Below are 55,432 nucleotides of genomic sequence, written 5' to 3'. Positions count from 1 at the left end.
GGGCTGAAGCCGTTGAAGCCCTGCGTCATATAGCTGGTCGCGTACGCGCCGCAGGACAGCACCCACACCGGATCGCCCGAGGCCAGCGCCTTGGGCACCGGGACAAGGCCGTCCTCGTGCGAGAAGGCGTCGTCGCTGTCGCAGGTGGGGCCCGCCACCACGGCCGGGACGGACTCGGCGTCGCGGTGGGAGGGGAAGACGAGGCGGTACTGCAACTGGTCCATCTCGTAGAGGCCGTTGAACTTGCCGCAGCTGAGGTACAGCCAGTACTGCCGCTCGCCGTCCGGTCTGCGCCGTGCCGAGAGCCGGGAGACGTGGGCGCGGATGGCCCCGTGGTCGGCGATGAGATAGCGGCCTGGCTCGACGACGAAGCCGAGCCGGTGGCCCTGGATCTCCTTGAGGCGCGCCATGCCCTCGCGGATCACGGTGAAGATCTTGTCCATCGGGGGGTCGAGCGCCCGGCCGTGCTTGTCGCGGTAGCCGAGCGCGGGCAGGCCGCCGCCCAGATTGACGTGGTCCATGGGGATGCCGCGCCGTGCGAGGGCGCCGAGCACGTCCGCGATGCGGTCGAAGGCGCCGCGCCAGGCGTCGGCCGTCATCTGCTGGGAGCCGACGTGGACGGACAGGCCCGCGGGGGTCAGCCCCAGCTCACGCGCCCTGTCCAGGACGGCGACGGCGTCGGCGGGCGAGCAGCCGTACTTGTCGCTGAGCCCCCAGAGCGCTCCCTCGCCGGTGGTCGCGAGGCGGCAGAACACCCGGGCGCCCGGCGCGTGGCGTGCGAGGGCGGCCACGTCCTCCAGGCTGTCGGTCGCGAAGTCTTTGATGCCGAGGCGGTGCGCGTCGGCGATGTTGCGGTCGGACTTGACGGTGTTGCCGTAGTGCATCCTGTCGACCGGCACCCCCGCGCGCAGGGCCTGCTCCACTTCATGAGGGCTCGCGGCGTCGACGCCGGAGCCCCGCTCGGCAAGGCGGGTGAGCACCTCGTCCACCGGGCAGGCCTTCATCGCGAAGCGGACGGCGACGCCGGGCAGTTCGCGGCGCAGCGTCTCGTAGCGCTCCTCGATCCCGGGGAGGTCGAAGACGATCTGGTCCTCGGCCGCGGCCGCCAGGGCGTCGAACAGCGGCACGGTCCCGTGCGTCATCGTCGCGCTCACGTCGCCCGCCCCGCTGGAAGGAGCGGACGGCCGGCGCCCTTGCTCGCCCGCATGAGGGGTTCCCATGCCTCGATCAGCAGGGCGAAGTCCTCGATGTCGCTCCGTGCCTCGTCCAGGAGGCGTTCGCGGCGCGCGGCGAGGAGGTCGGCGAACTGCCCGTATCTGCCGCCGAGCCGGCGGTAGGCGGCGTCGACGCGGTCCAGGCGCTCGACGTTCTCGGCCCGGTCGAGCGCGGTGCTCTCCCTGACGAGGGCGCCGACGACGGAGCCGCGGACCTGGCCCCGGTCGTCGAGGAGCGTGTCACCGGCGGCGGCCATCCGGTCGTAGATGACGTTGAAGTAGAGCATCGACAGGAAGAACTTGACGAAGCGCGTCTGGTACGCGATGAAGCCCGCGTCGGTCCTGCGTTCCGCGGTGTAGAAGTTGACGATGTTGCGGTTGTGCAGGACGCCGGGCAGGGCGGCGTCGTGGACCAGGTGGATGAGGAAGTAGTCGCTGCCGATGGTGTCGGTGGCGGGCGGCAGCGGCACGTGTTCGTGCACCGAGTGGAAGCTGATGTTGCACATGTCGACGCGCATGGGGTCGACCAGGGTCAGTGTCGCGTGGTCGCCCGTGAAGGGTTCCGTGCCGGCGCCCCGGAAGGAGTCGTCGACGAGCTCGCGCTTCTGGTCGTCGGACCAGTGGCCGGGCGCCCAGAGGCTGACCACGTCGTGGTAGACCTCGGGATCGAGGCCGCGTATCTCGCCGATGTCCACGGAGAGTTCGCCCACGAAGGAGCTGCCGACCATCGCCACGCGCTTGTGGGCGTGTCGCTCGTCGAGAGTGGTCTCCACGGCGCCGTGCGCCGCGTCCGCCGCGCGCTTGCCGAGCGACATGAGTTCGTGGTGGACGGGGAAGACGGGTTCGCCGTCGAGGGTCTGGTACCGGCTGTCGGAGTCCCTGCGGTGCACGGACTCGCAGCCGAGGGCGGCGGCGATGAGGAACGCGCGGTTGGTGCAGGCCCCGTAGGAGAGCTTGGCCGGGAGCATCAGCTCCAGCATCAGCTCGGGCTTGGCGACCCCGGCCCGGCCGATCACTCCGCGCAGGAAGTCGCGCTGCTCCGTCTCACCGAGGTGGTGCGTGACGACGCGCGGGACGTCACCCAGCGCGCTGACGGCCCGCGCGTGGGCGGCGAAGGTGTCCGGGCCGGAGGAGTCGAGGATCAGCAGGTGCACCTCGACGTCGAAGTGCGCGGCGGCGTGGGCCGCTTCCTCGCCGATCGCCGCGATCGTCTCGGGGCAGGCCCTGTTGGTGGGCAGGGTCAGGCAGACGCGGCGCATGCGGCTTCCCCGATCGGCTGGTCGGGGGCCTGTCCGGTCCAGGACGTGAGGCCCAGCAGCTTCTCGCCCAGGTCGTTGAGCGTGGCGGTGCCGTAGCGCAGGGACTCGGGCTTGTCGGCGTCGCCCAGGAGCGTGGCGTTCCAGTCCGGGGTGGTGAGGTGGCGCCAGGAGTCGACCCGGGAGCGGCGCAGCTCCTCGTGGGTCTCCAGGGCGGGCATCATCGAGAGGTACTGGACGGCGCGGACGCCGCTCGCGGAGGTGTTGGGCGCCACGCCGTGTGCGAGCAGCCCGTTCCAGATCAGCAGGTCTCCGGCCTCCAGTTCGGGCCGGATGACGGGCATGTCGTCCTGGTCGATCGCGGGGCGGATGGGGTCGCGGCCGTCCGGCTGGAGGGCCTTCCACCGGTCGAACCGGCGGAACAGCTCGGGGCAGCACTGGAAGCCGCCGTGCTCGTGCCGGGTGTCGTCCAGGGCGATGATGCCCTGCACCCGCTGCGGCAGCACGCCGAGGGTGGTGTCGACGTCCCAGTGGAGGTTGATGTCGAACCCGCGCTCGGTGGGGGCGATCAGGGAGCGGGAGCGGTTCTTGACGTTGGGCGGGTTGAGGTTGAGCCGGTCCAGGGTCACCCAGAGCTCGTCGCAGTCCCATACGTCGGTGAAGGCGTCGTAGACCCGCCGCGTCTGGCGGCTGTCCCAGATGAGCTGGTGGTGGTAGGCCTCGACGAAGCCGTAGACGTGCAGTTCGCGGTCCAGGTCGGAGCGGAACTCGCGCTCCTCGTACCAGGTCTCGGGGCGGCCCCGGTCGAGCCCCTGGAACTCCCAGGCGAAGTCCAGCAGGTCCTTGGCCGCCTCGGTGGGGATCGCCTGCTTCACGACGACGTAGCCATACGTCTGCCAGAAGGCGAAGTCCTCCTCGGAGAGCACCTTGAGCGGCCGTGTCTTGGCCAGGTCCCGCAGCTGTGTCTGCGCCAGGTACGTCTCGCCGTCGGCGCTGAAGTAGGGGACGGCGGACGGGGCTCGATGGAGGTAGCGGTCGGACGCTGGCATGGCGTGCTCCAAGGTTCGGTTGCTGGCCGCTTCAGGTCGGCCGGGGCAGCGGGTGCCGCAGCCGCCCCTCGTCGAACTGGCGTACCACCAAAATGGACTAGACCAACTGGCGCTGTCAACAATTGACTTGGGCGCCTTGTTGACCAAAACGCCGATATTTGCCCCCGGTTCACGCACTCGTCACACGAGATCCCTACGGAATTTTCTGCTTCAACTGCCGCTTACGGCCCCGCAGTTGGTGCGCGGAACTGGCATCCGCGTGCATTGACGCCTCACCCTGGACGTCGAACGCTTAACCCCGAACGCACACCCCCGAGGAAAGGCTCTTCTCATGCGAAGACGTGACTTGGTCCGTGGGCTTGCCACCGTCGGCGCCGGGTTGGCTCTGCCCGTGTCCCTGACCGGTACGGCCGCGGCGCGGCCCGCGTCGGCCGCCGCGACCTGGCGGGAAGTCGCCGCCCCCGCCGGGCAGCCCGCCGCCCACCTAGTCGGCGTGGCCGCCGCGGGGCCCGACCGGGCCTGGGCCGTGGGCGAACAGGGCCGCTCCGGCGGCACCCCGGGCACCGCCATCGCCCTCAGCTGGGACGGCACGGCCTGGAAACCGACCGACCTGTCCCACCTGACGTACACCTCCCTGCGGTCCGTCGCCGTCAGCCCCTCGGGCGGGGCGGCCTGGGCCGTCGGCACCGACACCAAGGGCCACGACCAGCTCCTCACGTGGGACGGCGGGACCTGGCGGGAGACCGCGTTCCCCGGGCGGGGCGAGGCGGGGACGCGGCTGACGGATGCCGCCGCCGGGCCCGACGGCCGGTTCTGGGTCTCGGGGCGGCGCGGCGACCGGGCCGGGCTGCTGTGCGGCGACGGCGGGACATGGCGCTGGTGCCGTCCGCTTCCGGACGTGGCCGCGCCCACCCCGACCGGCGTCCACGTCACACCCGGCGGGGAGGTGTGGGTGTTCGGTGACGTCATCGCCCGCTGGGACGGCGCCTGGACGGTGATACCCCGCCTGCTCGGCATCCGCGCCTCCGTGAGCGGACTGCTGCCCGTCGCGCACGACGACATCTGGCTGACCGGATTCGCGTACGGAGTGGGCGGACCGCCCGGCAAACCGCCCGGGGTCACGCTGGAGCACTGGGACGGCACGCGGTGGAACGACGTCGGGGCGCCGTTCGGCGTGGGCCTGTTGAGCGGCATCGTGGGGGACGCCGACGGCAGGCCCGACCGGATCTCGGGCTGGGACTTCTGGGACCAGAAGCGCGCCCACTACCTGCGCTGGGACGGCACGGCCTGGGTCGGTGAGCGGGGCCCGGAGACCCCGGCCGCCTACCTGCCGGAGGCGCTCGCGCCGATCCCCGGGACGGACGGCGGCCTCTGGTCGGTGGGCACGACTTCCTTCTCGCCGTACCCACCGGCCCAGATCCGCGTCGAACGCTTCGGCTGACGCCCGGCCCCGGAGCCGGCCCGGCGCAGAGGCTCAGCCGCGCGGCGTGACGCTGAAGTCGAAGGCGACCGTTCCGGGGTCGACGGCCGTGACCCCGCCGTCCACGGTCAGCGCCGCGCCGTTGACGAAGGAGGCGGCGGGCGACAGCAGCCAGGTGATGGCCTCGGCGACCTCCTCCGGCTGCCCCGGGCGGCCGGCGGGGATCAGCCGCGCCGCCTCCTCGTACGCCGCGTCGGCCCCGCGCTCGCCGAGACCGGCCTCCGCGGCGAACCGCGTCATGCGCCGGTCCGCCATCTCGGTCCGCACCCAGCTGGGGCAGACCGTGTTGGCGCGCAGCCCGTCCCTGCCGTAGTCGACGGCGACGGAACGGCACAGCTGGACGAGTGCCGCTTTCGACGTCGCGTACGCCGCGTTCGCCACGCCGTTGCGCAGCGCGGCGACCGACGCGACCGCGACGACGGCGCCGCGTGCCGCCAGCAGGTGCGGCAGCGCGGCACGCAGGAGCAGGAAGGGGCCGGTGAGGTTGGTGCGCAGCACCGTGTCCCAGTCCTCGTCGGAGAGGTCACCGACCGCGCCGCTGCGCCCGACCCCGGCGTTGAGCACGAGTCCGTCGATCCGGCCGTACGCCGCCACGGCCGCGTCGACGAGACCGGCGACGGCCTCGGCGTCACCCGCGTCGGCGGGATGGGCCAGCGCCCCGGTCTCCTCGGCGACGCGGCGCAGCGGCTCCGGGCGGCGGCCCGATACGACCACGTGGTGCCCGTCGGCCCGCAGTCGCCGGGCGGTGGCGGCTCCGATGCCGGTCCCGCCGCCCGTGACGATGACAACTCGGCTCTCCGTCATGCCTGTTCAGCCTCCGAACACAGTCGTGAGCGCGTGGCGCGATCACCGCGATGATACGGAGACGCCCGCGCACGACCGTGTCCGGAGGTCCTTTCAGGCCGTGCTCACTCGTCGATCGCCGCGCCGAACGCCGCCCCGGTGCCCGGCGCGCCCAGCGACGACCCGCCGTACGTCCAGGAGCCCGACGCGGTGACGCCGCCCGTGCCCGCCGACAGGACCCACACCACGCCGTCCCCGGCGTTCTCGCCGGGCGCGGCCGCCAGGAGGCCGAAGCGGCCGTCCCTGTTCGGGTCCGAGAGCCGCACCTGCGCGCCCCACTTGTCGCCCTTCTCGGGGACACCCGGGATGTCCGCGGAGTCCTGGTCGAACGACTTGGCGCCGGTCGCCGTCACGCCGTTCTGCGAGCCGCGCAGCACCCACACCGCCCCCGCGTCGGCGACGGTGCCGATGTCCTCGCCGGGCGCGCCGATCGCCACGTCCGCGTAGCCGTCGCCGTTGGTGTCCGCGACGGACAGGTCGGCGCCCCAGCCGTCACCGCGCTCGGCGGTGCCGGGCACGCCGGTGGAGTCCTGCGTCCACCACTTGGCCTCCTCGCCGAGGCCGTCCGCGGTGCCGTAGCGCACGCCGACCAGGCCGCCGGTCATCGTCTCGCCGCCGTCGTCGGGGGAGGCCGGTTCGCCGGTCACCAGGTCGTCGTAGCCGTCGTTGTCGATGTCGCCGGAGGCCGCCGCCGGTCCGCCGCGCAGATCGCCCTTGTACGTGAGTCCGCCGGCGCTCCCCGCGAAGTGCATGGACCAGCCGTGCCCCGGCTCCTGGCCCACGGTGACGCCGGAGACGACGAGGTCGGCGTAGCCGTTGCCGTCGTAGTCGCCGGTGGTGAGGGACTTCGGCAGGATGTCGCGCTCCTCGGCGGCCGCGGAGAGCCGCTGGGTGTCCTGGCGGCGCAGCGGGGCCCGGCCGGGCTGCGGCGCGGCGTCGTACACGAAGAGTTCCAGGTCGTCGCGGTCCAGGACGGCGAGCACGTCGCCCGGCGTGTCGCCGGTGAGGTGCGCCGCGGCGAGGCCCGCGCCGAACTGCTCGCCCCCGGTGGGCTCCTGGGTCTGGAGCCAGTCGCTGGCCGCGCCGCTGAGCCCGGTCTTCGAGCCCCACAGGATGGCGACGCCACCGGCGTCCGCCCGGTCGCCGATGTCCTCTCCGGGGATGCCGACGATCGCGTCGTCGTAGCCGTCGCCGTCCAGGTCGCCCGTGGCGACGGCCTTGCCGAAGCCGTCGCCCACCTCGGCGGCGCCGGCGATCCCGTCCGTCGACTGGCTGAACCGGGCGACGTCGCTGGTGCCGATGCCTCTGGTGGAGCCGTACTGGACGGTGACGAGTCCCGCGCCCTTGTCACCGCTGACCGTGGCGCCCGGGGCGCCGACCAGCACGTCCTCGTATCCGTCGCCGTTGAAGTCGCTGTTGCGGTCGTCGGCGCGCGTACCCCCGGGGGTGCCGGCGAAGGCGGCGGGGGCGGCGGCGATACCGGCCCCGGTCAGCAGAAGGAACGATGCCGCGGCGAGGGCGGCAGGACGGTTGTTGCGCACGAGCGGCTCCTGTGAAGGAAGGTGGCCGGGCTGGCGCGAGGGTGTCCGGAAAGGGCCCGTTCCTTGTCCGGCGCCCTGTTCGACACGGGATGGGCGGCAAGGGTTGTACGGGAGTTCACTTCCAGCCGTACGCGTATGCCGCGACCCATGTGATCTCCAGCCGCGCGCTGCTGCCGGGCGCCGCCCCCGGCCCTTCCAGGGCGCTCTCGTTCTGCAGGACCCACGACAAGGGCCGGTCCGGCACTCCCCTCGTGTCGTGCCCGATCTCCTCGCCGTCCACGAAGAACCGGACATGGCCGGGGGTCCACTCGGTCGACACGGTGTGCCATCGGGTCCAGTCGTCGGCGCCGCGGAACGAGCCCTGCTCGCCGCCGCCGCACGGGTGGTGGAAGGCGCTGAGCGGCCCGGTCCACTCGCCCTCGGGGTGGTCCATCTCGCAGCCGCCGCCGTAGTGCAGCCAGGCCGACTTGTAGCCGGGGGCCTGCCTGGTCACCTTGATGCGGGCGCTGTACTTGCCGTACTTCATCTGCATGACGGCACGTGGTACGACCGCCGCGGCGTGTACGGGCCCTCCGTCGGCGGGCCGCCACATCCGGATGCGCATCCGGCCGTCGCCGTTCTCCGCGGGGCCCACGCTCACGGTGTCCTCGGGGTGGTAGACGCCGACGACGTCACGGGCCCGGTCGTTGGCCGTGTCGCGCCAACCGGTCGGGTACGCCCACCAGTTGTCGCGGTAGGAGCCTTTCAGGCCCTCGCAGTACGCGGCGGAGGTGTCGGCGTGGTGGTCGCAGCCGCTGAACGCGCCGAGCGGCACCCGGTCGCCGTCGAAGTCCTCGGCGAGGACCTGCCAGAACGGCCCGCAGTCGCCGCGCGGCAGCGAGGGCCCCGCGTCCCGGCAGGCGTCGGCGGACACCGGCGCGCCTCCCGCGCCCGGGACGCACAACAGGGCGGCGAGCAGCGTCACACCGAGCGCACCGAACACCACGGGCCTGCGCCGTCCCGCCGCCGCGTGTGATCCCATCGCGCTGCCTCCGCTCCACGGGGCCCACAGAGAGGGGCCATCCTCGCGGAGCGCGCTCCGCCCCGCCATCCCTGCGGGGGACTCCGTGCAACCCTGTTGCAACGTGCCGAGGGGAAGGGTCGCTCCATGGACCGTCATGAGAGCAAGGACCGTCATGGGAGCAAGGACGATGTGCCCCGCGTCGAGCTGACCCCCGCCGCCGCCCGGCTCCTGCGGCGGCTGCGGGAGGCGCACGGGCCGCTGATGTTCCATCAGTCGGGTGGCTGCTGTGACGGCAGCGCGCCCATGTGCTACCCGGAGGGTGAGTTCCGTACGGGCGACTCCGACATTCGGCTCGCGTCGCTGACCGTCGAAGGCGTGGCGGAGCCCATAACCTTCTGGATGTCGAAGAGCCAGTACGAAGTGTGGAGCCACACCCGGCTGATCGTGGACGTCGTGCCGGGGCGCGGCAGCGGCTTCTCGCTGGAGGCTCCGGAGGGCGTACGTTTTCTGATCCGTTCCCGGGTGGTCGGGGCGCAGCCACCGCCGTCCGGTGAACTCCGCTGACCGCTGGGACAGTTGGTGGCCCGGCCGACCCCAGGGGAAATCTGTGACACGACAGACACGGCAGACACCGCGGACACGGCAGGTAGGGCAGGTACGGCCGACACGGCGGACGCGGCACGGTGGACGGTTCAGAACGGCCCTCGCCCTCATCTCCACGCTCGGCACGCTGGCCGGTGCGGCTCTCGCGGGAGCGGCACCGGCCGGCGGTGCTGTCGGGGACGCCCGGCCGGCGGTGGCCGCACAGATCGCGCCGGGTGTGGAGTACCGGTACTTCGACGTTCCGGGCTCGCGCGGCACCGCCCGCGCCCATGTGCTCGACGTCGACCTGCGTGATCCGCGCACCGGTGTGGGCCTGCTGTATCCGGGCAAGGTCGCCGCGCGCTCGACCGTCTCCGCGCTCGCGGACGGGGCCGGCGCGGTCGGCGGGATCAACGGCGACTTCTTCAACATCACCGAGACCCAGCATCCCGGCGTCGAGGCGACCGGCGCGCCCGTCGGTCCGGCGGTCGCGGCCGGTCGGGCGCTGAAGGCCGCCGTGCCGAACGGGCAGCGCTTCGGGCCCGCCATGCCGCCGGGCGTCACCACCGAGGCGGTCCTGGGGGTGGGCGTCGACCGCCGGGCACGCCTGGACAACCTCTCGCTGGACGGGGAGGTGCGCACCCCGCGCTCCCGCCTGCCGCTCGGCGGGCTCAACCAGTACGCGCTGCCGGTCGGTTCCGTCGGCGCGTTCACCAGCGACTGGGGTGCCGTCTCACGGGTGCGCGCGACATGCGGCACGGACACGAGCCGCGGCGCGCCCTGCAGTACGGACACGCATGAGGTGACAGTCCGCTACGGCCGTGTCGCGGCCTCGGCCGACACGCCGGGCAGTGGCCCCGTCGCCCAAGGCAGCACGGTCCTGGTCGGCCGCGAGGCGGGCGCGCAGGAGTTGCGCAAGCTGTCGAAGGGCGACCGTGTGCAGGTCAGGCACCGTCTCGTGGCCGCCGATTCGCGCATTCCGTTCCGCTTCGCGCTCGGCGGTTACCCCGTGCTGCGGGGCGGCGCGCCACTGCCCGGCCTGGACACCACCGCATCGGCGGTGCGGACCGCGGCCGGGATCTCCGACGGCGGCCGGCGCCTGCTGCTGCTCTCGCTCGACGGCTCCCCCGAGTTCCGTACGGGCCTCACCATCGCCGAAGTGGCGCGGACGCTGCGCGGCCTTGGCGCGACGGACGGCTTCAGCCTGGACGGCGGCGGCTCCTCCACCCTGGTCTCCGCCACGTCCACGCTGGTCGCGCGGGCGCCGGGGGCCGATGCCGTGACTGTGCGCAACAACCCCAGCGGCGGGGTGGAGCGCCCGGTGCCCAACGGCATCGGCGTGTTCTCCCGGACGTGACGGGGGCGCGCCCCCGGCGGTTCACTCGGTGTCCCGCACCGCCACCAGGCCGTTGAAGACGCCCACGTAGGCCGTCCCGTCGGGGCCGAGCGTCACGGGCGCCCAGTTGTTGTCGTACGCGACGCCCGTACCGGCGAGCCGCTTCCACCGGGTGTCGCCGGTGCGGAAGTCCACCGCGGTGAGGTACCAGGCGTCGACGCCGAGGCTGTTGGGTTCCTTGGTGTAGAAGTACAACAGGCCGTTGGCGGTGGACAGTTTGGGCACGGTGGAGGGGGCGCGCACGCCGCTCTCCCAGGCCGTGTCGCAGCCGCTGCCGTCCTCGCGCACGTCGATCCTGCTGACGCCGCCGACGACGCTGCGGCCGAGCGTGAGTGAGGTGATGTTCTCGTAGCCGTAGTTGTTCTCGACGACGAGGCTGTCGCCCCAGGTGATCAGCGAGTTGTCGGTGGTGGACGCGCCGGAGCCGAAGACGGGGACCTTGCAGACGAGGCGCCGTTCGTCCGGCACGTCGGCGCCGCGCCGGTAGACGAGGACGTTCATACGGTCGTCGGCGTTGTCGGTGATCGCCACGTAGTCGTCGCGCTCGCCGAAGAGGTCGGGCGTGGTGCCCGAGCCCTGGTTGACCGAGCCCGGTTTCGTGCCGGTGCCGCGGTCGTACGTCTGGCGCCAGATGACCTTCGGCGTTCCGTCCGGGGCGGCGCGGAAGCTGTAGAGGGCGTGGTCGGAGACGATGGAGACGCCGTCGTCGGCGACCGAGAAGGAGTTCTGGATCTCCTCGCCGTCGAGCCGTAGGGAACGGATGGAGCCGGACTCGGGGTCGACGGTGCCGACGCGGCCCTGCCGCGTCACCCACCACATGCGGCCCTCCCAGTCGGGCATCACCGAGGTGACCGGGTCACATTCGCCACTCGGGTAGAGATTCGACCAGGTCACGCAGTCGTGCGGGACGTGCGCCGTCAGGTCCCACTCCTTGTCGACGACGAAGCGCCAACCGCCGTCCGCCGTCCGCTCGTGGGCGAGCCTGACGATGTGCTGCCGGGAGTCGGCGAGGACGAGACGGTCCTTGTGGTCGAGGTACGAATAGGCGCCGCCCGACGTGTCCTTGAAGATTTTGGAGAAGTCGAGCCGCGTGATGGCCTCGACCGTCGAGGGCCGCTGGGGCAGCTTGTACTCGGCGAGCGTGGCCAGCGTCTTCGGGTCGAGCAGCTTGACGAGGAAGCCGGTGAACGTGCCGCAGACGGTGACGATGCGGCCGTCGCGGTCGAAGGTGACGTTCGCGCACTCGCCGCCGAGTGCCGCCATCTTCTCGCTGTCGGCCGCGGGCCGCTTCCCGAGCGGACCGCTCCAGGGGTACGTCCCGCTGCCCGCCGCGTCGGCGTGCATACCGCTGCGGCCGTTGGCGGCGAGGTAGGGATGCTGGGGCGGCGGGGTGCCGGGCAGCGGTCGGGCGGCGGCGGGCGCGCCCTCGTAACTCTTGACGAGCCGGTGGCCGGGCGCCTTGGGGATGTCGTCGGCGTACGCGGGGACGGCGAGGGACACGGTCAGGGCCACGACACTGGCGGGGACGAGGCGGCGCAGTCTGCTGGACATGCGCCGAAGCTAGAGCGGGCCTCTTGAAGTGTCCATGAAATGACGTCAGTTGTTCATGAACCCGCAAGGAACGGGCTCGCAAGAAACGGGCCCGCAAGGAACGGTCACGGCTGGAACGCGCTCACGGCTGGAGTTCGCTGACGATGTCGGCGGTGGCCGTCAGGCCGTTGTGGATGGTCGGCGCCATGCTCGTGCTCGCCAGGTAGAAGCCCAGCAGGGCGCAGACCACGGCGTGCGAGACCTTCAGCGCGCCGTTGCGCAGAAAGACCACCGCCAGGATGAACAGCAGCAGCACCACAGAGATCGAGACAGCCATGGCAAGTACCTCCTCCGCCACGCGACATCGCGGCTTTCGGCCGTCAGTGTCGCGTAGCGGAGGGTCCGTCCGGGGCTGTGACCTGTGCTCCGAACGGGTTTTACTTCTCCCGGCGTTGACCGGCGCGGCTCACCGGCCGCGCGCGTCGAGGAAGGCTTCGAGCCCCGCGAGGTCATCGGTGTTGAGGTGATCGACACCGGCGGCGAGCAGCTCGCCCCAGACCGCTTCGCGCTGCGGGCCCGGCAGATCGGGCGTCGCCCAGAAACGGACGCGCTGCCCGCGCGCGTGGGCGGCGGAGACGATGCCGCGCAGCTTGTCGCGCTCGGCGGCGGGGATCGGCCCCGTGCCCTGCCAGCTGAAGTTGAGCGACCAGTTGTCGCTGATCAGCGGGATGAAAGAGGCGGGCTCCGCGGTCCCGAGGTCGGCGAGGCGGCCGTCGTAGAAGGCGTGCCGGACCTTCTGCGCCCGCATCGGGGCGCGGGCCGCGCGGTCGCCCGAGACGACGGCCGTGATCGCTGAGCGGCGGACCTTTCCATGGGCGTACGACGTGAACAGGTGCCGGTAGGGCCGCAGATGGCGGTGGAGCTCGGCGTACGTCGACGCGCCCTCGGTCTTGATGTCGATGAGGAGCTGGAAGGGCGTGCGGTGGTAGCCCCGGTAGACGGAGCCGTGGTGGGCGCGGACACGGGCCGCCAGCGGGTCCAGGTAGAGGGATTCGAGGGTGCGGGAGGGGTCGAGGTCCACCGGGTCGTGGGCGACCAGGAGCTGCCCGTCGACCAGGAAGATGTCGGCCTCGACGCTGCCGAAGCGGTGGTCGAGGGCGTCGAGGAGCGGCCTGGGGTGTTCGTAGTCGTTGTGCGCGTGGGCGCGGATCAGGGGGCGGGGGCGCGGGTGGTGGCCGCGCTCGCCCGGCTGTGCGTGGGCGGGCGCCCCGACGCCGCCCGCGAGGGCGGCGCCGAGGGTGGCGCCGAGGGCGGTCAGCGCTCTGCGACGGGTGGTGAGGGCCATATCTGCTCCCGGGGCGTCGGTGAGTATGCGGAACCTCAGTGAGTATGCGGCTGCTCCCGCGTCACGGCACCCGCCCGGCCGGGAGTTGGCGTGGTCGTCGCCGGGCGTTCACGCCGACCCGGTGAACACCTCCGGGTCGGCGCGGTGCGCGACCTCCTGGCCGGCGTCGGCGAGCTGCCCGGAGTCCCTGTACGCGCCGGCCACGCTGTGCCCTACGCCCGGTCGGGGGTTCGGGGAGCGAACCGGGGACGAGCATGTGGCGGGCCGTAAGTGATAGCCGAGCTGAGAGTTCCCGCTTTGTTGACAGTCCGTCTTATTGGGTCCGGAGTGCTTTGTTCCGTGCCGCGGGGCCGAGTTCGTCCCAGTGCGTGGTGCGGTCGCACCACCGCTCAAGGAGCACGCGGTCGTGGCCGACGGCGAGGAGTCCGGCGCCGCGCTCGCGGCGGTACTCCTCCACGACGTGGACCAGGGCCGCCGTCGTGGAGGCGTCCAGCATGGCCGTCATCTCGTCGCAGATGAGCCAGCGCGGGCGCAGCACCAGGGCGCGGGCGAGGCATGCCCGTTGCAGCTGGCCGTCGCTGACCTCGTGCGGGCGGCGGCCCAGAAGCTCCTTGCCGAGGCCGACGCGGGCGGCGAGTTCCGGGACCAGGGCGGCGGCCTCGGAGGACCGGCCCACCGCGCGCAGCGGCTCGGCGACAAGATCCCTGAGCGTCAGCCGGGGGTCGGCGGACAGCCGCGGCTGCTGGAAGACGACGCCGAAGGCGGTGCGCTGCTCGCGCGGGGCGCGGTGGCGCCAGCCCCTCGCGGCCTCGCCGTCGATGACGACCTGCCCGGCGTCGGGCCGGTGCAGCAGCGCCGCGACCCGCGCCAGCGTCGACTTGCCGCAGCCACTGGGGCCGAGCAGCCCCACGGACTCACCGGGGGCGATGGCGAGGTCCACGGAGCGGACGACGGGGGCGCGCCGGTCGTATCCGGCGGTGATGGAGCGCAGTTCAAGCACGGGGAGCCTCCAGCACGTCCGCGTGGGGGTGGTGGCAGGCGGCCCCGCCGGTGAGCGCGGGCACGGTGGCGCACGCCTCGTCGGCGCGTTCGCAGCGTGCCGCGAACGCGCAGCCCGCCGGGAGCGCGGACAGCTCGGGCGGCATGCCGGGGACGGGTGTGAACTCCCGTTCCGGCAGGGCGTGGAGGAGCCCGCGGGCGTAGGGGTGCCGGGGTCCGCGCGGGCCGAAGAAGTCGGCGGCTTCGGCGATCTCGACGACGCGGCTCGCGTACATCACGGCGACGCGGTCGGCGATGCGCTCGGCGGCCGCGAGGTCATGGGTGATCAGGAGCAGCGCCCGGTCGTCGCCGACGTGGCGGCGCAGCTCGTCGACGGTGCGGTCCACGAGGTCCCGGTCGAGCCCGGTGGTGGGTTCGTCGGCGAGCAGCAGCGGCGCGTCGCCGATGAGGGCGAGCGCGGTGGCGGCGCGCTGGGCGAGGCCGCCGGACAGCTCGTGGGGGTAGCGGTCGAGGTGCCCCGCGGGGAACGCGGCGCGCTCGGCGGCCGCTTCGGCGGCGGCGCGCAGCCGTGGCCGCCGCACCCCGGCGAGCTCCCGCAGGGTCTCCTCCAGCTGCGAGCGCACGGTCCGTACCGGCGTCAGATGCGCGGCGGGACTCTGCGGTACGAGGCCGACGCGCCGCCCGCGCACGGTGCGGGCCAGGGTGCGTTCGTCGGCGGCGAGGAGGTCGATGCCGCCGAGGAGGGCCGCCCCCGCGGTCTCCGCGTTCTCGGGGAGCAGCCCGAGCAGCGCGGAGGCGAGCACGGACTTGCCGCAGCCGCTCTCGCCGACCAGGGCGAGGCACTCCCCCGCCGCGAGGTCGAAGGTGGCGTCGGTGACGGCGGAGACGTGGGTGCCGCCGCGCATGCGGAACCGTACGGAGAGTCCCTGTACGGACAGAACGGGCTTCACAGCATCAGCTCCGATCGGCGCCGGGGGTTGATCCGTTCCCGCCAGGCGCCCGCGAGGCCCGCGATCGCCAGCGTGGGCACGATGATGAACAGGCCGGGGAAGAGCGTCGGCCACCAGTGGCCCGCGAGCAGCGAGCCGCGGGCGCTCTGCACGAGCGTGCCGAGACTGGCCTGGTGGGTGGGCAGGCCGAGGCCGAGGAACGAGAGCGCGGACTCGTGCCAGATGGCGTGCGGGACCATCAGGACGGCGGCGAGCCCGGCCTGCGGCAGGACGCCGGGCAGCAGGTGCCGCACCACGACGCGCAGCCGTGAGGCGCCGCCGGAGATCGCCGCGTCGACGTAGGGCCGCGAGCGCAGGGAGAGCACCTCGGCGCGCACGATGCGGGCGGTGGAGAGCCAGTGCGTAAGGGCCACGGACACGACGACCGGCCAGACGCCGGGCCGGAACATCGCGACGATGAAGATGCCGAGCAGCAGGTGCGGTACCGACGAGAAGACGTCGACGAGCCGCATCACGACCCGGTCCACCCAGCCCCCGGAGGCGGCCGCGAGGGCGCCCACCGCGGTGCCGATGACGGTGGCGACGACGGCGGCCACGACACCCACCAGAAGTGAGACCCGCAGTCCGTAGACGCAGCGCAGGAGCAGGTCGCGGCCGACGTCGTCGGTGCCGAAGGGATGCGCGAGCGACGGCGGCCGCAGCTTCGCCGCCAGGTCGACGGCCTGCTCGTCGAGGTTGACGAGCGGCGGCACGACAAGGACGGCGAGGACGACCGCGGCGACGATCACCGCGGAGGAACGCACCCGCCACGCGCGCGTGGAGCGGCGCACGCCGCCGTGGACGCGCCAGACGATGTCGGCCTTCCGAGTCTTCGCGGCCTCAGCCATCAAAACCCACCCTCGGATCGGCGAGGCCGTACAGGAGGTCGGCCACGAGGTTGCCGAGCAGCACCGCGGCCGTGGCGAGCGCGGTCAGCGCGGCCAGCAGCGGGAAGTCCACGGAGGTCGCGGCCTGCACGGTGGCCGCAGCGATGCCCGGCCAGCTGAAGACGGTCTCCACCAGGAGAGCCCCGGTGATCAGTTCGGGCACGCGCGACCCGATGAGCGTGAGGACCGGCAGCATGCCGGAGCGCAGGGCGTGCCCGAGCAGGACGGTCCGTTCGGCGAGGCCACGCGCGCGTGCCCCGCGCACGGGGTCGTCGCCCAGCGCGTCGCCGACGCCTTGACGCACGTAGAGGACGAACCAGGGGAGCTGCGAGACCGCGAGCACCCCGGCGGGCAGCACCAGGTGGCTCGCGACCTGCCCGGCGGTCACGGCGGAACTGGCCGTGTCGGTCAGACCGCCCGAGGGCAGCACACCCAGCTTCAGCGCGAACAGCCAGACGGCGAGCAGGCCGAGCCAGAACGGCGGCGCCGCTTCGAGGGTGTACGCGAGCGAGGTCACGGCGCGGTCGAGCCAGCCGCCGGGGCGGCGCGCGGCGAGGACGCCGAGCGCCGTGCCGAGCAGGATCGCGACGAGGAACGCGGTCGCGGCGAGCAGCACGGACCAGCCGACGCGCTCCCCGATGACGTCCGAGACGGGCTGGCGCAGTGTGCTGGAGTCGCCGAGGTCGCCGGAGAGGGCCGAGGTCAGCCACTCCCACCAGCGGGTGGCCAGCGGCCGGTCGACGCCGAGGTTGGCGCGCAGCTGGTCGAGGTTCTCCTGTGAGGCGGTGAGCCCGGCCGTGCCCGCGTACGCCTTGACGGGGTCGAAGGGCGAGGCGGCGGCGATGGCGAAGACGCCGAAGGTGACGACGAGCAGCACGGGCACCGCGAACAGCGCGCGCCGTCCGGCCAGGCGCGCCATCGGCCCCCAGGGGAGGCGACGGCCGGTCGCCTCCCCTGGGGCCTTGGATATCGCCGAGGTCACTTCTTGGGCTGCCAGTCCTCGACGTTCCACCAGGGACCGGAGGCGAGGCCGTGGTCGTGCGGCTCGACCTGCGTGGTCAGGTCGCCGAACTTCTTGTCGACGACGTAGAGGTGGTCGATGTGCGTGAGGAAGGTGTAGCCGGGGTTCTTCACGAGCTGGCGCTGGATGGTGTCGTAGGCGGCCTGGCGCTTGGCGTGGTCGCCGCTCCTGCGGGCGTCCTCCAGGGCCGCGTCGACCTTCTTGTTGTCGTAGTGCGCCATGTTGTTGAAGCCGTCACCGGCGAGGGAGGACTTCAGGAGCGTGTACTGGTCGAAGTCGGGGTCGGCCGGGGAGCCGCCGCCCGCGAGGACCGCGTCCTTCGGCATGCGCGGCTGGATGACCTCCCAGGTGCCGGACTGCACCTCGACCTTGACGCCGAGCTTCTTGGCGTCGGAGGCGTAGGCGAGGGCGTGGTCCTGGCGGAGCTTGTCGCCGGAGAGGTACCAGAGGGGGAACGTCGCCCGGACGCCGTCCTTCTCGCGGATGCCGTCCTCGCCCGGCTTCCACCCGGCGTCGTCGAGGATCTTCTTGGCCTTGCCGGCGTCGAACTTCCGCTCGGTGCCCTTGGTGAACCACGGGCTGTCGGTCGGGACCGGCCCGTAGGCCTCCTTGCCCGCGCCGTCCAGGATCGAGTCGACCATGGCCTTGCGGTCGACGCCGACGTCGAGGGCGCGGCGGATGCCGGTGTCGCCGGTGACCTTGTTGCCGGTGGGCAGCGTCACGACGCGGTAGTCGAAGGTCTTGGCGGCGTACGTCTTCCGGTCGCCGTCGTGCTCGTACTTCTTCGCGAGGTTGGGCGGCAGGATCGCGCCGTCGAGCTCACCGGCGTCGAGCCGGGTGGCCCGCACGTCGTCGTCCTTGATGATCGCCATCGTGAAGTTCTTGATCTTCGGTGCGCCGCCCCAGTAGTCGGGGTTGGCCTTGAAGCTCAGCTTCTCGCCCTTGGACCACTTCACGAGTTCGTAGGGGCCCGTGCCGACCGGCTTGGTGGTGAAGGCGCCGGTGTTCACGTCCTGCTTGCCCGCGACGTGCTCGGGGGCGATGGGCAGGACGGTGCGCTCGGCGAACGGCGCGTAGGGGTACTTGAGGTGGAAGACGACGGTGTCCCCCGCGGAGCCCTCCGCCTCGACGCTCTTGATGGCGTCCAGCTCGGTCTTGGAGGCGTTGTTGGTCTTCTTGTCGAGGATCGTCTCGTACGTGAAGACGACGTCCTTGGCCGAGAAGGGCTTCCCGTCGCTGAACTTGACGCCCTTGCGCAGCTTGTACGTGTACGTCTTGCCGCCGTCGGTGACCTTGGGCAGCGCGGCGGCGAGCGCGGGCTTCAGCTTCATGTCGGCGTCGTGCGTGAGCAGCCCGTCGAAGATCTTCGAGTTGCCGTCCTTGCCGTAGCCGAGGAGCGGGCTGAGGGTCTCGGGCTCGTACGCGATGCCGACCACCGCCGAATCCTTCGCGCCCCCCGCGCCGCCGCCGTCGCCCGGCGCCGAGCAGGCGGAGGCCGCGACCGCTATCGCGATGGCCGCGGCCACGCCGCTCGTGCCCCGTATCGATCGGGCCCTCATGCTCCACACCCTTACTGAAGATCAAGCGTTGTTGCGAACGGCTCGCAATTATGCCTTACGCAGTAGCGGGGCAGAGCCGCGGCCCGCACCTGGCAGGTGCGGGCCGCATCGATCTCTCTCGGAGTGTGTACGCAGGTCAGGGCGCCGGAAGGGCGACCAGCCCGGCCAGGGCCGCGCGGTGGTGTCCCGCCGTGCCGTAGGCGATCGAGTCGGCCTTGGCGCGCTTCAGGTAGAGGTGGACGGGGTGTTCCCAGGTCATGCCGATGCCGCCGTGCAGCTGCAGCGCCTCCTCCGCGGCGCGCACCGCCACCGGTGCCGCGTACGCCTGCGCCAGCGCCGAGGCGAGGCCGGGCTCGTCGCTCCCCGTGGCCAGCGCGTCCGCCGCGTGGCGCGCGGCGGCACGGGTGTTGACCACCTCCAGCCACAGCTGGGCGAGCCGGTGCTTGAGCGCCTGGAAGGAGCCGACGGGCCGGTTGAACTGGTGCCGCTCCTTCACATAGCGGACTGTCTCGGTCAGGCACCAGTCGGCGACGCCCAGCTGCTCGGACGCGAGCAGCCCCGCGCCTGCGCGCAGCCCCCGCGCGACCGCGGGCCGCGCGTCCGGGGCGAGGGCACGCGCGCGTGCCCCGTCGAAGGTGACGGCGGCGAGCGGGCGCGTCAGATCGAGCGAGGACTGCGGTTCGACGTCCACCCCGGTGTCCGCGGCGTCGACCGCGAAGAGCCCGGCGCCGGTGGGCACCAGGAGCACGTCGGCCGCGGCGGCGTCCGCCACGCCCGTCACCCGGCCGTGCAGGGCGCCGCTCTCCTCCCGTACGGCGGACCGCTCGTCTGCGGAGCCGCTCGACAGCGGCATCGCGAGCACGCCGACCCTGCGGCCCGAGGCGAGCGCCCCGAGCAGCTCGCGCGCCGCTTCGCCGTCGCAGGCGAGCAGCGCCTCGGTCGCCACCACCGCGCTGGTCAGATACGGCACGGGCGCGACGGCCCGGCCCAGCTCCTCAAGGACCACGGCGGCTTCGCGGTGCGTGGCGCCCTGGCCGCCGAGTTCCTCGGGGACCAGGAGGCCGGCGAGGCCCATGCCGTCGGAGAGGGCCTTCCACAGCTCGCGGTCGTGCGGCTCGGCGGTCTCGGTGCGGGCCACGACGGACGCCGCGTCGCAGTGGTCGGTGAGCAGGTCGCGCACCGCGGAGCGCAGTGCCTCTTCCTCTTCGGAGTAGAGCAGGTCAGTCATCGCGCGAGGTCCTTCCAGGCGACGTCCTTGTCGGTGCGCGGCTCGGAGGGCAGGCCCAGGACGCGTTCGGCGACGATGTTCAGCAGGACCTCGCTGGTCCCGCCCTCGATGCTGTTGCCCTTGGACCGCAGATAGCGGTAGCCGGCGTCGCGGCCGGTGAAGTCGACCAGCTCGGGCCGCCGCATCGTCCAGTCCTCGTACAACAGCCCTTCCTCGCCGAGCAGTTCCACTTCCAGGCCGCTGATCTCCTGGTTGAGGCGGGCGAAGCCGAGCTTCATGCCGGAGCCCTCGGGACCCGGCTGGCCCGCGACGAGCTGCTGGCGCAGCCGCTCGCCGGTGAGCCGGGCGACCTCGGCGTCGACCCAGAGCTTCAGGAGGCGCTGGTGGAGGTCGTGGGTGCGCAGCTCGGGCCGCTCGCGCCAGACCTCGGCGACCGGGCCGATCATGCCGCCCTCGCGCGGGACGCGCATGCCGCCGATGGAGACGCGCTCGTTCATGAGCGTGGTCCGGGCGACCTTCCAGCCCTCGCCGACCGCGCCGAGGCGGTGCGCGTCGGGGATGCGTACGTCGGTCAGGAACACCTCGTTGAACTCGGCCTCGCCGGTGATCTGCCGCAGCGGCCGCACCTCGACGCCCGGGTCCGTCATGTCGCACACGAAGTACGTGATGCCGCGGTGCTTGGGCTGCTCCGGGTCGGTACGGGCGATGAGGATGGCCCAGCGCGCGGTGTGGGCGCTGGACGTCCACACCTTCTGCCCGTTGACGATCCAGTCGCCGCTCGCCTCGTCGCGGACGGCGCGGGTGCCGAGCGCGGCGAGGTCGGAGCCGGCGCCCGGCTCACTGAAGAGCTGGCACCACACCTCCTCGCCGGTCCACAGCGGCCTCAGGAAGCGGCGCTTCTGCTCCTCGGTGCCGAAGCCGAGAACGGTCGGCGCGGCCATGCCGAGGCCGATACCGATCCGGCGCGGGTCGTTGTCGGGCGCGCCCGCGGCCTCCAGCTCGGCGTCCACGACGGCTTGCAGGGAGCGCGGCACACCGAGGCCGCCAAGCCCCTCGGGGTAGTGCACCCAGGCGAGCCCGGCGTCGAAGCGGGCCGTGAGGAAGTCGGCGCGGTCGATGCTCCCGGGCGGGTGTGCGGCCAGGAACTCCCGCGTACGGGTGCGCAGTTCGGCGGCGTCGGTCATGCGGCACCTCCGTGCGGCAGGACGGCCACGCGTCCGGTGGTGACGCCGTCGGCGACGCGCTGCACGGCCGCGGCGGCGCCGGCCATCGGCACCCGCTCGCTCACCAGCGGCCTGATGACACCCTTGGTGGCCAGCTCGGTCAGCTCCTCGTGGCAGCGTGCGATCGAGCGCGGGTCCTTGGTGTTGTACAGGCCCCAGTGCAGGCCCATGATCGCGTAGTTCTTCACCAGGGCGTGGTTGAGCGCGGGCGAGGGAATGGTGCCGCTCGCGAAGCCGACGACGACGATCCGGCCCTCGAAGGCCACGCACTTCGCGGACTTGGCGTACGCGTCTCCGCCCACGGGGTCGTACACGACGTCGGCGCCGCGGCCGCCGGTGGCCTCCTTGACGCCCGCGACGACATCGTCCGTACGCCGGTCGAGGACGAGGTCGCAGCCGAGTCCGCGCGCGGCCTCCGCCTTGTCCGCGCCGCCGACGACGCCGATGACCTTGGCGCCCGCGGCCTTGCCGAGCTGCACGGCGGCGCTGCCGACGCCGCCCGCGGCCGCGTGTACGAGGAGGGTCTCGCCCTCCTGAAGGTGCGCGCGCCGGTGCAGGCCGAACCACCCCGTCTGATAGCCGATGTGCAGCGCGGCGGCCTGGGCGTCGTCCAGTGCGTCCGGCGCGGGCAGCAGGGCGGCGGCGTCCGCGACGGCGTACTCGGCGAAGCCGCCGTACGGCAGCGCCGGGTTGGCGATCACGCGCCGCCCGTCCTCGGTCTCGCCGCAGATCTCCACGCCCGGCGTGAAGGGCAGCGGGGGCCTGACCTGGTACTGGCCGCGGCAGAGCAGGGCGTCGGGGAAGTTGATGTTCGCGGCGCGGACCTTCAGGAGCACCTGCCCGTCGCCGGGCCGCGGGCGGTCCACCTCCGCGAGGCGCATGACCTCGCCCGGCTCGCCGTTCTCGTGCACTTGCCATGCCTGCATGCGGGGCCTCCACGGGGCTGTCGTAGACCGGGCTCGTTCCGCATACTAAGCGGTCGCTTGCCGCAGGGGAACCGTCCATCGGGAACAGCCACCGGAAGCCGTCAGTCCTGCTTCTCCTTGCGCGTGGGCCGCGCCCGTACGTGCATGCGCTCGCCCTGGGGCCCGAAGAGGCTGAGGAACTCGGCTCCTCCTTCGCTCGTGGCGCCGAACCAGTGCGGGACGCGGGTGTCGAACTCCGCGGCCTCGCCCGGGCCGAGCAGCACGTCGTGGTCGCCGAGGATCAGCCGCAGCTTCCCGGACAGGACGTACAGCCACTCGTACCCCTCGTGCGTCTGCGGCTCCGGGGCCGGGGAGGTGCGGGCGGGCTCTATCACCTTGTACGCCTGGAGACCGCCCGGCTGCCGGGTGAGCGGCAGCATCGTGCGGCCGTGCCGGACGATCGGCTTGGCCCGCACGCGCGGGTCGCCCACGGGCGGGGCGCCCACCAGCTCGTCCAGGGGGACCTGGTGGGCACGGGCGATGGGCAGCAGGAGTTCGAGGCTGGGCTTGCGGTTGCCGGACTCCAGGCGGGACAGGGTGCTGACCGAGATGCCGGTGGCGGCGGAGAGCCCCGCGAGGGTGGCGCCGCGCTCCTTGCGGATGCGGCGCAGCCGGGGCCCGACCTCGGTGAGGACCTGGTCCATCTCTTGCGGCGCTTCCGTCTCTTCCTCTTCGCTCATGGCCCCATCATGACATTTTTTGCGGTACTGGCAATGCCATTTGTCAATAACGCACCACAGGAGCATGGTCCAGGGGTAGGCGACGAGAGGGAAACCGGATGTTGTACGACGTAGTGGTCATCGGAGGCGGCGCGGCGGGCCTGAGCGCGGCACTGGTACTCGGCCGTTCGAGGCGGCGGGTCCTCGTGGTCGACGCGGGCGAACCCCGCAACGCGCCCGCCGCGCACATGCAGGGCTATCTGTCGCGGGACGGCATGCCGCCCGCCGAGTTCCTCGCCGAGGGGCGGCGGGAGCTGGAGCAGTACGGAGTGGAGGTGGTGCGGGGCCGGGTGGCGGAGGTGGTGCCGGACGGCGAGGGGGAGTTCGGGGTGCGGCTCGCGGACAGCGGGGCGGTGCGCGCGCGGCGGGTCGTCCTGGCCACGGGCCTGGTGGACGAGCTGCCTTCCGTGCCGGGCGTGGCCGAGCGCTGGGGCCGCGACGTGCTGCACTGCCCTTACTGCCACGGTTGGGAGGTGCGGGACGAGGCCTTCGGCGTCCTCGCGTCGGAGCCGTTCAACGCTCACCAGGCGCTGCTCGTCACCCAGTGGTCCAAGGACGTGACGCTCTTCCTGCACACCGTGCGGGAGCTGCCGGACGCGGAGTGGGAGCGTCTGGCGGCCGCCGGGGTCTCCGTGGTGGAGGGCGAGGTCGCCGGCCTGGAGGTGACGGACGACCGCCTGACGGGCGTACGGCTCGCCGACGGCCGGGTGTTCCCTCGCTCGGTCCTGTTCGTCGCGGCGAAGCCGGTGCCGCGCGACGACCTGCTCACCGCGCTCGGCGCCGAGACCAGGCAGACCCCGGTCGGCCCCTACCCGACCGTGGACGAGACGGGCCGCACCACGGTCCCCGGCGTGTGGGCGGTGGGCAACGCCGCGGGCCCGATGGAACAGGTCATCAACGCGGCGTCCGCGGGCTACCGTGCCGGCCTCACGATCAACGCCGAGCTGGTCATGACAGCCATCGACGCGGAGGCCGCGCGTCGCCGGGCAGGCGTCTTCACGCCGGAGGCGGAAGCTGCGGTGGCCAGGGTGACGGCGGGCGGCCGGGAGCACGAGGTGGTGGGCCGGGTTGCCGCGTGGACTCCCAGCTCCAGGCGTTGAGCCCTCAGCGGCTGAACACCTCGAACCCCACCGCCGGCCTGCCGCCGAAGCGCGGCGCCAGCGCTTGGGCGTTGCCCGTCAGGAACGTACGGCAGTACTTCTCGGGGTCGTCGTCCGTCAACGCCTCGATGTACGTACGGTGTTCGAGGAGCGAGGCCACCGAGCGCTCAAGCCCGGCCGACGCGTCCACCGCGTGCGTGGGCGTCGACGAACCGGCGACGGCGACCCACCGCACGCCGTCCCAGGGCTCCAGGCCCTGCTCCTCGATCAGCTCGGGGAAGATCCAGCGGTTGCCCGCGTCCCCCGCCGCGTCCAGCGTGGCGCGGCCCACCGCCACATGGTCGGGGGTGTTCCAGGCGACGCCGCCCCAGGTGTCGCGGTGGTTGAGCGTGATGACCAGCTCGGGGCGGTGTCTGCGGATCGCGGCGGCGATGTCGCGGCGCAGCGCCGTGCCGTACTCGATGACGCCGTCCCTGTGGTCGAGGAACTCCACCGTGCCGACGCCGACGACGGCCGCGCTCGCCCGCTGCTCCCGCTCGCGCAGCGGACCGCAGGTGGCGGGGTCGATCGTGTCGATGCCCGCCTCGCCGCGGCTCGCCAGGAGGTACGCGATCTCGCGGCCCCCGTCCGTCCAGCCCGCGATCGCCGCCGCGCACCCGTACTCCAGGTCGTCGGGGTGCGCGACGACGGCGAGGGCACGCTGCCAGTCCTCCGGCATGGGGACGAGCTGTGCGGGCTGTGCGGGCGCTGCGGCCTCGGCCACGGGCTGCGACTGCGACTCGGTCATGACCGCAGCCTAACCGCGGCCTCTGACAGCGAGTTGTCCCGCGCCTCGCACCGGGACGGACCTCACGCCTCCCCGCGCGTCAGCGCGAGCAGCCGGTCGAGCACCCTCGGCCCGCCGACCCGCAGCCCGTCGTGCTCGAACTCGTCCGTCACCCAGGTGCGCAGCCCCCGGATGGCACGGGCGGTGCGCAGCGAGTGTTCCGTGTCCACGTACATGTCGTCGTGGTAGACCGACGCGGCCACCGGCACCTCGTTCGCCGCGAGGCGGTCCACGTCGTACAGGCGCGGCCAGTCGGTGCGCGCGGCGAGCAGTTCGGCGGTCTCGCGCAGCGGACGCAGCGCCGGGTCGCTGTCGAACATCCAGCGCTGCACGGCCTCGCCGGTGAACAGCAGAGGGTCGTCGCCCGCGAGCGCCTTGCCCGCGTCGAACCGCGGGAATTCGGCACGCACCCGCTCGGCCGCCCAGGCCGTGGGCCGCTCCCCCTGGCCGTAGATCGCCTCGTGCAGGACGGCGAAGAGCGGGCTGCCCGCGTACGAGAGGGCGGCCTGCACGTTCTCCTGGAACGCGTCGGAGAGCACGGTCCCCGACGGCGTACGGACGAAGGCGTCCTCCAGGAGGTAGTGCAGCCGGTGGCTGCCGTCGCCCATGCCGAGCAGGATGCCGAGGGACTGGAAGGCGGGGACGGTGAGTCGGTAGCCGCCGTTCAGGACCGGCTCGTGCTCGGCGAGGTACGCGGCGACGCGGCGGGCGCGCTCGACGTCCTGCGGGTAACGGGCGTAGTGCGCGGCGCTCTTGCGTTCCATGCGCGGGTAGGCCGCGCGGTACACGTCGTCCGCGTGGCCGTCGAGGGTGGGCAGGCCGCCGGTGATGAGCGCGGCGGCCAGTCCCTCGGGCGCCGCCGACAGGTAGTGCGTGGCGCAGAAACCGCCGAAGCTCTGCCCGAGGACGGTCCAGGGGGCGCCGCCCGTCACCTCGGGGCGGATCGCCTCGCAGTCGCGGACGATGGAGTCGGCGCGGAAGCGGGCCAGGTAGTCGGCCTGTTCGCGGGGGCCGCCGCGCAGCGGGAGCGTCTGGCGGTTGGCGGGCGTGGAGCTGCCGGTGCCGCGCTGGTCGAGGAGGAGGACGCGGAAGTCCCGCAGGGCGCGGCCGAGCCAGGACTCCTTGCCGTGGAAGCGGGTGGCGCCGAAGCCGGGGCCGCCCGTGAGGTAGACCAGCCAGGGCAGATCGGCGCCGCCACGTGACGCGGAGACCACTTCGCGGGCGTAGATCTCGATCCGCTCCCCCGCCGGCTCGTCGTGGTCGAGCGGCACGCTGAAGCGACGGTCTGTGAGGACGACTCCTGGCTGGCGGTACGTGACGGTCAAGGCTGCTCCTCGGCGCTGCGACGAAAGCTGATCTTCCCGCCCCAGTCCAGCACACCGGCGGCACGGCCGGAACCGGCGCCCAGGAGCCGCACGCCTCCGCTCAGCGCGACGCCAGGCTGGAGCGTCGTACGACCAGCTCCGGCGTGAGCACGACGCGCCGGTGCTCATGCCCGGCCGCGTCCCCCGACTCGGTCTCCTCCAGGAGGAGTTCCGCCGCCATCGCGCCCATGGTGACGGCGGGCTGGCGCACCGAGGTGAGCGGTACGACGGCGGCGGCCGCGAACTCGATGTCGTCGTAGCCGACGATCGCCACGTCCTCGGGGACGCGCACCCCTGCCGCGTACATCGCCTGGAGCACCCCGAGCGCGAGCAGGTCGTTGGCGCAGAAGACGGCGGTGGGCCGCTCCGCGAGGCCGAGGATCCGGGCGCCCGCGTCGCGGCCCGCGGCCACGTCGAGGCGCTCGGTCGGCAGCTCCCGCAGCGCCGACGCGGCGAGGCCGGCCTCGGCGAGCGCCTGGAGCGCGCCCTGGCGGCGGTCCTTGACCTGGTTGAGCCCGGGCGGGCCGCTCACGTACGCGATGCTGCGGTGCCCCGCGTCCACGAGATGGCGGGCGGCGAGCGCACCGCCCATCATGTCGTCCACGGAGACCGAGCACTCGGTGGCCCCCTCGGCGACCCGGTCGACGAGGACGAACGGGATGTCGTGCCTGCGGAAGGCCTCGATGGTCCGCCCGGTCGCGTCGGCCGGGGTGAGCAGGACGCCGCGGACCCGCTGCTCGGCGAAGAGCGCCAGATACTCGGCCTCCTCGGCGGGGCTCTGCCCGCTGTTGCACACCATGACCCGCAGCCCGGCCTCCCGGGCGGCCCGTTCGGCGCCCCGCGCGACGTCCACGAAGAACGGGTTGCCCATGTCCAGGACGAGCAGCGCCATGATGCGGCTGCGCCCCGCCCGCAGCTGCCGTGCCGACTCGCTGCGTACGTAGCCGAGCCGGTCGATGACGGCCAGCACACGGTGCCGGGTCTCTTCGGAGACCATGTCCGGGCGGTTGATCACGTTCGACACGGTGCCCACCGACACCCCGGCGTGCTTCGCCACGTCTTTGATGCCGACCATGCGTTTCAGGTGCTCCATCCTGCTGTGCGGCCGTCCCCGGCCCTGCGGTCCAGCCTACGTTCGCCGAGAGGCACGAGATACGAGGTACGAGGTAGTGAGGTCCGGGGTATGAGGTCCGGGGTATGAGGCTCAGAACCTGTACCGGTCGACGTTCTTCTTGTCGAACACAGTGGGCCGCCCGAGGTCGACGACACCGTCGTCGCCGATCGTGAAGGCCCCGAGTTCGCCCGCCTTGAACGTCTCGCCCTTCTTACCGGTGATCTGCCCGGAGGAGAGCGCGACGGCGGTGTGCGCGGCGAGCGCGCCGAGCTTGGCGGGGTCCCACAGCTCGAAGGCCTCGATGGTGCCGTTCTTCACGTACTCGCGCAGGTCGTTGGGGGTACCGAGGCCGGTGAGCAGGACCTTGCCCTTGTACTTGGAGCCGGACAGGTACTGGGCGGCCGCCTTGATGCCGACCGTGGTGGGCGAGATGATCCCGGCGAGGTCGGGGTGCTCCTGGAGGAGGCCCTGCGTCTGCTGGAAGGACTGCTGCGCGTCGTCGTTGCCGTAGGCGGTCTTCACGAGCTTCATGTCCTTGTACTCGGGCTTCTTCAGCTCGTCCTTCATGAACCCGATCCACGTGTTCTGGTTCGTCGCGGTCTGCGCGGCGGAGAGGATCGCAATCTCGCCCTTGTGCCCGAGCTGTTCGCCGAGCAGCCGTACCTGGCTGCGGCCCAGTGCCTCGGCGCTCGCCTGGGAGACGAAGACGTGCCGGCAGGCGGGCTTGGTGTCCGAGTCGTACGTGACGACCTTGACGCCGTTCTTCATGGCCTGCTTCAGGGCCGTGCACAGGGCGCCGGGGTCCTGTGCGGAGACGGCCATGGCGTCGACCTGCTGCTGGGTGAGCGTGTTGACGTAATTGACCTGGCCGCTGGTGTCGGTGGCGCTGTTGGGGCCCGTCTCCTTGTACGTCGATCCGAGTTCCTTGAGTGCCTTCTCGCCGCCCTTGTCGGCGACCGTGAAGTACGGGTTGTTGACCTGCTTGGGCAGGAAGCCGACGGTGAGGCCCTTCTTGGTGGCGGCGTTCGGGTCGGCCTTGCCTGCCGAGGCGTGGGAGCCACCGTCATTGCCGGCGTCGTTCTTGGTGGTGCCACCACAGGCGGTGGCGGTCAGGGCGAGTGAGGTGACGGCGGCGAGGGCCGCGCAGGCACGGCGGATCGACGACTTGCGCATGGAGGTGTCCTTTACGGGGTGAGGTCTTTTACGGGGTGAGGTCCTTTACGGGGCGGTTGATGACGACGGCGGAGGGCTGGAGGCGGGCGACGGCACTGAGGCAGATGTGCGCCCCGCCCTGGCGACCGCGATCTGGCGCGCGACACGGGGTCCCAGCACGGACACGATGAGGAGCACGCCGGTGACGACGATCTGGGACTGCGCGGAGACGTTGAGCAGGCTCGTCGCGTTCTGCAGCGCACCGAGCAGGAAGACCCCGGCGACAGCGCCGCCCAGGGTGCCCTTGCCGCCGTCGAAGTCGATGCCGCCGAGCAGGACGGCCGCGACGACGGAGAGTTCGAGCCCGGTGGCGTTGTCGTAGCGGGCGCTCGCGTAGTGCAGCGCCCAGAAGATCCCGGTGAGCGAGGCCATCAGGCCGGTGGTGACGAACAGCCACAGCTTGTGCCGCTTGACGCGCACCCCGGCGAACCGCGCCGCCTCCTCGCCCGCGCCGATCGCGAACAGCGAGCGTCCGAAGGGCGTGGCGTGCAGGACGACGACGGCGATGGCCAGCAGCCCCAGGAAGGGCAGGAAGGCGTACGGGATGAAGGTGTCGCCGATCCGTCCCGCCCCGAAGTCGAGGTACTGGGCGGGGAAGTCGGTGACGGCGTCCGAGCCGAGGACGATCTGCGCGACGCCCCGGTAGGCGGCCATGGTGCCGATGGTGACGGCGAGCGAGGGCAGCCCGAGCCGCGTCACGAGCAGCCCGTTGACGAGCCCGCACACCACACCCAGCAGCAGGCACAGCGGAATGATCGTCTCGATGGCGAGCCCCGCGTTCCACAGGGCGCCCATCACCGCACCGGAGAGCCCGGCGGTCGACGCCACGGAGAGGTCGATCTCTCCGGAGACGACGAGCAGCGTCATCGGGAGGGCTATCAGCGCGATGGGCAACGTATTGCCGATGAGGAACGACAAGTTGAGGGCGTTCCCGAAACCGTCGACAAAGGAGAAGGACAGGAGGAGCAGGACGACAAGGAGAGTGCCGACAGCGGTGTCCCAGCGGACGGCGCGCGTGAGCGGGGAGTCAGCCATGGCGGGCGCTCCTTCTGTTAGATGCGGCCCGCTTCTTCAGGGCCTTGGCGACGCGCAGGGCGACGACCCGGTCGACGGCGATGGCGAGGACGAGCAGCACGCCGTTGATGGCGAGCACCCACACGGAGCTGACGCCGAGGGCGGGCAGCACGCTGTTGATGGAGGTGAGCAGAAGTGCGCCGAGTGCCGCGCCGTAGACGCTTCCTGAGCCACCGGTGAAGACGACGCCGCCGACCACGACGGCGCTGACGACGGTGAGTTCGTAGCCGGTGCCGGTCGCGGAGTCGACGTTGCCGAACCGCGCGAGGTAGAGGGCGCCCGCGAGCCCGGCGAGCGCGCCACACACGGTGTACGCGACGAGGATCCGCTTGCGGACGGAGATCCCGGCGAGGCGGGCGGCCTCGGGGTTGGAGCCGAGGGCGTACAGCTCACGGCCGCCGCCGAAGTGCCGCAGGTAGTACGCGACGGTGACCAGGACGGCCAGCGCGATCAGCGCCGGACAGGGCACGGCCGAGAGGCCGCCGGAGCCGAAATCCACGAAACCGCCCGGCAGGTCGGAGGCGGTGATCTGCCGCGAGCCGACCCAGATCGAGTCGATGCCGCGAATGACGTACAGCGTCCCGAGGGTCACGACGAGCGCGGGCACCTGGCCGAGGCTGACGAGGGCGCCGTTGAGCAGCCCGCAGCCGACGCCGAGCGCGACGGCGAGCAGGACGGCGGTGACGGGACCGCCGCCGCCCTGGAGGTGATCGCCCGCGGCGAAGGCGCTGATGCCGAGCGTGGAGCCGACGGACAGGTCGACGTTGCGGGTGATGACGACCAGCGCCTGGCCGGTGGCGACGAGGACGAGGACGGTGGCGTTCAGAAGCAGGTCCTTGATGCCCTGCTCGGACAGGAACTCGCTGTTGCCCGCCTGGGTGATGCCGATCATCACCAGGAAGACGAGGAGGATGGCGAGTTCCCGCATCTTGAAGACGCGCTCGACCAGCCGGGCGGCACCGGCCTTCCGCGGGTCGACGGCGGGGGACGCGGGGTTCCGCGTACTCATCGCCATACCGGCCTCCTGGGGGTCGGGGTCGGCCCTGTGTTGCCCTTGCCCGCGGTCAGCCCCGTGTTGCCCTTGCCCGCCGTCAGCCCCGTACTGCCCTTGCCCGCCGTCAGCCCCGTACTGCCCTTGCCCGCCGTCAGCCCCGTACTGCCCTTGCCCGCGGTCAGCCCCGTACTGCCCTTCACCGCGGTCAGCCGCAGGCGCCCCTCGGTCACCGTCACGCCGCCCTCCCCGTGGCCGCCGCCATCACGGTCTCCTCCGTGGCCTTCGCTCGCGGGATCTCCGCGGTGAGCCGTCCCTCGTGCATGACGAGGACACGGTCGGCCATGCCGAGGATCTCCGGCAGGTCGGAGGAGATCATCAGCACCGCGACGCCGTCCGCGGCGAGCGCGGAGAGCAGGCGGTGCACCTCCGCCTTGGTGCCGACGTCGATGCCGCGGGTCGGCTCGTCGACGATCAGGACGCGCGGCCCGGTGGCGAGCCACTTGGCGAGGACGACCTTCTGCTGGTTGCCGCCGGAGAGCGTGCCGACGGCGTCGGCGAGGCGCGCGTACTTCACCTGGAGCTTGAGCGCCCAGTCCAGGGCGCGGCGGCGCTCGGCGCCGCGGTCCATCAACCCGGCGCGGACAGTGGTGCGCAGGCCGGTCAGGCCGATGTTCCGCTCGATCGACATGTCCATCACCAGGCCCTGGGCGCGACGGTCCTCGGGGACGAGGGCGAGCCCCGCCGCCATGGCGGTGCTCGGCGCGCCGTTGGTCAGGGCCTTGCCCTGGACCTCGATGGTCCCGGCGTCCCAGCGGTCGACGCCGAACACCGCCCGGGCGACCTCGCTGCGGCCGGCGCCGACGAGACCGGCGAGCCCGACGATCTCACCGCGCCGGACGTCGAACGACACGTCGGTGAAGACGCCTTCGCGAGTCAGCCGCCGCACGCTGAGCGCGACGTCCCCGACCTCGGTCGGCTGCTTCGGGTAGAGGTCGGCGAGATCGCGGCCCACCATGCGGCGCACCAGGTCGTCCTCCGTGAGTCCCTCCAGCGTCTCGCCGGCGACAAGGGTGCCGTCCCGCAGGGTCGTGACGCGCTGGCAGAGCGCGAAGATCTCCTCCAGGCGGTGGGAGATGAACAGGATCGCGGCGCCCTGTTCGCGCAGGGTGCGTACGACGCCGAAGAGGCGGGCCACTTCACTGCCGGTGAGCGCGGCGGTCGGCTCGTCCATGATCAGCACGCGGGCGTCAAAGGACAGCGCCTTGGCGATCTCGACGATCTGCTGGTCGGCGATGGAGAGGCCGCGCGCGGGCTGCTCGGGGTCGAGATCCACGGCGAGGCGCGCGAAGAGCGCCCGCGCCCCCGCGTCGACGGCCTTGTGGTCGACGCGCCCCAGGGAACGGCGCGGCCGGCGCCCCATGAAGATGTTCTCGGCGACGGAGAGGTCGGGAAAGAGCGTCGGTTCCTGGTAGATGACGGCGATCCCGGCGTCGCGGGCGTCGGCGGGCCCGTGCAGGACGACCGGTCGACCGTCGAGTGAAAGGCTCCCGGCGTCGGGCCGGTATACGCCGGCGAGGGTCTTGATGAGGGTGGACTTCCCGGCACCGTTCTCACCCGCGAGGGCGTGCGCCTCACCGGCGTGGAGTTGCAGCGAGACGCCCTGGAGGGCGCGGATGGCTCCGAAGGACTTGCTCAGGCCGTGCGCGGCCAGGACAGGAGGCTCTCTCATGGGTAGCACCGATCGGTGACGAGGGACGACGCAGGTTTATGAAAGGTTTCAAGCAAGTGCCCGGAAGCTAGACCCGCGCCAACTTCACCGTCAATGGGAACGACGCGATTATCTCTGAACTCGCCACCTGGCACCGGGCAGAAATGGCCGGCCCCCTTGACAGACGGAAAGCGCCTCCCTAACTTCGGCCCTCATGAAACGATTCATCCCTGGGTCGTTACGGAACGAACCCCCTTGTGATCAGCCTTACGAAGTGGTTCCCGCGGATGGCCGACGGCTGTGCCGTCTACGCCGCGGCCTCCGGCACCCGCCAGTTCTCCAACTGACCGACAACAACGAACACTGCTTCGGAAGGCCGCGTGATGACCGCCGGAACCAGTAAGGACGCCGTGAAAGCGGCACTCACCACCCAGGCCTTGGAGACACCGTCCTGGGCGTACGGCAATTCCGGCACGCGCTTCAAGGTCTTCGCGCAGCCAGGCGTCCCCCGCACGACACGCGAGAAGCTGGACGACGCGGCACGCGTGCACGCGCACACGGGTGTGGCACCGACCGTCGCCCTGCACATCCCGTGGGACAGGGTCGACGATTACGCGGCGCTGGCCGCGTACGCCGGGGAGCGCGGCCTGACGCTGGGCGCGATCAACTCCAACGTCTTCCAGGACGACGACTACAGACTGGGCTCGGTCACCAACCCCGACCCGGCGATCCGCCGCAAAGCGGTCGGCCATCTCCTGGAGTGCGTCGACATCATGGACGCGACGGGCTCAAGGGACCTCAAGCTCTGGTTCTCGGACGGCACCAACTACCCCGGCCAGGACGACCTGCGCGCCCGCCAGGACCGTCTGGCCGAAGCGCTCCGCACGGTCTACGACCGGCTCGGCGACGACCAGCGGATGCTCCTGGAGTACAAGCTCTTCGAACCCGCTTTCTACGCCACCGACGTGCCCGACTGGGGCACGGCGTACGCGCACTGCCTCAAGCTCGGCCCCAAGGCACAGGTCGTCGTCGACACCGGCCACCACGCGCCGGGCACCAACATCGAGTTCATCGTGGCGACACTGCTGCGCGAGGGCAGGCTCGGCGGCTTCGACTTCAACTCGCGGTTCTACGCCGACGACGACCTGATGGTCGGGGCCGCGGACCCCTTCCAGCTCTTCCGGATCATGTACGAGGTGGTGCGCGGCGGCGGCCTGGCGGCAGGGGCCCCCGGCTCGCCCCCGGTCGCCTTCATGCTCGACCAGTGCCACAACATCGAGGCGAAGATCCCCGCGATCATCCGCTCCGTCATGAACGTGCAGGAGGCCACGGCCAAGGCGCTGCTGGTGGACGCCGACGTGCTCGCCGAGGCCCAGCGCACGGGCGATGTGCTCGCCGCGAACGGGGCGGTGATGGACGCGTTCAGCACCGATGTGCGTCCCCTACTGGCGGAAGTCAGGGAGGAGTTGGGGTTGGACCCTGATCCGCTGAGGGCGTACGAGCGGTCAGGATGGGAGCAGCGGATCATCGAAGAGCGGGTCGGCGGCGAGCAGGCCGGGTGGGGGGCGTGAGCGACATGGAGCAGCAGGCGACAGAGCGGCGGCACACGAGTGTCAGGGAACTGCTGGACCGCGCCCACGCGTTGGGCGCGGATCCGCGCAACACGAATTACGCGGGTGGGAACGCCTCGGCGAAGGGCACCGCACCGGACCCGGTGACCGGTGACGACATCGACCTCATGTGGGTCAAGGGCTCCGGCGGCGACCTCGGCACGCTCCAGGAGTCCGGTCTCGCGGTGCTGCGCCTGGACCGGCTCCGCGCGCTGACGGGGGTGTACGGCGGTGTGGAGCGCGAGGACGAGATGGTCGCGGCGTTCGACTACTGCCTGCACGGCAAGGGCGGGGCCGCGCCCTCCATCGACACGGCGATGCACGGCCTGGTCGACGCGGCGCACGTCGACCATCTCCACCCGGACTCCGGCATCGCGCTCGCCTGCGCGGCCGACGGCGAGAAGCTGACCGCCGAGTGCTTCGGCGACACGGTGGCGTGGGTGCCGTGGCGCCGCCCGGGGTTCCAGCTGGGCCTGGACATCGCGGCGGTGCGGGCGCAGCGGCCGCAGGCCATCGGCTGTGTGCTGGGCGGACATGGCATCACCGCGTGGGGCGAGACCTCCCAGGAGTGCGCGGAGAACTCCCTGCGCATGATCCGCACGGCGGAGCGCTTCCTCGCCGAGCACGGCAAGGCGGAGCCGTTCGGTGCGGAACTGACTGGGTATGACCCGCTTCCCGCGGCAGAGCGGCACGCGAGGGCGGCGGCCCTGGCCCCCGTCATCCGGGGCCTGGCCTCCCAGGACCACCCCCAGGTGGGCCACTTCAACGACACACCCCCGGTCCTCGACTTCCTCTCCCGCACCGAGCACCCGCGCCTGGCCGCCCTCGGCACATCGTGCCCCGACCACTTCCTGCGTACGAAGGTCAGGCCGCTGCTCCTCGACCTGCCGCCGACCACTCCCCTGGACGAGGTGATCACCCGCCTCGGGGAGCTGCACGCCGACTACCGCGAGGAGTACGAGGCGTACTACACACGGCACGCCGAGCCCGGCTCCCCCGCGATGCGCGGCGCGGACCCGGCGGTCGTGCTCGTGCCCGGCGTGGGCATGTTCAGCTTCGGCAAGGACAAACAGACCGCGCGCGTGGCGGGTGAGTTCTACGTCAACGCGATCAACGTCATGCGGGGCGCGGAGGCCGTCTCGTCGTACGCGCCGATCGAGGAATCCGAGAAGTTCCGCATCGAGTACTGGGAGCTGGAGGAGGCGAAGCTGCGGCGCATGCCCGCGCCGAAGCCGCTCGCGACGCGCGTGGCGCTCGTGACGGGCGCGGGCAGCGGCATCGGCAGGGCGATCGCGCACCGCCTGGCCGCCGAAGGTGCCTGCGTCGTCGTCGCGGACGTCAACGGAGAGGGCGCGGCAGCCGTGGCCGAGGAGCTCGGCGGGCCCGACCGGGCGGTCGCCGTCACCGTCGATGTGACGAGCGAGGAGCAGATCACCGCGGCGTTCGAGGCGGCGAGCCTGGCCTTCGGCGGGGTGGACCTGGTCGTCAACAACGCGGGCATCTCCCTCTCCAAGCCGCTCCTGGAGACCACGGCCCGCGACTGGGACGTCCAGCACGCCGTCATGGCACGCGGCTCTTTCCTCGTCTCCCGCGAGGCGGCCCGGCTGATGCGGGCGCAGGGCCTGGGCGGCGACATCGTCTACATCGCTTCCAAGAACGCGGTGTTCGCGGGCCCGAACAACATCGCGTACTCGGCGACCAAGGCCGACCAGGCCCACCAAGTCCGTCTGCTCGCCGCTGAGTTGGGACCCGAGGGCATCCGCGTCAACGGTGTGAACCCGGACGGTGTGGTACGCGGCTCGGGCATCTTCGCCGGCGGCTGGGGCGCACAGCGGGCAGCGGTGTACGGCGTGCCGGAGGAGAAACTGGGCGAGTTCTACGCCCAGCGGACCCTCCTCAAGCGCGAGGTCCTCCCGGACCACGTGGCGAACGCGGTGTTCGCCCTGACGGGCGGCGACCTGTCCCACACGACGGGCCTGCACATACCGGTGGACGCGGGGGTGGCGGCGGCGTTCCTGCGGTGACGTGGGCGGGGACGCGGGCCTACGCCACCCCCTCAGCGACCCGATCCACGCCGCCGCCATCCCCTTCCCCCTCAGCGACCTGGCGCACGCCGCCACCATCCCCCTCCCCTCCTCACCGCAGTACCTCCCCCCTCACCCCAGTACCTCCGCCACCCTTGAGAGCCGCCCCATGGCCCGCACCCGCCCCCAGCCCCTCACTTCCCGCTTCGCCGCCGTCGATCTGGGTGCGTCCAGTGGACGTGTCATGGTGGGGCGGGTGGGTCCCGACAGCCTCGGCTTGGAGGAAGCGCACCGGTTTCCCAACACCCCGGTGCGCACCGGTTCCACCCTGCACTGGGACATCCTCGCGCTCTACGCGGGCGTGCTCGACGGGCTGCGGGCAGCCGGGGAGGTGGCGTCCGTGGGGGTCGACAGCTGGGCCGTCGACTACGGACTGCTCGACGCGGACGGCGCCCTCCTCGGCAACCCCGTGCACTACCGCGACCGCCGTACCGAAGGCATCGCCGAGAAGGTGTGGGCGAGCGTCCCGGCCGCAGAGCTGTACGCGGCGACGGGGCTGCAGTATGCCCCCTTCAACACTCTGTACCAGCTCGCCGCGGCGGAAGGGACCGTGCAACTCGCGGCGGCGAAACGGCTGTTGCTGATCCCCGACCTGCTCACGTACTGGCTGACCGGCCACCTCGGCACCGAACTGACCAACGCCTCGACCACGCAGCTGATCGACCCCCGTACCAGGGACTGGTCGCGCGAGACGGCCGACCGGCTCGGCATCGACCTCGCCCTGTTCCCACCCCTGCGGCAGCCCGGCGACCCCGCGGGCCTGCTGCTGCCCCACGTCCTGGAGGACACCGGCCTGACGGGCCCCGTCCCCGTGACGGCGGTGGCCTCGCACGACACCGCCTCCGCCGTGGCGGCCGTTCCCGCGAAGGACGGCACCGACTTCGCGTATCTCTGCACCGGCACGTGGTCCCTGGCCGGGCTCGAACTGGACGCCCCCGTCCTCACGGAGGAGAGCCGGAAGGCGAACTTCACCAATGAGTTGGGGATCGACGGCACCGTCCGCCATCTGCGCAACATCATGGGCCTCTGGCTCCTCCAGGAGTGCCTGCGCGCCTGGCGCGAGTCCGACCTCACGGCCCTGCTCACCGCGGCGTTCCAGGCGAAGCCGCTGCGTTCGGTCGTGGACGCGAGCGCCCCGGAGTTCCTGGCGCCCGGCCGGATGCCGGACCGCATAGCGCGGGCCTGCCGCGCGACAGGCCAGCCCGAACCGACCACTCGCGCGGAGACGACCCGCTGCGTCCTCGACTCCCTGGCGCTCGCCCACCGCCGGGCCCTTGCGGACGCCCAGCGCCTGACCGGACGCTCCGTGGACGTGGTGCATCTGGTCGGCGGCGGCGCCCGCAACGCCCTGCTGTGCCAACTGACGGCCGACGCCTGCGGTCTGCCGGTCCTCGCCGGCCCGGCGGAGGCGGCCGCGCTGGGCAACGTCCTCGTACAGGCGCGGGCGCACGGAGTGCTGGGCGACCGCGCCGAAGCCCGCGCCCTGGTGGCCCGCGCCCAGCCGCCGACCCGCTATGAACCACGCGGTGACACCGCCCCGTGGCAAGCCGCACAGGAACGGCTGCTCACTGCATGACCATCGACGACTCCCGCAACGCCGCGCCCGCGCGTACGCTGCACCCATCCGATGATCGACGAGGAGGAACCCGCGATGCGTGTCGCCCTGTTCCTGACTTGTGTCAACGACACGCTCTATCCGGACACGGGCCGCGCGGTGGTGAAACTGCTGACCGGACTGGGCGTTGAAGTCGACTTCCCGATGGCGCAGACCTGTTGCGGGCAGGCGCACTACAACACGGGCTATCGGCATCAGGCGGAGCCGCTTGCCCGCCATTTCTCCGATGTCTTCGGTTCGGACGCGTACGACGCGATCGTGACGCCGTCCGGTTCGTGCGGGGCGATGGTGCGGGAGTTGTATCCGCGGATGGGTGAGCGGGCGCGGGCCGAGGGCCGCGGGGGCGGCCTCGCGCGAAAACTCGCGCCGGTGGTCCCGAAGACGTACGAGCTGACCGAGTTCCTGGTGGACGTCCTCGGTGTCACGGACGTCGGGGCGTACTACCCGCACAAGGTCACGTACCACCCGACGTGCCACGGTCTGCGCGGCCTCGGGCTCGGCGAGCGGCCCGACCGGCTGCTCCGGGCGGTCAAGGGACTCGAGCTGGTGGAGTTGCCCGGCGCCGAGGAGTGCTGCGGCTTCGGCGGCACCTTCGCCGTGAAGAACTCCGATGTCTCGGCGGCGATGGGCGCGGACAAGGTGCGCCACGCCGAGTCGACCGGGGCCGAGGTGCTGTGCGCGGCGGACAACTCCTGCCTGATGCACATCGGCGGCACGATGGCCCGGCTCAAGAGCGGGGTACGTCCGGTTCATATCGCGGAGATCCTGGCGAGCACGGAAGAGGAGCCCCTGTCATGAGCGGCGGCACATTCGTCGGCATGCCCGCCTTCCCCGAGGCGGCCCGGGAGGCGGTGGGCAACAAGACGCTGCGCGCGAACCTCCGGCACGCCACGCACACCATCCGCGACAAGCGCGCCCGCGCCGTCGCCGAGCTGGCGGACTGGGCGGAGCTGCGCGAAGCGGGCAAGCGCATCAAGGACCACACGCTGCGCCATCTCGACCGCTACCTGGTGCGGTTGGAGGAGTCCGTGGTCCGCGCCGGGGGCACCGTGCACTGGGCGGCCGACGCCGACGAGGCGAACCGCATCGTCACCGCCCTCGTCAAGGCGACCGGCGAGACGGAGGTCGTCAAGGTGAAGTCGATGGCCACGCAGGAGATCGGGCTCAACGAAGCCCTCGAAGCCGAGGGCATCCACGCCTACGAGACGGATCTCGCCGAACTCATCGTGCAGCTCGGCGAGGACCGCCCCTCGCACATCCTCGTCCCCGCCATCCACCGCAACCGCGGCGAGATCCGCGACATCTTCCGCGAGAAGATGGCCGATTGGGGCCGCCCCGCGCCGGAAGGGCTGACCGACACGCCCGCCGAACTGGCCGAGGCCGCGCGCCTGCACCTGCGGGAGAAGTTCCTGCGCGCCAAGGTCGGCATCTCCGGGGCGAACTTCATGGTCGCGGAGACCGGCACCCTGGTCGTCGTGGAGTCGGAGGGCAACGGCCGGATGTGCCTCACCCTCCCCGAGACGCTGATCTCCGTGGTCGGCATCGAGAAGACCGTCCCGGCCTGGCGCGACCTGGAGGTCTTCCTCCAGACGCTCCCCCGCTCCTCGACGGCCGAGCGCATGAACCCGTACACGTCGATGTGGACCGGCACCACCGACCAGGACGGCCCGCGCGCCTTCCACCTGGTCCTGCTCGACAACGGCCGCACCGACACCCTCGCCGACGAGGTGGGCCGCCAGGCACTGCGCTGCATCCGCTGCTCCGCGTGCCTGAACGTGTGCCCGGTCTACGAACGGGCGGGCGGACACGCGTACGGCTCCGTCTATCCCGGCCCCATCGGCGCCATCCTCAGCCCGCAACTGCGCGGCACGCGGAGCGAGACCGACGCCTCCCTCCCCTACGCCTCCTCGCTCTGCGGGGCCTGCTACGAGGTGTGTCCGGTCGCCATCGACATCCCCGAGGTCCTCGTGCATCTGCGGGAGCGGGTCGTGCAGGGCGGCGAGGTCACGCGGCGCGGCGTGAAGGTGACGCTGAGACCCGCGAAGGGGCACGCGGCGGAGCGGGCGGCGATGCGCGCGGCGGGCCTGGCCTTCGCCCGACCGGGGGCGCTGCGCCTCGGCCAGCGCCTCGCGTCCCGCACCCGGCGGCTCCACCCGCGCACACTGCCGGGTCCCGGGCGGGCCTGGAGCGCGAGCCGGGAGCTGCCGAAGGTTCCCTCGGAGCCGTTCCGCGACTGGTGGCAGCGCACGCGGGGCGGCAAGAGCGAGGGCACGACCGAGGGGAGCCAGAGGTGAGCAGCAGGGACCGGATCCTGGGCCGGGTGCGGCGGGCGCTGGCCGATGTGCCGGACGACGACACACCATACGAGCGAGCGGTGGGCCGCGACTATCTGCGTGAGCACGGCGGACGCACCGTCCGGCAGACCGTCGACCTGCTCGCGGAGAATCTGGCGGAGTACCGCGCGCTGGTGCACCGGTGCGCCGACGAGGACCTGCCGCAGCTGCTGACGCGCCTGCTCGCGGAGCGCGGCTCGCAGACCCTGCTCGTGCCACCCGGCCTGCCCCCGTACTGGCTGAAGGCCGCCGACCAAGCCCGCGTCCACGACCGCGCCGCGAGCACCGCGCACGACCTGGACCGGGTGGACAGCGTCGTCACCGGCTGCGCGGTCGCCGTCGCCGAGACCGGCACGCTCGTCCTGGACGGCTCCCCGGACCAGGGCAGGCGCCGCATCACTCTCGTCCCCGACCACCACATCTGTGTCGTACGCGTCCCCGACCAGGTCGTCCCGTCCGTGCCGCAGGCCCTGGAACGGCTCGATCCGGCGCGGCCGCTGACCTGGATCTCGGGGCCGTCCGCGACCAGCGACATCGAGTTGGACCGGGTCGAGGGCGTGCATGGGCCGCGCACCCTGGAGGTGGTGCTGGTGAGCGGTGGGTGACGGGCGGGGCTAGCGTGAGGGAATGATCCGGTTCGAGCGGGTGACCAAGCGCTACCCGGACGGCACGACGGCCGTGGACGACCTGTCCTTCGAGGTCGCCGAGGGCGAACTGGTCACGCTCGTCGGCCCGTCCGGGTGCGGCAAGACGACGACGATGATGATGGTGAACCGCCTCATCGAGCCCACGTCGGGCCGCATCTTCGTGAACGAGGAGAACATCGCCGACGTCGACCCGGTGCGGCTGCGCCGCCGCATCGGCTACGTCATCCAGCAGGTCGGCCTCTTCCCGCACCGCACGGTCCTCGACAACACGGCGACGGTCCCCGCGCTGATCGGCTGGAAGAAGTCCAAGGCGCGGGCGCGGGCGGCGGAGCTGCTCGATCTGGTGGGCCTGGACCCGAAGACCTTCGGGCCGCGCTACCCCGAGCAGCTCTCGGGCGGGCAGCGCCAGCGCGTCGGGGTGGCGCGCGCGTTGGCCGCCGATCCGCCCGTACTCCTGATGGACGAGCCGTTCGGCGCGGTCGACCCGGTGGTGCGCGAGCAGCTGCAGGACGAGTTCCTGCGGATGCAGGCGGCCGTCCGCAAGACGGTCCTTCTCGTGACGCACGACATCGAGGAGGCGGTCCGCCTCGGTGACCGCATCGCGGTGTACGGCCAGGGGCGCATCGAACAGTTCGATACTCCTGGTGCGGTGCTCGGGGCGCCGAGGACGCCGTACGTCGCCGAGTTCGTGGGCGCGGACCGCGGTCTGAAGCGGCTTTCGGTCACCGAGATCCAGACGGACGATCTGGAGGAGCCGCCGGTCGCCCGCCTCGACGAGCCCGCCGCGCGGGCCGCGGCCCGGTTGCGCAAGGAGGAGGCGCGCTGGGCCGTCGTCCTGGACGAGGCCGGCGATCTGCACGGCTGGGTGGGCGTCGACGAGGTCGGGCTGGCCGGCACCGGCGGCACGGTCGGTGACCTGGCGCACCGCATGAACTCCTGGGTACCGGTCGGCGCCCCGCTGAAGCAGGCGTTCGGGGTGATGTTGCAGCACGACGCGGGCTGGGTCGCGGTCCTCGACGGGGCACGCTTCCTCGGCGTGCTGACCCCGGCGAAGCTGCATGAGGCGCTGCGCCGTTCGGTGGACGCGGACGCGCAGGGGGTGGGGCGGGACGAGGTCGAGTTCGACTCGGTCTCCGACGCGTAGGCGCCCCGTAAGGGGCGCGGGGAACGGCGCGACCAGCCACAGACAGCCCGCACGGAGCGCTACAGCAGGCCCCTCTCCTCCAGATAGGCCCGTGCCACGTCCTGCGGCAGCCGCCGCCAGCTGTCCACCTGTTCGTTCATGGAAGCCAGGTCTGCCGTGGTGAGGACGGCATTGAGACGCCCCAGCGCAGCCGCGACGCCCTGGCTGCCCGCCTGGGAGCGGTTGACGACCGGCACGATGTAGTCGGCGTTCTGCAGCTGCTTGTCGTCCTTGAGGAGCGTGAGCCCGAAGTCGTCGAGGGTGGCGTCCGTGGACGTGGTGAGCACCATCTGGTCCCGGCCGCTCTGGACGGCCTTCTTGGCCTGGGTCGTACCGACGCCCTTCGGGTCGACGCCCGTGACGTCGATGCCGTAGACCTTCTTCAGCCCCGGCGCGCAGTAGGGCCGCTGTACGCATTCGTCGCCCGCCGCGAGGCGTACCTTCAGGCCCGACTTCCCGAGGTCGCTGAGGGTTTTCAGGCGGTGCCGCGCGGCGTACGCAGCGGTGACGGCGAAGGCGTTCTGGTCGACCGCCTTGCCCGGGTCGAGGACGGCCAGGCCGCGCGGGGCGGCGAGGCGGCGCAGGGCCCGCATGGTGGTGCCGAGGTCGGGCGAGCCGACGGGCCGCGCGTCGGCACCGTTCTTCTTGGCGTTCAGCCAGTCCGCGAAGGTCGCCGCGTACTCGGGGACGATGTCGATCTGGCCGGACTCCAGGGCGGGTTCGTACAGCTCGCGGTTGGCCACGGAGAGGATCCGCGTACCGTGTCCGGCCTTCTCCAGGAGCAGCGCGTACATCTGCGCGAGCAGGTCGGACTCGGTGAAGCCCGCGGAGCCGATGACGAGGTTCTCGCTGTCGCCGGGGGGCGCGGTGACCTCGCCCCGGTTCTCCAGCGAGGGCCCGGACGCGCAGCCCGCAGCCGGGACGAGGAGGCCCGCCGCCAGGGCGAGGAGGGCCGCGGCCGGGGCGGCGCGCCGCCTCACCCGGCGCTCCCCCGGCCCCGCGTCCGCCCGGGCGCGACCCGCTCGGCCACCTCGAAGACGCCCTCGACGAGCAGCGCGAACACGGCCACGAGGACGGCGCCCGCCACGACCTGCGGGGTGCTCGCCAGGTTGAACCCCGCCGTGATGATCCGGCCGAGCCCGCCGCCGCCGGCGAGCGCGGCGATGGTGGCGGTGGCGACGAGCTGCACGGCGGCGATGCGGACGCCGCTCAGCACCAGGGGCAGTGCGAGCGGCAGTTCGACCCGCCAGAGCATCTGGCGCCCGGTCATCCCCATGCCGCGCGCCGCCCGCACCACGCTGCGGTCGACGCCGCGCATCCCGACGTACGCGTTGGTGAGCAGCGGTGGCACGGCGAACAGTACGAGGGCGACGACGGTCGGCCCTTCGCCCCACGTGCCGAGCGGGGTCAGGAGGAGCAGGACGAGCACCGCGAAGGTGGGCACCGCGCGGCCGACGTTGGAGACGTTCACGGCGAGCGCGCCGCCTCTGCCGAGATGGCCCAGGACGAGTGCGACGGGCAGGGCGATCAGACAGCTGATCAGCAGGCAGACGACGGTGAGGACGAGGTGCTGGGTGAGCCGGTGCCCGATGCCGTCGTCGCCGGCCCAGTGCGCGGAGTCGGTGAGCCACACCCAGGCGTCACCCAGTGTCTTCATGCGTGGGCCGCCCGCGTCCAGGGAGTCAGGAGACGCTGGACGCCGAGCAGCAGCACGTCGGCGGCGACGGCGATGACGACGCAGAGCACGGAGGCGGTGAGCACCTGGGCCTTGAAGTAGGTGTTCATGCCCGCGTAGATGAGGTTGCCGAGGCCGCCGAAACCGACGATCGCGCCGACGGTGACGAGGGAGACCGCGGACACCATGGCGATGCGCAGTCCCGCCATGGCGGCGGGCAGCGCGAGAGGCAGTTCGACGGTGAGGAGCAGGCGGATCGGGCCGTACCCCAGGCCGCGCGCGGCCTGCCGCGTCTCCTCGGGGACGGTTCGGAGCCCGGCGAGGATGTTCCGTACGAGCAGGGTGAGCGAGTAGAGGACGAGGCCCGCGACGACGAGGGACGCGGAGAGCCCGTACACCGGCAGCAGCAGGGAGAACATCGCGAGTGAGGGGATCGTGTAGAGGACCGTGGTGAGCGCGAGGACGGGGCTCGCGGCCCACGACCAGCGGCGGGCGAGCACGGCGAGGGGCACGGCGACGACGAGCGCGATCAGGACGGAGACGGCGGTCAGCTGCAGATGCTGGAGGACCGCGTCGAGGACGATCTGGCGGCGCGTGCTCAGATACTCACCGCAGATCCACTCGTTGCGCGCGAGGCAGTCGTCGGGAGGCGCGGTCACCCGCCCATTGAAGGCCGGGGCGGCGGGCGGTGGCGCGTTCTGGTCGCCCGTACGGGCGTGTGCCTCGGCTCAGCCGGGGGCCGTACGCCCGCGTGCGTGGTCTGCGTATCCGCTCCGCGCGTCCGGTGCGCACCGCGCGGCGGTCGATGGCGGTCAGGGCGTGAGGACGACCTTGCCGCTGACCGTGCCGGACTCGGCGAGGCGCAGGGCGTCGGCGACGCGGGCCAGGGGAAGTTCGGCGGCGACGCTCGCGGTGATCTCGCCGCGTTCGAGCGCGGCGAACACCTCGGTGAGGTCGGCACGCAGGCGCGCCCGGAAGCGGTCCTTGCCGAAGGCACGTCCGGCCCACACGTTGAAGAAGTACGCGCGTCGCCCGTTGGGCAGGCTGTTCCACAGCCAGACGCGGCCGAGGATCTTGAGCACGGGCCACTGCTTGGAGCCGGTGTCGTCGCGCGTGGCGGCGCTGCCGTACGAGACGAGCGTGCCGCCGGGTGCGAGCAGCCGCCAGGAGTCGATGACGCTGCGACCGCCGACGTGGTCGAAGACCGCGTCCACGCCGCCGGGCGCCAGCTCCCTCACCCGGCGCGGGACGTCCTCGGTCCGGTAGTCGACGGGCCTGACGCCGAGCCGCCGCAGGGCCTCGTGGTGGCGGGCGGAGGCCGTGCCGATCACGTGGGCGCCGGCGGCGAGGGCCAGCTGGACCAGGATCGAGCCGACCCCGCCGTTGGCGCCGTGCACCAGCACCGTCCGACCGGCACGCACCCGGGCCTTGCGGTGCAGCATCTGCCAGGCGGTGACGCCGTTGACCACCGCGGTCTCGGCCTCCGCGGCGCCCACCGCGCCGGGCACCTCCACGACGTCCGCCGCGTCCAGCAGGACGTGGCTGGCCCAGCCGCCGGTCTTCGTCAGCGCGGCGACCCGTCTGCCGACGAGGGAGGGCGCGACATCGGGCCCGGCCGCCAGCACCCTGCCGAGGAGGTCGTAACCGGGGACGAAGGGGAACGGCGGCTGGTCGTAGTAGCGGCCGCGGCGCATCTGCTGCTCGGCGAAGGAGACGCCCGTCGCCTCCATGCCGACGACCACCTGTCCGGCGCCCGCGACCGGCACGGCTCCGCGCCGGAACTCCAGGCCTTCCGGTTCGACCCGCCCCGGCAGGACGACCTCGACGAGCTCCGCACCGTTCATCATGACCGCCTCCAACCACTCGCGACACTATGTCGCTGGAGTTAGAGCCTATAACCGAAGCGCGAAGACAGTCAAGAGAATGGGTGATAGCGTCTAACGCGAGCATCAAGGCGTAATAAGAAGAACGCGACCGGGGGAGACGGTGATGGCCGAGGCAGCCGGCGCGGGCACAGCGGGGACAGCGGGGACCGGGACGACGTCGCCCCGCGAGCGGTACCGCGTCCAGGTCCGCACGGAGATCAAAGAGCGCGCGTGGGAGCAGATCGCCGACGCGGGCGCCTCGGCCCTGTCACTGAACGCGATCGCCAAGCGGATGGGCATGAGCGGACCCGCGCTCTACCGCTACTTCGCCAGCCGCGACGAGCTGATCACCGAGCTCATCCGGGACGCCTACCGCAGCCTGGCCGACACCTTCCGGGCCGACACCTCCGGGTCCGACGCCGAGGGCGGCGCCGACCTCGCGAGCCTCGCCCGCGCCATGCGCCGCTGGGCACAGACCGACCCTCAGCGGTACTTCCTCGTCTACGGCACACCCGTGCCCGGCTACCACGCCCCGGACGACATCACGGCGATCTCCTCGGAGATCATGTCCACGCTGCTCGACGCCTGCGCGAAGCTCTCCGGGGGCGCGCCGGGCGACGCCTTCGACGAGCACATCGAGGCGCACAGGCAGTGGGCGGGCGAACACCCCGCCACGCCCGCCCAGCTCCACCGCGCCCTGTCCTTCTGGACCCGCCTGCACGGCGTGCTCTCGCTCGAACTGGCGGGCCACTTCACCGGGATGGGCTTCGACGCGGCCGCCCTCTTCGAGGCGGAACTGGAAGGACTGCTCGCCGGAGCCTGAGCGCTGCGGTCACCGCGACCGCGCCACGAGCAGGGCCACCAGCCGTTCGGTCTGCGCGCGGGGGTCGGGTGCCCCGGCCCACCCCGTCATCAGAAGATGGTGGACGGTGCCGACCAGGGCGAGCGCCATCGTGGCGGTGTCGGCGCCGTCCGCCAGGCGGCCGAGCCGCACTTCGGCGTCCAGGTACTCGGTCAGCGCGTCCTGAATCGCGGTGAAGCCCGGCGCGCCCGCCGCCAGCGCCGCGCGGATGTTCTGGGAGGTGGCGTGGCTGGCCATGGCCAGCCCGACGACGCCGGGATCGAGGGAGTCCAGAAGCGCGAGCGCGACTTCGACCAGGTTCTCCTCCACGGCATTCCGCCCCGCGCGCCCGGGAAGCCTCGCGGCCTCCCGGGCGGTGCGCGCGAACCGGTCGAGCACCAACTCGGCGACGAACGCGTCCACTCCCCCGAAGTGCGTGTGCAGCACCCCCTTGGCACAGTCCGCCTCGGCCGTGATCGCCCTGCTGGTCAGGGCCGACGCGCCGTCGCGGACGACGATCCGCTCGGCGGCGGCGAAGAGCCGCTCACGAAGGTCGGGGATCGCTACTCCGCGCGGTGACATGGATTCCGGATTCTCCTCGCACGACAGGGACGCCCCTTGCCAGTATGGGCGCTCGCCCATACTCTATGGGCGAGCGCCCATACTAGCTGTGAGAGGCGCCTCGGAACCCAAGGGGGCAGGGACATGCGGGACGCGCGGACCATGCGGGACATCGTCAACACCGAACAGGCACAGGCGTGGAACGGGTACGAGGGTGACCACTGGGCCCGCAACCAGGACCGTTGGGACGCGGTGAACGCGGGCTTCAACGCCCCGCTCCTGGCTGCCGCGTCGATCGGCGAGCACGACCGCGTCCTGGACGTCGGCTGCGGCGCCGGGCAGACGACCAGGCTGGCCGCGCGCCGGGCGGGCCGGGGTCATGCCCGCGGCCTGGACCTGTCGGCGCCGATGCTGGAGCGAGCACGCGTGACCGCGCGGCGCGAAGGCCTGGACAACGTCACCTACGAACAGGGCGACGCCCAGGTCCACCCCTTGCCGGAAGGCGCGTACGACATCGCGATCAGCCGCTACGGCGTGCTGTTCTTCGCGGACCCCGCGGCCGCCTTCGCCAACATCGGCCGGGCACTGCGCCCCGGCGGGCGCGCGGCGTTCATCTGCGGCGCGTACGCGCAGGACAACGAATGGCTGCGGGCCTTCGCCTCGCTGAGCGACCTCCTTCCCATCGGCGGCTTCGGCGCGCCCGGTGGCCCGGGCATGTTCTCCCTCGCTGACGTCGACAGGACCCGCGGCCTGCTCTCCGCCGCCGGGTTCGAGAACGTCGGGACGACGCGCGTGGAGGCGTACGGGCTCTGGGGGCGGGACGCGGCCGACGCCGCCGACTTCCTCCTGGGCTCCGGCCCCGGACGCCACCTGACCGGTCAGGTCACACCCGAGACCCAGAAGCGGGCCCGCCACAGGCTCACGGAGATCCTGCGCCCCTACGAGCGCGACGGCGCCGTGCGGCTGCTCAGCACGGCGCTTCTGGTGACCGCCGCCCGCCCGAACCAGACGTACCCGGCGGTCAGCAGCTCACCATGATCGGCGACGGCGCGGCATACTCCTCACCATGACCACATCCACATCCACATCCACACCCGCATCCACACCCGCATCCGCATCGGACTTCAAGACCGACCTCCGCCTCTACCTGCAGGACGCGCGTGACGCGCTGCTGTGGAAGCTCGAAGGCCTGTCGGAGTACGACATACGCCGCCCTCTGACGCCGACCGGCACCAACCTTCTGGGCCTGGTCAAGCACGTGACCAGCGCCGAAGCCCTGTACTTCGGCGAGACGTTCGGGCGGCCCTTCGACGCGCCGCCCCTGTGGATCACGGGCGACGCCGAGGCGAACTCGGACCTGTGGGCGACCGCCGACGAGACCCGGGAGCAGATCGTGGGGCTCTACCGGAAGGTGTGGGCCCACTCGGACGCGACGATCGAGTCCCTGGAGCTCGACGCGGTCGGCCGGGTGGCCTGGGGCGAGCGGCACGAGGTGACGCTGCACCGCATCCTCGTCCATGTGATCGCCGAGACCGACCGCCACGCGGGGCACGCCGATGTCGTCCGCGAACTGATCGACGGGACCGCCGGCCTGCGACAGGGCGCTGACAACATGGCGCAGGGCGACGGGTCTTGGTGGGAGGCGCACCGGGACCGCGTGGAGCGGGCGGCGCGTGAGGCCGACGGGGACGCCGGGCGCTCACAGGGCCCCGGCCCCGCATGAGTCGCGTCAGGTCAGCAGGTCCGTGACGAACTTCCGCAGCCGGCCGCCGCGTACGGGCCGCACCCCGTGGATGACCTGCGCTCCGTAGGCGACGGCGACACCCGCGCCGGCGTCGGTGAGCCAGCGGGTCCGGTCGGCGGCGGCCAGCCATCCGGGGATGCCGTGGTGGGGGCTGCTGTCGGGGCCAGGAGCGTGCGGCACGCTCCTGGTCAGCGGCGTCCCGGGAAGGAAGTTCTCCTTCTCGCCCACGAACTCGCCGCTCCAGATGCCGTCGTCGGCCGTGGTCTCGACGTAGAACTCCCCTCCGCTGTCCGCCTCCTCCAGCACGACGCCGATCCTGCCGAGACGGCAGTGCTCGGCCCCCGCGTCCGGTATGCCGTCCACGTGCGTGGGCACGCGCCGCCCGGCTGTCAGCACGGTGTAGGCCCAGGGCGCGGCGTAGCGCAGGGACGGGATGGCGCGCCGGAGGGCGGGCAGCGCCCTGGTGGTGGCGTGCTGGAGGATCTCCTGGGCCTGCGGAGGGGCGGTGACGACTTCCGCCTCGAAGCGGGGCGTCCACTCGGCGAGCTGCGGGTCGGCGTCCACGATCTTGCTCAGGGTCGTCAGCTCGTCGGGGGTGAGGAAGCCCTCGACGGTCTGCAGCACGAGGGATTCGCTGATGTGGATCACGGGCGTCTCCTCTGTCGAAGGTACCGGAGGTGATGCTCCGTCAACCGTCCGGCGCAGGGACGGGCCCGTCCATGGCGCCGACACGTCGTGCGGGGGCACGAGGGGCGGTAGACCGGGCGGGCGGGGCGCGGGCGTGCGCCGGTGAGCGCCCGGCACTTCAAGCCGAACGGGGGCCGTGGCCGAGGATGCCCGCGTGCGGCGGGGTCGAGACCTGAGCGGCGGCCGATCAGTCGCGGAGGCCCAGTACGAGATTGCCGGGCGCAGCCGCGCCCGTACCGGTACCGGTACCGGTACCGGTACCCGTACGGGTACCGGTACTCGTATCCGTACCGGTATCCGTGTCCACGCCCGTGTAGTAGTCGATCACCGCCCGCTGCCACTCCTCGACCGTCACCCGCCCGCCACGTCCTCGGCCACGCAGGCCAGTTCGGCCAGCTGCTGGTCCCTGTCGACCGCACCGTCGGCGTGCATCAGGCGTCGTCTCCCCTTTCTGCGGAACTCGCGTCGCCCGGTCCGCCGGGGTGAACCCCTAGGCCTTCCGGGCCAGCAGGTGGACCTCCTGGAACTGCCGCCGGTCGGTGGGCTGGGGCTCTCGGACCATGCGGGCCACCTCGGCCAACCCGGACTCGCGCAGCAGCGCGGCGAGATGGTCGGGCCACCACCGATAGGCCGGCGCGACCGCGTGGTCGAAGACCTGCGTCGGGTGAGACGGGTCTTCGCTCGCCGAAAAGCCGATCAGAAGGTGGCCGCCAGGTGCCAGCACACGGTGGAACTCCGCGACGATGACGGGGAGTTCTTCCGGCGGGGTGTGGATGATGGACCACCGTGAGAGTACGCCGCCCAACGCACCGTCAGCGATGTCCAACGCTGCCATCGAGCCGACGTCGAACCGCAGGCCCGGATAGGCCCGCCGAGCCAACTCGATCATCGCGGGAGAGGCATCGACGCCGGACGCCGCCAGCCCCAGCTCGGACAGATGAGCCGTGATATGTCCGGGCCCGCACCCCAGGTCCGCGACCTGACCGTCCCCACTCGCGCTGACGGCCTCGGCGAAGGCGCTCAATATCGCGCGGTCCAGGGGGCTGTCACGCAGGCTGTCGCGGAACAGTTCCGCGTAAGTCGTGGCAGCGGCGTCATAGGACTCGCGGGTGGCTCTGAGGGCATCGTGTTCGACCATGCTCGCGACTGTAGTTCCTGGCGATCATGCTTGCTTCTCCTTACGGCACTGGCCGTCGATACCCTGCGTTCGAATCGGTGGAGCGGAGCCGGTAGCGGGCGCGGCAGGGGGCGTTGAGGCGGCGCGGGGACAGGCCGGTGATGGGTGTCGCGGGGTCGAGCAGCTCCATGGTGTACCGGCGCAGCAGCTGGGTGAGGAGGACTTTCGTCTCCAGGCGGGCGAATCGCTGGCCCAGGCAGCGGTGGATGCCGGCGCCGAAACCCATGAGCCGCTGGCTCGCCATGGGATCTTCCGTGTAGCGCTCCGGGCGGAACGCCTCCGGGTTCGGGAACTCCTCCGGCAGCCGGTGGGTCAGATAGGGCGAGGTGAGCACCATGTCGCCGCGCCGGATCCAGTGGCCGCCGATCGACAGGTCCTGCCGCGCCTTACGGGGAATCAGGGTGGCCAGCGGATGCAGCCGCTCGGACTCGTACAGCATGTGGTCCAGGTGCGTCAGGCCGTTCAGACCCTTCAGGGTCAGTGGGGCGTCGGCCCGCGTCCCCAGGTGTGCGCGCTGCTCCGCCAGCAGCGCGGCGTCGTATTCCGGGTGGGCCAGCACATCGGTGAGGGCCCAGGCGAGCTGTCCCGCGGTGGTCTCCTGGGAGGCCCAGAGCAGCCCCAGTGCCTGATGGACCAGCGCGCTGTCGGGGACCGGGCTTCCGTCGCGGTAGCGACTGTTCACCAGCGACTGCAGGAAGTCCGGCTCGGTGAGCGGGCGGGCCCTTCGCCCGGCCAGGGAGTGCAGTACGAGGGTGTGCAGGCGGCGGCGTGCGGCGCGGCTGCGCCGGGTGCGGAGCGGGCGCAGCCCGACGGGCAGCAGAAAGCTGACGTTGCCCGAGAACGTTTCGAACAGTTCCAGGGCGTCGGTGAACAGCGGGGCGAACTCCTCGCCGAAGAAGCAGGAGGCGTTGGTACGCAGGCTGAACTCGTCGCACATGCGGACGAGTTCCACCTCCCCTTCGTCCCCCAGCCGCGCGATGAGCCGCTGGGCCTGCCGCTCCATCACCCCCAGGTATGTCCGCAGTGCGCCGCTTCGAAATGACGGTACGAAGAGATCGCGCTGGCGCTGGTATTCGGCGTCCTCGGCCATGAAGTAGAAGGCGCTGCCGAACATCGAGTTCAGAAACGGGTAGGCGGCGCTGATGGACAGCGTGGATTCCGGCCGCAGAAGTATTTCTTTGCGGTGTTCCGGGCGCAGCAGTACGACCATGGAGGCGCCGACCAGGTTGAGCCGGAACGATCGTCCGTGTTCGGTGTAGCCGCGCCGGAGGACGGCGACCGGGTCCTTCACGAAGGCGGGCAGGTGTCCTACGACCGGCAGGCCTCCTGACGTCAGCGGGACGACGGAGGCGGGCCCGGTGGGGGCGGGGTCTGTGCCGCGGGTCGGTGCGGTGGACATCGCTTGGGCATCCTTCCCGTGGGTGGGTTCGAGGGAGGTCCTTGCTGCGTCACGCCTGGTCGGTCGTACGGGGGGCTGTCCCCATGTCCGCTCCGTTCGCGTCGGGGCTCAGGTATCGGCCGAGTGCGCTCAGCGGGAAGAGCAGCCGGTACAGGTGGTAGTTCAGCGGCAGGTCGCCGGGGAAACCGGTTCCGGTGTACTCCGGTTCGTCCCAGGAGCCGTCCTCGCGCTGGGTGCGGGCCAGCCAGCGGATGCCCGCCGTGACCGCCGGGCTGTCGCGCCGCCCGGCGGCGATGAGGCCGAGCAGCGCCCACGCGGTCTGGGAGGCCGTGGACGGGCCCCGGCCGCGCCAGGCCGGATCGGTGTAGGACTCCCAGCGCTCTCCCCACCCCCCGTCGGGGTTGGCGTGCGCCTCCAGCCAGCGCACGCCGCGCCGGACGGCGCGGTGCTCGGCGGGGAGTCCCGCGGCGATGAGGGCGGGGATGACCGCGCCCGTGCCGTATACGTAGTTCACGCCCCAACGGCCATACCAGGAGCCGTCGCTCTCCTGGTGGCGCAGCAGCCAGTCGAGGCCGCGGCGGGCGGCCGGGTGGCCGGCCCGGCCGGTGGCCGCCAGCATCTCGATGACGTGTGCGGTGACGTCGGCCGACGGCGGGTCGGTGACCTCGCCGAAGTCGCAGAACGGCAGCCGGCTGACCCAGTTGCTGTCGTTGTCGACGTCGTACGCGGCCCAGGCACCGTTCTTTGACTGCATGCCCAGGTTCCAGGCCACGGCCCGGCGCACCGCCGCGTCGACGGCCTCGGGTCGTGGGTGCCGGACCCGGTTCAGGGCGAGGACGACTTCGGCGGTGTCGTCGATGTCGGGGTAGTTGCGGTTGTGGAAGCCGAACGCCCAGCCGCCGGGGGCCAGTCGGGGGCGCCGCACGGACCAGTCCCCCTTCACCCGGACCTCCTTGGCCAGGAGCCAGTCGGTGGCCTGCACCACGGCCGGGGCGTCCGGGGCGACACCGGCGTCGAGCAGCGCGGTGACGGCCAGGCAGGTGTCCCACACCGGGGACTGGCAGGACTCCACCCAGCGCCGTCCGTCCGGGGTGCGCACGGTGAACGCCTCGCTGGCTTTCAGCGCGGCGCGCAGCACCGGGTGGCCGAGGTCGTAACCGCACAGCTTCAGGGCGATGATCGAGTAGACAAGAGGTGGCTGGATGCCGTTGAAGCAGCCGTCCGCCTCCTGGCGTTCGATGATCCAGGCGGCCGCGGCCCGGATCGCCGCGCGGCGCAGTGGGCGCGGGACGATTTTGCGCCACCGGTGCAGTGCGCCGTCCAGGCGGCGGAACACGCCGTCCCAGTACGTCGACGGCCTGTCCGGACGCGGGAAGTCGGGGCGGGCCGGGTCGACGTACAGCTCGTCGATGGAGAACGGTGCCGGAACCCTCGGCCGATGGGCGCAGACGATCGCCAGGGGGACGATGGTCTGCCGGGCCCAGCAGCTGAACTCGTAGATGTTCAGCGGCACCCACTTGGGCAGGAAGATCATCTCCGGTGGGAGGTCGGGCAGGTCCTCCCAGCGTCCCCAGCCGAACAGCGCCAGCCAGATGCGGGTGAACACCCTGGTACGCGCCACCCCGCCGTGCTCGCGCACCCACGCCGACGCCGCGGCCATGTGCGGCTCGTGCGGCTCGTCCCCGGCGAGGCGCAGGGTGATGTAGCCCTCGACCGTCGTGGAGAGGTCGCTCGCGCCGCCGGGGTGGGTGGACCACGTGCCGTCCGGCCGTTGTTTGGCGCGGACCCACGCCGCGGTGGCCCGGGTCTGCTCCGCGGTACGGATCCCGAGGAACTCGCGCAGCAGCAGATCCTCCGTCTCCATGGTCACGTTGGTCTCGAAGTCACCTTTCCACCAGCCCTCCGGGCTCTGCCGGGACAGCAGATGGGTCACGGCGCGGGCGGTGCACCGCGCGGCCAGCCCCTCCACGTCCATGTCCACTTCCACGGCTGGGAGGCATGGTCCCGACAACTGTTCCTCCGCGGTCACGGAAATCTCCTCGTCGCTGCCAGGCTGGGAAAGGACTGCTACCTTTCTACCCTTTTGCTATCCGTATCGCGCGATTTCATCCCCTTTTGCCCGCGGCGTCCGCGGCCACGGGACGAACCGTGTCGACATGCCGCCGCCCGGTGGAGAACCGGTGAACGCAAGGGCGTTCGACCAGCGTGTACAGCAGCCAGGATCCGGTCAGCGCGATGGTGAGCGAGACGCAGGCGGTCCAGCCCAGTCCCCATGCTCCGGCCGAGTAGTGCAGGACAGCCGCGATCACCGTCGCGTGCAGCAGGTAGAAGGCGTACGACACCTCACCGAGAAGCACCATGCCCGGCAGCCGCAGCGGCGAGGCCCCGCCGCTGATGTCCAGTGCCGCCACCGCCCGGACCAGCAGGGCGACGGGGACGACCGTGACGGCGGCGAGCAGGAACGGCGCCGGCAGCACCACGATGCCGATGGACAGAGCCGCACACAGCAAGCAGGCCGCCGGCACCGCGCCGACGCGGACGGTGAACCCGCTCATGTGCATCCTGGCGAGAAACATTCCCAGGAGGAATTCCGGCACTCGGCACGGCGGGAACATATAGACGAACAGCATCTGCGGTCCTGTGATGTCCCCGGGCAGATACCCCTGGGCGACCAGCGGCCCGCCGATGCCGAGGGAGACCAGCGGGACCGCCCAGACCGCCGCCACGGAGGCCGCGGCCGCGACCGGCAGCCGCTCCCGACGGACCCTTTTGACCAGCGGCAACAACACCGGAAAGACCAAGTAGAACAGCAGTTCACAGGTGAGCGACCAGGTGACCGCGTTGCCCGCCAGAGCGATCTGCGGAAGCGGGATCAAGGTGCTCACCAGGAGCGCGTTGGCCAGGTCACCCACCACCGTGGGGGCGGCCATGGACTCCACGGTCGTACGCGGAAGCCCGACTCCCCGCAGGAACACCATGAGGATGACCCAGACGACCAGATGGTTCGGGTAGATCTTGACGATCCTCCGACGCCAGAAGGCCCGGGCCGTGTCCGTCTTCCGCGCCGAACAGGTCAGCACGAAACCGCTGAGAACGAAGAAGAGCGAGACGCCGACCGGGCCCAGCAGGTAGAGGAACGGGGACGGCGAACCGCCTCGACGCGCGGTTTCCAAAAAGGTCACGTGGCAGACGAACACGCCGAAGGCGGCGACGAAGCGCAGTCCGGTCAGGGAGGGCAGCCGCGCGAGCGTCACCGGCGGGGACGATGCCATGCTGCTCCTGGTGTCCTTGAGATACCTGTCCGCGGTCCACCGTCCTGCCCGGCGCCCGCCGCACCGCCTCGACCCGCGGGAGGACACACCGGATCGGGGTGGGCGACGCCGCCGAACGGCTGATCCGGCGCCGGGCCAAAGGGCGCGCACCGTGCGTGCCGTCGGCCGGGGTCGACAGCGTCCGGACCGCCGCGTCTCCCGCCACGCGTCACCCGGTCTACGCCCATCTCCGGCGGCAGGGCCCGGTACACCGTGTGAGCACCTCGACCCATGGGGAGGTGTGGGCGGTCGTCGGCTACGAGGAGGCACGCGCGGCGCCGGCGGACCCACGTCTGCGCACCATCATCTGCGGTCTCTTCGGCGTGCCCGTCGAGGACCGCGAGCAGTTCCGCCGCTGGGCGGCCGAGATCGTCGCCGCCACCAGCCTGGAGGAAGGGACCGCCGCGGCCCGGGCCATCATCGGATACCTCAGCTCCCTCGTCGAAACGAAGCGTCGCAGCGCCGGCGACGGCGACGGC

General features: G+C 72.0%; 52 protein-coding genes (2 of these 52 cut by a window edge). 15 read left to right on the top strand and 37 right to left on the bottom strand.

Features of this window, described 5'->3' with window-relative positions; translation table 11 throughout:
• The 3 genes in view from ACWDZ7_RS10165 to ACWDZ7_RS10155 are tightly spaced (at most 8 nt apart) and all read right to left on the bottom strand, a layout consistent with a single transcriptional unit that may run on beyond the window.
• Positions 1-1,142: the 5' portion of a type III PLP-dependent enzyme gene (locus ACWDZ7_RS10165; protein WP_451796253.1), read on the bottom strand. 37 nt of this gene lie to the left of the window's left edge; only the first 1,142 of its 1,179 coding nucleotides appear in the window; it begins with the start codon at positions 1,140-1,142; the stop codon falls past the left edge of the window.
• A gap of 8 nt (positions 1,143-1,150) precedes the next feature.
• Positions 1,151-2,473, bottom strand: coding sequence for a DUF6271 family protein (locus tag ACWDZ7_RS10160; RefSeq protein ID WP_451796212.1), 1,323 nt, complete (start codon positions 2,471-2,473; stop codon positions 1,151-1,153).
• A complete protein-coding gene (locus tag ACWDZ7_RS10155; RefSeq protein WP_451796211.1) occupies positions 2,455-3,519 on the bottom strand; it encodes a phytanoyl-CoA dioxygenase family protein in 1,065 nt (354 codons plus the stop codon). The genes ACWDZ7_RS10160 and ACWDZ7_RS10155 overlap by 19 nt, the downstream gene beginning before the upstream one ends.
• A gap of 331 nt (positions 3,520-3,850) precedes the next feature.
• On the opposite strand from ACWDZ7_RS10155, the gene ACWDZ7_RS10150 reads away from it, so the two are divergent.
• A complete protein-coding gene (locus ACWDZ7_RS10150) occupies positions 3,851-4,960 on the top strand; it encodes a hypothetical protein (protein WP_451796210.1) in 1,110 nt (369 codons plus the stop codon).
• Positions 4,961-4,993: 33 nt separating this feature from the next.
• Here ACWDZ7_RS10150 and ACWDZ7_RS10145 read toward each other — a convergent pair whose 3' ends face one another.
• The 3 genes from ACWDZ7_RS10145 to ACWDZ7_RS10135 all read right to left on the bottom strand — a co-directional run bounded on the left by ACWDZ7_RS10145 (position 4,994) and on the right by ACWDZ7_RS10135 (position 8,404).
• On the bottom strand, positions 4,994-5,803 hold the full coding sequence (locus tag ACWDZ7_RS10145) for an SDR family NAD(P)-dependent oxidoreductase (protein WP_451796209.1): 810 nt from the start codon (positions 5,801-5,803) through the stop codon (positions 4,994-4,996).
• Between the two features lie 104 nt (positions 5,804-5,907).
• A complete protein-coding gene (locus ACWDZ7_RS10140) occupies positions 5,908-7,383 on the bottom strand; it encodes an esterase (protein ID WP_451796208.1) in 1,476 nt (491 codons plus the stop codon).
• Between the two features lie 115 nt (positions 7,384-7,498).
• Positions 7,499-8,404: a glycoside hydrolase family 16 protein gene (locus ACWDZ7_RS10135; RefSeq protein WP_451796207.1), complete on the bottom strand. Its 906-nt coding sequence runs from the start codon at positions 8,402-8,404 to the stop codon at positions 7,499-7,501.
• A gap of 126 nt (positions 8,405-8,530) precedes the next feature.
• Between ACWDZ7_RS10135 and ACWDZ7_RS10130 the strand changes: the two genes are divergently transcribed.
• Together ACWDZ7_RS10130 and ACWDZ7_RS10125 are read left to right on the top strand one after the other, a co-directional pair.
• Entirely contained in the window at positions 8,531-8,950 is a 420-nt protein-coding gene (locus tag ACWDZ7_RS10130) for a DUF779 domain-containing protein (RefSeq protein ID WP_451796206.1), read from the top strand.
• A 148-nt stretch (positions 8,951-9,098) separates the two neighbouring features.
• Complete coding sequence (locus tag ACWDZ7_RS10125; RefSeq protein ID WP_451796252.1) at positions 9,099-10,325, top strand: phosphodiester glycosidase family protein; 1,227 nt, start codon at positions 9,099-9,101, stop codon at positions 10,323-10,325.
• A gap of 21 nt (positions 10,326-10,346) precedes the next feature.
• Here the strand turns inward: ACWDZ7_RS10125 and ACWDZ7_RS10120 are convergent, their stop codons facing one another.
• The 12 genes from ACWDZ7_RS10120 to ACWDZ7_RS10065 form a co-directional block, all read right to left on the bottom strand.
• A complete protein-coding gene (locus ACWDZ7_RS10120) occupies positions 10,347-11,915 on the bottom strand; it encodes a hypothetical protein (protein ID WP_451796205.1) in 1,569 nt (522 codons plus the stop codon).
• Between the two features lie 121 nt (positions 11,916-12,036).
• The gene (locus ACWDZ7_RS10115) at positions 12,037-12,231 is read right to left on the bottom strand and encodes a hypothetical protein (protein WP_451513536.1); all 195 of its coding nucleotides are present in this window, start codon (positions 12,229-12,231) and stop codon (positions 12,037-12,039) included.
• A gap of 129 nt (positions 12,232-12,360) precedes the next feature.
• Positions 12,361-13,239, bottom strand: coding sequence for a phosphatidylinositol-specific phospholipase C/glycerophosphodiester phosphodiesterase family protein (locus ACWDZ7_RS10110; RefSeq protein ID WP_451796204.1), 879 nt, complete (start codon positions 13,237-13,239; stop codon positions 12,361-12,363).
• A gap of 313 nt (positions 13,240-13,552) precedes the next feature.
• Positions 13,553-14,239, bottom strand: coding sequence for an ABC transporter ATP-binding protein (locus ACWDZ7_RS10105; RefSeq protein WP_451796203.1), 687 nt, complete (start codon positions 14,237-14,239; stop codon positions 13,553-13,555).
• Entirely contained in the window at positions 14,232-15,143 is a 912-nt protein-coding gene (locus ACWDZ7_RS10100; RefSeq protein WP_451796251.1) for an ABC transporter ATP-binding protein, read from the bottom strand. Before ACWDZ7_RS10100 ends, ACWDZ7_RS10105 begins: the two co-directional genes overlap by 8 nt.
• 41 nt (positions 15,144-15,184) lie before the next feature.
• Entirely contained in the window at positions 15,185-16,075 is an 891-nt protein-coding gene (locus ACWDZ7_RS10095) for an ABC transporter permease (protein WP_451796202.1), read from the bottom strand.
• A complete protein-coding gene (locus ACWDZ7_RS10090) occupies positions 16,068-17,033 on the bottom strand; it encodes an ABC transporter permease (RefSeq protein ID WP_451796201.1) in 966 nt (321 codons plus the stop codon). The genes ACWDZ7_RS10095 and ACWDZ7_RS10090 overlap by 8 nt, the downstream gene beginning before the upstream one ends.
• A gap of 59 nt (positions 17,034-17,092) precedes the next feature.
• Entirely contained in the window at positions 17,093-18,694 is a 1,602-nt protein-coding gene (locus ACWDZ7_RS10085) for an ABC transporter substrate-binding protein (protein ID WP_451796200.1), read from the bottom strand.
• 136 nt (positions 18,695-18,830) lie between these two features.
• Positions 18,831-19,922 carry an acyl-CoA dehydrogenase family protein gene (locus tag ACWDZ7_RS10080; protein ID WP_451796199.1) on the bottom strand — a complete coding sequence of 364 codons (1,092 nt, stop codon included), beginning with the start codon at positions 19,920-19,922 and terminating at the stop codon, positions 18,831-18,833.
• Positions 19,919-21,106, bottom strand: a complete 1,188-nt coding sequence (locus ACWDZ7_RS10075) for an acyl-CoA dehydrogenase family protein (protein ID WP_451796198.1) — start codon at positions 21,104-21,106, stop codon at positions 19,919-19,921. The genes ACWDZ7_RS10080 and ACWDZ7_RS10075 overlap by 4 nt, the downstream gene beginning before the upstream one ends.
• On the bottom strand, positions 21,103-22,071 hold the full coding sequence (locus tag ACWDZ7_RS10070) for an NADPH:quinone oxidoreductase family protein (protein ID WP_451796197.1): 969 nt from the start codon (positions 22,069-22,071) through the stop codon (positions 21,103-21,105). Before ACWDZ7_RS10070 ends, ACWDZ7_RS10075 begins: the two co-directional genes overlap by 4 nt.
• A 101-nt stretch (positions 22,072-22,172) precedes the next feature.
• Positions 22,173-22,790, bottom strand: coding sequence for a helix-turn-helix domain-containing protein (locus ACWDZ7_RS10065; protein WP_451796196.1), 618 nt, complete (start codon positions 22,788-22,790; stop codon positions 22,173-22,175).
• Positions 22,791-22,888: 98 nt separating this feature from the next.
• On the opposite strand from ACWDZ7_RS10065, the gene ACWDZ7_RS10060 reads away from it, so the two are divergent.
• Positions 22,889-23,929 carry an NAD(P)/FAD-dependent oxidoreductase gene (locus ACWDZ7_RS10060; protein ID WP_451796195.1) on the top strand — a complete coding sequence of 347 codons (1,041 nt, stop codon included), beginning with the start codon at positions 22,889-22,891 and terminating at the stop codon, positions 23,927-23,929.
• A 4-nt stretch (positions 23,930-23,933) separates the two neighbouring features.
• Here the strand turns inward: ACWDZ7_RS10060 and ACWDZ7_RS10055 are convergent, their stop codons facing one another.
• From ACWDZ7_RS10055 to ACWDZ7_RS10020, 8 genes are all read right to left on the bottom strand, one after another.
• Positions 23,934-24,716, bottom strand: coding sequence for a PIG-L deacetylase family protein (locus tag ACWDZ7_RS10055; RefSeq protein WP_451796194.1), 783 nt, complete (start codon positions 24,714-24,716; stop codon positions 23,934-23,936).
• 62 nt (positions 24,717-24,778) lie between these two features.
• Positions 24,779-26,080 (bottom strand): alpha/beta fold hydrolase, encoded by a 1,302-nt coding sequence (locus ACWDZ7_RS10050; protein WP_451796193.1) that lies wholly within the window; start codon positions 26,078-26,080, stop codon positions 24,779-24,781.
• A 100-nt stretch (positions 26,081-26,180) separates the two neighbouring features.
• Positions 26,181-27,203: a LacI family DNA-binding transcriptional regulator gene (locus ACWDZ7_RS10045; protein WP_451796250.1), complete on the bottom strand. Its 1,023-nt coding sequence runs from the start codon at positions 27,201-27,203 to the stop codon at positions 26,181-26,183.
• 120 nt (positions 27,204-27,323) lie between these two features.
• A complete protein-coding gene (rhaS, locus tag ACWDZ7_RS10040; RefSeq protein ID WP_451796192.1) occupies positions 27,324-28,406 on the bottom strand; it encodes a rhamnose ABC transporter substrate-binding protein in 1,083 nt (360 codons plus the stop codon).
• Positions 28,407-28,451: 45 nt separating this feature from the next.
• The gene (locus tag ACWDZ7_RS10035; RefSeq protein WP_451796191.1) at positions 28,452-29,480 is read right to left on the bottom strand and encodes an ABC transporter permease; all 1,029 of its coding nucleotides are present in this window, start codon (positions 29,478-29,480) and stop codon (positions 28,452-28,454) included.
• Positions 29,473-30,528, bottom strand: coding sequence for an ABC transporter permease (locus ACWDZ7_RS10030; RefSeq protein WP_451796190.1), 1,056 nt, complete (start codon positions 30,526-30,528; stop codon positions 29,473-29,475). The genes ACWDZ7_RS10035 and ACWDZ7_RS10030 overlap by 8 nt, the downstream gene beginning before the upstream one ends.
• Positions 30,525-30,749, bottom strand: a complete 225-nt coding sequence (locus ACWDZ7_RS10025) for a hypothetical protein (RefSeq protein WP_451796189.1) — start codon at positions 30,747-30,749, stop codon at positions 30,525-30,527. Before ACWDZ7_RS10025 ends, ACWDZ7_RS10030 begins: the two co-directional genes overlap by 4 nt.
• Positions 30,746-32,242, bottom strand: coding sequence for a sugar ABC transporter ATP-binding protein (locus ACWDZ7_RS10020; RefSeq protein ID WP_451796188.1), 1,497 nt, complete (start codon positions 32,240-32,242; stop codon positions 30,746-30,748). The genes ACWDZ7_RS10025 and ACWDZ7_RS10020 overlap by 4 nt, the downstream gene beginning before the upstream one ends.
• A 362-nt stretch (positions 32,243-32,604) precedes the next feature.
• Here ACWDZ7_RS10020 and rhaI point away from each other — a divergent pair, with 362 nt between their 5' ends.
• The 7 genes from rhaI to ACWDZ7_RS09985 all read left to right on the top strand — a co-directional run bounded on the left by rhaI (position 32,605) and on the right by ACWDZ7_RS09985 (position 41,654).
• Positions 32,605-33,792, top strand: a complete 1,188-nt coding sequence (rhaI, locus tag ACWDZ7_RS10015) for an L-rhamnose isomerase (RefSeq protein ID WP_451796187.1) — start codon at positions 32,605-32,607, stop codon at positions 33,790-33,792.
• 5 nt (positions 33,793-33,797) lie between these two features.
• Positions 33,798-35,855, top strand: a complete 2,058-nt coding sequence (locus tag ACWDZ7_RS10010; protein WP_451796249.1) for a bifunctional aldolase/short-chain dehydrogenase — start codon at positions 33,798-33,800, stop codon at positions 35,853-35,855.
• Between the two features lie 169 nt (positions 35,856-36,024).
• Positions 36,025-37,491 (top strand): rhamnulokinase, encoded by a 1,467-nt coding sequence (locus ACWDZ7_RS10005; protein WP_451796186.1) that lies wholly within the window; start codon positions 36,025-36,027, stop codon positions 37,489-37,491.
• A 75-nt stretch (positions 37,492-37,566) separates the two neighbouring features.
• Positions 37,567-38,328 carry a (Fe-S)-binding protein gene (locus tag ACWDZ7_RS10000; RefSeq protein WP_451796248.1) on the top strand — a complete coding sequence of 254 codons (762 nt, stop codon included), beginning with the start codon at positions 37,567-37,569 and terminating at the stop codon, positions 38,326-38,328.
• Positions 38,325-39,824, top strand: a complete 1,500-nt coding sequence (locus tag ACWDZ7_RS09995; protein WP_451796185.1) for a LutB/LldF family L-lactate oxidation iron-sulfur protein — start codon at positions 38,325-38,327, stop codon at positions 39,822-39,824. The genes ACWDZ7_RS10000 and ACWDZ7_RS09995 overlap by 4 nt, the downstream gene beginning before the upstream one ends.
• Positions 39,821-40,468, top strand: a complete 648-nt coding sequence (locus ACWDZ7_RS09990; RefSeq protein WP_451796184.1) for a LutC/YkgG family protein — start codon at positions 39,821-39,823, stop codon at positions 40,466-40,468. The genes ACWDZ7_RS09995 and ACWDZ7_RS09990 overlap by 4 nt, the downstream gene beginning before the upstream one ends.
• A gap of 22 nt (positions 40,469-40,490) precedes the next feature.
• Entirely contained in the window at positions 40,491-41,654 is a 1,164-nt protein-coding gene (locus tag ACWDZ7_RS09985) for an ABC transporter ATP-binding protein (RefSeq protein ID WP_451796183.1), read from the top strand.
• A 59-nt stretch (positions 41,655-41,713) separates the two neighbouring features.
• Here the strand turns inward: ACWDZ7_RS09985 and ACWDZ7_RS09980 are convergent, their stop codons facing one another.
• The 4 genes from ACWDZ7_RS09980 to ACWDZ7_RS09965 form a co-directional block, all read right to left on the bottom strand.
• Positions 41,714-42,673 carry an ABC transporter substrate-binding protein gene (locus tag ACWDZ7_RS09980; RefSeq protein WP_451796182.1) on the bottom strand — a complete coding sequence of 320 codons (960 nt, stop codon included), beginning with the start codon at positions 42,671-42,673 and terminating at the stop codon, positions 41,714-41,716.
• Entirely contained in the window at positions 42,670-43,350 is a 681-nt protein-coding gene (locus ACWDZ7_RS09975; protein WP_451796181.1) for an ABC transporter permease, read from the bottom strand. Before ACWDZ7_RS09975 ends, ACWDZ7_RS09980 begins: the two co-directional genes overlap by 4 nt.
• Entirely contained in the window at positions 43,347-44,027 is a 681-nt protein-coding gene (locus ACWDZ7_RS09970) for an ABC transporter permease (RefSeq protein WP_451796180.1), read from the bottom strand. The genes ACWDZ7_RS09975 and ACWDZ7_RS09970 overlap by 4 nt, the downstream gene beginning before the upstream one ends.
• 153 nt (positions 44,028-44,180) lie before the next feature.
• Entirely contained in the window at positions 44,181-45,212 is a 1,032-nt protein-coding gene (locus ACWDZ7_RS09965) for a medium chain dehydrogenase/reductase family protein (protein WP_451796247.1), read from the bottom strand.
• A 145-nt stretch (positions 45,213-45,357) separates the two neighbouring features.
• Between ACWDZ7_RS09965 and ACWDZ7_RS09960 the strand changes: the two genes are divergently transcribed.
• The gene (locus ACWDZ7_RS09960) at positions 45,358-46,056 is read left to right on the top strand and encodes a TetR/AcrR family transcriptional regulator (RefSeq protein WP_451796179.1); all 699 of its coding nucleotides are present in this window, start codon (positions 45,358-45,360) and stop codon (positions 46,054-46,056) included.
• Positions 46,057-46,065: 9 nt separating this feature from the next.
• Here the strand turns inward: ACWDZ7_RS09960 and ACWDZ7_RS09955 are convergent, their stop codons facing one another.
• On the bottom strand, positions 46,066-46,656 hold the full coding sequence (locus ACWDZ7_RS09955; RefSeq protein WP_451796178.1) for a TetR/AcrR family transcriptional regulator: 591 nt from the start codon (positions 46,654-46,656) through the stop codon (positions 46,066-46,068).
• Between the two features lie 141 nt (positions 46,657-46,797).
• Here ACWDZ7_RS09955 and ACWDZ7_RS09950 point away from each other — a divergent pair, with 141 nt between their 5' ends.
• Together ACWDZ7_RS09950 and ACWDZ7_RS09945 are read left to right on the top strand one after the other, a co-directional pair.
• Positions 46,798-47,673: a class I SAM-dependent methyltransferase gene (locus ACWDZ7_RS09950; RefSeq protein WP_451796246.1), complete on the top strand. Its 876-nt coding sequence runs from the start codon at positions 46,798-46,800 to the stop codon at positions 47,671-47,673.
• 28 nt (positions 47,674-47,701) lie between these two features.
• Entirely contained in the window at positions 47,702-48,358 is a 657-nt protein-coding gene (locus ACWDZ7_RS09945) for a DinB family protein (RefSeq protein WP_451796177.1), read from the top strand.
• 6 nt (positions 48,359-48,364) lie between these two features.
• On the opposite strand, the gene ACWDZ7_RS09940 is transcribed toward ACWDZ7_RS09945, so the two are convergent.
• From ACWDZ7_RS09940 to ACWDZ7_RS09915, 6 genes are all read right to left on the bottom strand, one after another.
• Entirely contained in the window at positions 48,365-49,027 is a 663-nt protein-coding gene (locus ACWDZ7_RS09940; protein WP_451796176.1) for a hypothetical protein, read from the bottom strand.
• Positions 49,028-49,253: 226 nt separating this feature from the next.
• Positions 49,254-49,421: a hypothetical protein gene (locus tag ACWDZ7_RS09935; RefSeq protein WP_451796175.1), complete on the bottom strand. Its 168-nt coding sequence runs from the start codon at positions 49,419-49,421 to the stop codon at positions 49,254-49,256.
• Between the two features lie 135 nt (positions 49,422-49,556).
• Complete coding sequence (locus ACWDZ7_RS09930; protein ID WP_451796174.1) at positions 49,557-50,204, bottom strand: class I SAM-dependent methyltransferase; 648 nt, start codon at positions 50,202-50,204, stop codon at positions 49,557-49,559.
• A gap of 40 nt (positions 50,205-50,244) precedes the next feature.
• Positions 50,245-51,642 carry a cytochrome P450 gene (locus ACWDZ7_RS09925; protein ID WP_451796173.1) on the bottom strand — a complete coding sequence of 466 codons (1,398 nt, stop codon included), beginning with the start codon at positions 51,640-51,642 and terminating at the stop codon, positions 50,245-50,247.
• Between the two features lie 49 nt (positions 51,643-51,691).
• Positions 51,692-53,617, bottom strand: a complete 1,926-nt coding sequence (shc, locus tag ACWDZ7_RS09920) for a squalene--hopene cyclase (RefSeq protein ID WP_451796172.1) — start codon at positions 53,615-53,617, stop codon at positions 51,692-51,694.
• 130 nt (positions 53,618-53,747) lie between these two features.
• Complete coding sequence (locus ACWDZ7_RS09915; protein WP_451796171.1) at positions 53,748-54,914, bottom strand: acyltransferase family protein; 1,167 nt, start codon at positions 54,912-54,914, stop codon at positions 53,748-53,750.
• Between the two features lie 254 nt (positions 54,915-55,168).
• Here ACWDZ7_RS09915 and ACWDZ7_RS09910 point away from each other — a divergent pair, with 254 nt between their 5' ends.
• Positions 55,169-55,432: the 5' portion of a hypothetical protein gene (locus ACWDZ7_RS09910; RefSeq protein ID WP_451796170.1), read on the top strand. It continues 243 nt past the right edge of the window; only the first 264 of its 507 coding nucleotides appear in the window; its start codon is at positions 55,169-55,171; its stop codon lies beyond the right edge, outside the window.

It is taken from the genome of Streptomyces sp. NPDC003032 (genome assembly GCF_053591415.1).
The sequence above is the reverse complement of the archived record's forward strand: the minus strand, read 5'-3'. Positions and strand labels throughout refer to the sequence as shown.

Coding starts and splice junctions, on each gene's coding strand:
- ACWDZ7_RS10020 (WP_451796188.1), bottom strand. CDS start 32,242: ATGAGAGAGCCTCCTGTCCTGGCCGCGCACGGCCTGAGCAAGTCCTTC.
- ACWDZ7_RS09915 (WP_451796171.1), bottom strand. CDS start 54,914: ATGGCATCGTCCCCGCCGGTGACGCTCGCGCGGCTGCCCTCCCTGACC.
- ACWDZ7_RS09975 (WP_451796181.1), bottom strand. CDS start 43,350: ATGAAGACACTGGGTGACGCCTGGGTGTGGCTCACCGACTCCGCGCAC.
- ACWDZ7_RS10085 (WP_451796200.1), bottom strand. CDS start 18,694: ATGAGGGCCCGATCGATACGGGGCACGAGCGGCGTGGCCGCGGCCATC.
- ACWDZ7_RS09950 (WP_451796246.1), top strand. CDS start 46,798: ATGCGGGACATCGTCAACACCGAACAGGCACAGGCGTGGAACGGGTAC.
- ACWDZ7_RS10115 (WP_451513536.1), bottom strand. CDS start 12,231: ATGGCTGTCTCGATCTCTGTGGTGCTGCTGCTGTTCATCCTGGCGGTG.
- ACWDZ7_RS10075 (WP_451796198.1), bottom strand. CDS start 21,106: ATGACCGACGCCGCCGAACTGCGCACCCGTACGCGGGAGTTCCTGGCC.
- ACWDZ7_RS10110 (WP_451796204.1), bottom strand. CDS start 13,239: ATGGCCCTCACCACCCGTCGCAGAGCGCTGACCGCCCTCGGCGCCACC.
- ACWDZ7_RS10155 (WP_451796211.1), bottom strand. CDS start 3,519: ATGCCAGCGTCCGACCGCTACCTCCATCGAGCCCCGTCCGCCGTCCCC.
- ACWDZ7_RS09945 (WP_451796177.1), top strand. CDS start 47,702: ATGACCACATCCACATCCACATCCACACCCGCATCCACACCCGCATCC.
- ACWDZ7_RS09965 (WP_451796247.1), bottom strand. CDS start 45,212: ATGAACGGTGCGGAGCTCGTCGAGGTCGTCCTGCCGGGGCGGGTCGAA.
- ACWDZ7_RS10160 (WP_451796212.1), bottom strand. CDS start 2,473: ATGCGCCGCGTCTGCCTGACCCTGCCCACCAACAGGGCCTGCCCCGAG.
- ACWDZ7_RS10100 (WP_451796251.1), bottom strand. CDS start 15,143: ATGCGCGGCGGCACCCACGTCTCCGCCGTCACCGACGCCACCTTCGAC.
- ACWDZ7_RS10090 (WP_451796201.1), bottom strand. CDS start 17,033: ATGGCGCGCCTGGCCGGACGGCGCGCGCTGTTCGCGGTGCCCGTGCTG.
- ACWDZ7_RS10080 (WP_451796199.1), bottom strand. CDS start 19,922: ATGACTGACCTGCTCTACTCCGAAGAGGAAGAGGCACTGCGCTCCGCG.
- ACWDZ7_RS10010 (WP_451796249.1), top strand. CDS start 33,798: ATGGAGCAGCAGGCGACAGAGCGGCGGCACACGAGTGTCAGGGAACTG.
- ACWDZ7_RS10095 (WP_451796202.1), bottom strand. CDS start 16,075: ATGGCTGAGGCCGCGAAGACTCGGAAGGCCGACATCGTCTGGCGCGTC.
- ACWDZ7_RS10145 (WP_451796209.1), bottom strand. CDS start 5,803: ATGACGGAGAGCCGAGTTGTCATCGTCACGGGCGGCGGGACCGGCATC.
- ACWDZ7_RS10035 (WP_451796191.1), bottom strand. CDS start 29,480: ATGGCTGACTCCCCGCTCACGCGCGCCGTCCGCTGGGACACCGCTGTC.
- ACWDZ7_RS10060 (WP_451796195.1), top strand. CDS start 22,889: ATGTTGTACGACGTAGTGGTCATCGGAGGCGGCGCGGCGGGCCTGAGC.
- ACWDZ7_RS10150 (WP_451796210.1), top strand. CDS start 3,851: ATGCGAAGACGTGACTTGGTCCGTGGGCTTGCCACCGTCGGCGCCGGG.
- ACWDZ7_RS10120 (WP_451796205.1), bottom strand. CDS start 11,915: ATGTCCAGCAGACTGCGCCGCCTCGTCCCCGCCAGTGTCGTGGCCCTG.
- ACWDZ7_RS10065 (WP_451796196.1), bottom strand. CDS start 22,790: ATGAGCGAAGAGGAAGAGACGGAAGCGCCGCAAGAGATGGACCAGGTC.
- ACWDZ7_RS09930 (WP_451796174.1), bottom strand. CDS start 50,204: ATGGTCGAACACGATGCCCTCAGAGCCACCCGCGAGTCCTATGACGCC.
- rhaI (WP_451796187.1), top strand. CDS start 32,605: ATGACCGCCGGAACCAGTAAGGACGCCGTGAAAGCGGCACTCACCACC.
- ACWDZ7_RS10030 (WP_451796190.1), bottom strand. CDS start 30,528: ATGAGTACGCGGAACCCCGCGTCCCCCGCCGTCGACCCGCGGAAGGCC.
- ACWDZ7_RS10070 (WP_451796197.1), bottom strand. CDS start 22,071: ATGCAGGCATGGCAAGTGCACGAGAACGGCGAGCCGGGCGAGGTCATG.
- ACWDZ7_RS10135 (WP_451796207.1), bottom strand. CDS start 8,404: ATGGGATCACACGCGGCGGCGGGACGGCGCAGGCCCGTGGTGTTCGGT.
- ACWDZ7_RS09995 (WP_451796185.1), top strand. CDS start 38,325: ATGAGCGGCGGCACATTCGTCGGCATGCCCGCCTTCCCCGAGGCGGCC.
- rhaS (WP_451796192.1), bottom strand. CDS start 28,406: ATGCGCAAGTCGTCGATCCGCCGTGCCTGCGCGGCCCTCGCCGCCGTC.
- shc (WP_451796172.1), bottom strand. CDS start 53,617: ATGGACGTGGAGGGGCTGGCCGCGCGGTGCACCGCCCGCGCCGTGACC.
- ACWDZ7_RS09925 (WP_451796173.1), bottom strand. CDS start 51,642: ATGTCCACCGCACCGACCCGCGGCACAGACCCCGCCCCCACCGGGCCC.
- ACWDZ7_RS10130 (WP_451796206.1), top strand. CDS start 8,531: ATGGACCGTCATGAGAGCAAGGACCGTCATGGGAGCAAGGACGATGTG.
- ACWDZ7_RS10000 (WP_451796248.1), top strand. CDS start 37,567: ATGCGTGTCGCCCTGTTCCTGACTTGTGTCAACGACACGCTCTATCCG.
- ACWDZ7_RS09955 (WP_451796178.1), bottom strand. CDS start 46,656: ATGTCACCGCGCGGAGTAGCGATCCCCGACCTTCGTGAGCGGCTCTTC.
- ACWDZ7_RS10005 (WP_451796186.1), top strand. CDS start 36,025: ATGGCCCGCACCCGCCCCCAGCCCCTCACTTCCCGCTTCGCCGCCGTC.
- ACWDZ7_RS09960 (WP_451796179.1), top strand. CDS start 45,358: ATGGCCGAGGCAGCCGGCGCGGGCACAGCGGGGACAGCGGGGACCGGG.
- ACWDZ7_RS10055 (WP_451796194.1), bottom strand. CDS start 24,716: ATGACCGAGTCGCAGTCGCAGCCCGTGGCCGAGGCCGCAGCGCCCGCA.
- ACWDZ7_RS09985 (WP_451796183.1), top strand. CDS start 40,491: ATGATCCGGTTCGAGCGGGTGACCAAGCGCTACCCGGACGGCACGACG.